50 protein-coding genes and 1 other RNA gene (2 of these 51 only partly in view) are annotated in these 57,276 nt (G+C 63.1%); 13 read left to right on the forward strand and 38 right to left on the reverse strand.

Going from position 1 to position 57,276, the window contains the following annotated elements; genetic code table 11:
* Positions 1-806 carry the 3' portion of an SDR family NAD(P)-dependent oxidoreductase gene (locus NKH98_RS07060; protein WP_352897334.1) on the forward strand. The gene continues 58 nt to the left of window position 1, outside the view, so only the last 806 of its 864 coding nucleotides appear in the window; its start codon lies off the left edge, out of view; it ends in the stop codon at positions 804-806.
* Between the two features lie 41 nt (positions 807-847).
* On the opposite strand, the gene NKH98_RS07065 is transcribed toward NKH98_RS07060, so the two are convergent.
* The 3 genes from NKH98_RS07065 to NKH98_RS07075 form a co-directional block, all read right to left on the reverse strand.
* A complete protein-coding gene (locus tag NKH98_RS07065; RefSeq protein WP_254819100.1) occupies positions 848-1,279 on the reverse strand; it encodes a low affinity iron permease family protein in 432 nt (143 codons plus the stop codon).
* Positions 1,280-1,366: 87 nt separating this feature from the next.
* On the reverse strand, positions 1,367-2,008 hold the full coding sequence (locus tag NKH98_RS07070) for a DapH/DapD/GlmU-related protein (RefSeq protein WP_352897335.1): 642 nt from the start codon (positions 2,006-2,008) through the stop codon (positions 1,367-1,369).
* Positions 2,009-2,105: 97 nt separating this feature from the next.
* Positions 2,106-2,594, reverse strand: a complete 489-nt coding sequence (locus NKH98_RS07075) for a CreA family protein (protein ID WP_352644685.1) — start codon at positions 2,592-2,594, stop codon at positions 2,106-2,108.
* 204 nt (positions 2,595-2,798) lie between these two features.
* On the opposite strand from NKH98_RS07075, the gene NKH98_RS07080 reads away from it, so the two are divergent.
* Positions 2,799-3,377: an SCO family protein gene (locus tag NKH98_RS07080; RefSeq protein ID WP_352875944.1), complete on the forward strand. Its 579-nt coding sequence runs from the start codon at positions 2,799-2,801 to the stop codon at positions 3,375-3,377.
* Positions 3,378-3,388: 11 nt separating this feature from the next.
* The gene (locus tag NKH98_RS07085; protein ID WP_352897337.1) at positions 3,389-4,261 is read left to right on the forward strand and encodes a 50S ribosomal protein L11 methyltransferase; all 873 of its coding nucleotides are present in this window, start codon (positions 3,389-3,391) and stop codon (positions 4,259-4,261) included.
* A 39-nt stretch (positions 4,262-4,300) separates the two neighbouring features.
* Here the strand turns inward: NKH98_RS07085 and NKH98_RS07090 are convergent, their stop codons facing one another.
* Positions 4,301-4,645, reverse strand: a complete 345-nt coding sequence (locus tag NKH98_RS07090; protein WP_352897339.1) for a hypothetical protein — start codon at positions 4,643-4,645, stop codon at positions 4,301-4,303.
* A 36-nt stretch (positions 4,646-4,681) separates the two neighbouring features.
* On the opposite strand from NKH98_RS07090, the gene NKH98_RS07095 reads away from it, so the two are divergent.
* Positions 4,682-6,526 (forward strand): aminopeptidase P family protein, encoded by a 1,845-nt coding sequence (locus tag NKH98_RS07095; RefSeq protein WP_352897341.1) that lies wholly within the window; start codon positions 4,682-4,684, stop codon positions 6,524-6,526.
* On the opposite strand, the gene NKH98_RS07100 is transcribed toward NKH98_RS07095, so the two are convergent.
* From NKH98_RS07100 to NKH98_RS07110, 3 genes are all read right to left on the reverse strand, one after another.
* Positions 6,516-7,406, reverse strand: a complete 891-nt coding sequence (locus NKH98_RS07100; RefSeq protein WP_352897343.1) for a LysR family transcriptional regulator — start codon at positions 7,404-7,406, stop codon at positions 6,516-6,518. The two genes, NKH98_RS07095 and NKH98_RS07100, sit on opposite strands and share 11 nt — an antisense overlap.
* A 316-nt stretch (positions 7,407-7,722) precedes the next feature.
* On the reverse strand, positions 7,723-8,019 hold the full coding sequence (locus NKH98_RS07105) for an AzlD family protein (protein ID WP_352897345.1): 297 nt from the start codon (positions 8,017-8,019) through the stop codon (positions 7,723-7,725).
* Complete coding sequence (locus NKH98_RS07110; RefSeq protein WP_352897347.1) at positions 8,016-8,744, reverse strand: AzlC family ABC transporter permease; 729 nt, start codon at positions 8,742-8,744, stop codon at positions 8,016-8,018. The genes NKH98_RS07105 and NKH98_RS07110 overlap by 4 nt, the downstream gene beginning before the upstream one ends.
* A 233-nt stretch (positions 8,745-8,977) precedes the next feature.
* On the opposite strand from NKH98_RS07110, the gene NKH98_RS07115 reads away from it, so the two are divergent.
* Positions 8,978-9,775: a class I SAM-dependent methyltransferase gene (locus NKH98_RS07115; RefSeq protein WP_352897348.1), complete on the forward strand. Its 798-nt coding sequence runs from the start codon at positions 8,978-8,980 to the stop codon at positions 9,773-9,775.
* Between the two features lie 16 nt (positions 9,776-9,791).
* Here the strand turns inward: NKH98_RS07115 and NKH98_RS07120 are convergent, their stop codons facing one another.
* The 21 genes from NKH98_RS07120 to mraZ all read right to left on the reverse strand — a co-directional run bounded on the left by NKH98_RS07120 (position 9,792) and on the right by mraZ (position 35,855).
* Entirely contained in the window at positions 9,792-10,484 is a 693-nt protein-coding gene (locus NKH98_RS07120; RefSeq protein ID WP_352897350.1) for a DUF2461 domain-containing protein, read from the reverse strand.
* Positions 10,484-12,691 (reverse strand): NAD-dependent DNA ligase LigA, encoded by a 2,208-nt coding sequence (gene ligA, locus NKH98_RS07125; RefSeq protein ID WP_352897352.1) that lies wholly within the window; start codon positions 12,689-12,691, stop codon positions 10,484-10,486. Before ligA ends, NKH98_RS07120 begins: the two co-directional genes overlap by 1 nt.
* A 255-nt stretch (positions 12,692-12,946) precedes the next feature.
* Positions 12,947-14,620 (reverse strand): DNA repair protein RecN, encoded by a 1,674-nt coding sequence (gene recN, locus NKH98_RS07130; protein ID WP_352703490.1) that lies wholly within the window; start codon positions 14,618-14,620, stop codon positions 12,947-12,949.
* A gap of 13 nt (positions 14,621-14,633) precedes the next feature.
* On the reverse strand, positions 14,634-15,503 hold the full coding sequence (locus NKH98_RS07135) for an outer membrane protein assembly factor BamD (RefSeq protein WP_254818981.1): 870 nt from the start codon (positions 15,501-15,503) through the stop codon (positions 14,634-14,636).
* Positions 15,504-15,707: 204 nt separating this feature from the next.
* Entirely contained in the window at positions 15,708-16,655 is a 948-nt protein-coding gene (lpxC, locus tag NKH98_RS07140) for a UDP-3-O-acyl-N-acetylglucosamine deacetylase (RefSeq protein ID WP_352897355.1), read from the reverse strand.
* A 279-nt stretch (positions 16,656-16,934) separates the two neighbouring features.
* A complete protein-coding gene (gene ftsZ, locus NKH98_RS07145; RefSeq protein ID WP_254818983.1) occupies positions 16,935-18,605 on the reverse strand; it encodes a cell division protein FtsZ in 1,671 nt (556 codons plus the stop codon).
* 67 nt (positions 18,606-18,672) lie between these two features.
* Positions 18,673-19,980, reverse strand: a complete 1,308-nt coding sequence (ftsA, locus tag NKH98_RS07150) for a cell division protein FtsA (RefSeq protein WP_254818984.1) — start codon at positions 19,978-19,980, stop codon at positions 18,673-18,675.
* On the reverse strand, positions 19,977-20,918 hold the full coding sequence (locus NKH98_RS07155) for a cell division protein FtsQ/DivIB (RefSeq protein ID WP_352897357.1): 942 nt from the start codon (positions 20,916-20,918) through the stop codon (positions 19,977-19,979). The genes ftsA and NKH98_RS07155 overlap by 4 nt, the downstream gene beginning before the upstream one ends.
* Positions 20,906-21,832, reverse strand: coding sequence for a D-alanine--D-alanine ligase (locus NKH98_RS07160; protein ID WP_352475369.1), 927 nt, complete (start codon positions 21,830-21,832; stop codon positions 20,906-20,908). The genes NKH98_RS07155 and NKH98_RS07160 overlap by 13 nt, the downstream gene beginning before the upstream one ends.
* 312 nt (positions 21,833-22,144) lie before the next feature.
* Positions 22,145-23,110, reverse strand: a complete 966-nt coding sequence (gene murB, locus NKH98_RS07165) for a UDP-N-acetylmuramate dehydrogenase (protein WP_352897358.1) — start codon at positions 23,108-23,110, stop codon at positions 22,145-22,147.
* Positions 23,107-24,513, reverse strand: a complete 1,407-nt coding sequence (gene murC / locus NKH98_RS07170; protein ID WP_352644712.1) for a UDP-N-acetylmuramate--L-alanine ligase — start codon at positions 24,511-24,513, stop codon at positions 23,107-23,109. Before murC ends, murB begins: the two co-directional genes overlap by 4 nt.
* Positions 24,510-25,637 carry an undecaprenyldiphospho-muramoylpentapeptide beta-N-acetylglucosaminyltransferase gene (murG, locus tag NKH98_RS07175; protein ID WP_352505599.1) on the reverse strand — a complete coding sequence of 376 codons (1,128 nt, stop codon included), beginning with the start codon at positions 25,635-25,637 and terminating at the stop codon, positions 24,510-24,512. The genes murC and murG overlap by 4 nt, the downstream gene beginning before the upstream one ends.
* 1 nt (position 25,638) lies before the next feature.
* The gene (ftsW, locus tag NKH98_RS07180) at positions 25,639-26,790 is read right to left on the reverse strand and encodes a putative lipid II flippase FtsW (RefSeq protein ID WP_023676765.1); all 1,152 of its coding nucleotides are present in this window, start codon (positions 26,788-26,790) and stop codon (positions 25,639-25,641) included.
* Positions 26,790-28,190 (reverse strand): UDP-N-acetylmuramoyl-L-alanine--D-glutamate ligase, encoded by a 1,401-nt coding sequence (murD, locus tag NKH98_RS07185; protein WP_352897360.1) that lies wholly within the window; start codon positions 28,188-28,190, stop codon positions 26,790-26,792. Before murD ends, ftsW begins: the two co-directional genes overlap by 1 nt.
* Positions 28,191-28,198: 8 nt before the next feature.
* Positions 28,199-29,281, reverse strand: a complete 1,083-nt coding sequence (mraY, locus tag NKH98_RS07190; protein ID WP_352687574.1) for a phospho-N-acetylmuramoyl-pentapeptide-transferase — start codon at positions 29,279-29,281, stop codon at positions 28,199-28,201.
* Positions 29,282-29,305: 24 nt separating this feature from the next.
* Positions 29,306-30,739, reverse strand: a complete 1,434-nt coding sequence (locus NKH98_RS07195) for a UDP-N-acetylmuramoylalanyl-D-glutamyl-2,6-diaminopimelate--D-alanyl-D-alanine ligase (RefSeq protein ID WP_352897362.1) — start codon at positions 30,737-30,739, stop codon at positions 29,306-29,308.
* Positions 30,736-32,190, reverse strand: a complete 1,455-nt coding sequence (locus NKH98_RS07200) for a UDP-N-acetylmuramoyl-L-alanyl-D-glutamate--2,6-diaminopimelate ligase (RefSeq protein WP_352897363.1) — start codon at positions 32,188-32,190, stop codon at positions 30,736-30,738. The genes NKH98_RS07195 and NKH98_RS07200 overlap by 4 nt, the downstream gene beginning before the upstream one ends.
* Before the next feature lie 54 nt (positions 32,191-32,244).
* The gene (locus NKH98_RS07205) at positions 32,245-33,990 is read right to left on the reverse strand and encodes a peptidoglycan D,D-transpeptidase FtsI family protein (RefSeq protein ID WP_352897365.1); all 1,746 of its coding nucleotides are present in this window, start codon (positions 33,988-33,990) and stop codon (positions 32,245-32,247) included.
* Entirely contained in the window at positions 33,987-34,364 is a 378-nt protein-coding gene (gene ftsL, locus NKH98_RS07210) for a cell division protein FtsL (RefSeq protein ID WP_254818995.1), read from the reverse strand. Before ftsL ends, NKH98_RS07205 begins: the two co-directional genes overlap by 4 nt.
* Positions 34,365-34,368: 4 nt before the next feature.
* Positions 34,369-35,400 carry a 16S rRNA (cytosine(1402)-N(4))-methyltransferase RsmH gene (rsmH, locus tag NKH98_RS07215; protein ID WP_352897367.1) on the reverse strand — a complete coding sequence of 344 codons (1,032 nt, stop codon included), beginning with the start codon at positions 35,398-35,400 and terminating at the stop codon, positions 34,369-34,371.
* Complete coding sequence (gene mraZ, locus NKH98_RS07220; protein WP_254818997.1) at positions 35,397-35,855, reverse strand: division/cell wall cluster transcriptional repressor MraZ; 459 nt, start codon at positions 35,853-35,855, stop codon at positions 35,397-35,399. The genes rsmH and mraZ overlap by 4 nt, the downstream gene beginning before the upstream one ends.
* 405 nt (positions 35,856-36,260) lie before the next feature.
* Between mraZ and NKH98_RS07225 the strand changes: the two genes are divergently transcribed.
* Positions 36,261-37,376, forward strand: coding sequence for a cystathionine gamma-lyase (locus tag NKH98_RS07225; RefSeq protein WP_352897369.1), 1,116 nt, complete (start codon positions 36,261-36,263; stop codon positions 37,374-37,376).
* 232 nt (positions 37,377-37,608) lie between these two features.
* On the opposite strand, the gene rnpB is transcribed toward NKH98_RS07225, so the two are convergent.
* From rnpB to NKH98_RS07250, 5 genes are all read right to left on the reverse strand, one after another.
* Positions 37,609-38,007, reverse strand: an RNA gene (gene rnpB / locus NKH98_RS07230) — RNase P RNA component class A.
* A gap of 59 nt (positions 38,008-38,066) precedes the next feature.
* Entirely contained in the window at positions 38,067-38,810 is a 744-nt protein-coding gene (locus NKH98_RS07235) for a lytic transglycosylase domain-containing protein (protein WP_352808123.1), read from the reverse strand.
* 185 nt (positions 38,811-38,995) lie between these two features.
* Positions 38,996-39,763 carry an N-acetylmuramoyl-L-alanine amidase gene (locus NKH98_RS07240; RefSeq protein ID WP_352808122.1) on the reverse strand — a complete coding sequence of 256 codons (768 nt, stop codon included), beginning with the start codon at positions 39,761-39,763 and terminating at the stop codon, positions 38,996-38,998.
* A complete protein-coding gene (locus NKH98_RS07245; protein WP_254819001.1) occupies positions 39,760-40,479 on the reverse strand; it encodes a J domain-containing protein in 720 nt (239 codons plus the stop codon). Before NKH98_RS07245 ends, NKH98_RS07240 begins: the two co-directional genes overlap by 4 nt.
* A gap of 247 nt (positions 40,480-40,726) precedes the next feature.
* Positions 40,727-40,933 carry a hypothetical protein gene (locus tag NKH98_RS07250; protein ID WP_352897371.1) on the reverse strand — a complete coding sequence of 69 codons (207 nt, stop codon included), beginning with the start codon at positions 40,931-40,933 and terminating at the stop codon, positions 40,727-40,729.
* Positions 40,934-41,107: 174 nt separating this feature from the next.
* On the opposite strand from NKH98_RS07250, the gene NKH98_RS07255 reads away from it, so the two are divergent.
* The 3 genes from NKH98_RS07255 (at position 41,108) to NKH98_RS07265 (ending at position 46,975) form a co-directional block, all read left to right on the forward strand.
* On the forward strand, positions 41,108-44,983 hold the full coding sequence (locus NKH98_RS07255; protein ID WP_352897443.1) for a hydantoinase B/oxoprolinase family protein: 3,876 nt from the start codon (positions 41,108-41,110) through the stop codon (positions 44,981-44,983).
* Positions 44,984-45,065: 82 nt separating this feature from the next.
* Positions 45,066-46,313, forward strand: coding sequence for a BtaA family protein (locus NKH98_RS07260; RefSeq protein ID WP_352897373.1), 1,248 nt, complete (start codon positions 45,066-45,068; stop codon positions 46,311-46,313).
* A complete protein-coding gene (locus NKH98_RS07265; protein WP_352897375.1) occupies positions 46,310-46,975 on the forward strand; it encodes a class I SAM-dependent methyltransferase in 666 nt (221 codons plus the stop codon). Before NKH98_RS07260 ends, NKH98_RS07265 begins: the two co-directional genes overlap by 4 nt.
* A gap of 209 nt (positions 46,976-47,184) precedes the next feature.
* On the opposite strand, the gene NKH98_RS07270 is transcribed toward NKH98_RS07265, so the two are convergent.
* Positions 47,185-48,564 (reverse strand): serine hydrolase domain-containing protein, encoded by a 1,380-nt coding sequence (locus NKH98_RS07270; RefSeq protein ID WP_352897377.1) that lies wholly within the window; start codon positions 48,562-48,564, stop codon positions 47,185-47,187.
* A 406-nt stretch (positions 48,565-48,970) separates the two neighbouring features.
* On the opposite strand from NKH98_RS07270, the gene NKH98_RS07275 reads away from it, so the two are divergent.
* Both NKH98_RS07275 and NKH98_RS07280 read left to right on the forward strand, forming a co-directional pair.
* Entirely contained in the window at positions 48,971-49,762 is a 792-nt protein-coding gene (locus NKH98_RS07275; RefSeq protein ID WP_352799486.1) for a glycoside hydrolase family 25 protein, read from the forward strand.
* An 80-nt stretch (positions 49,763-49,842) separates the two neighbouring features.
* A complete protein-coding gene (locus tag NKH98_RS07280; protein WP_352799485.1) occupies positions 49,843-51,015 on the forward strand; it encodes a lytic murein transglycosylase in 1,173 nt (390 codons plus the stop codon).
* Positions 51,016-51,132: 117 nt separating this feature from the next.
* Here NKH98_RS07280 and NKH98_RS07285 read toward each other — a convergent pair whose 3' ends face one another.
* On the reverse strand, positions 51,133-52,026 hold the full coding sequence (locus NKH98_RS07285) for a LysR family transcriptional regulator (protein WP_352897380.1): 894 nt from the start codon (positions 52,024-52,026) through the stop codon (positions 51,133-51,135).
* Positions 52,027-52,149: 123 nt separating this feature from the next.
* Between NKH98_RS07285 and NKH98_RS07290 the strand changes: the two genes are divergently transcribed.
* Positions 52,150-52,881 (forward strand): SDR family oxidoreductase, encoded by a 732-nt coding sequence (locus NKH98_RS07290; protein WP_352799482.1) that lies wholly within the window; start codon positions 52,150-52,152, stop codon positions 52,879-52,881.
* Positions 52,882-52,966: 85 nt separating this feature from the next.
* Here NKH98_RS07290 and NKH98_RS07295 read toward each other — a convergent pair whose 3' ends face one another.
* Positions 52,967-54,187: an alanine racemase gene (locus NKH98_RS07295; RefSeq protein ID WP_254819010.1), complete on the reverse strand. Its 1,221-nt coding sequence runs from the start codon at positions 54,185-54,187 to the stop codon at positions 52,967-52,969.
* Between the two features lie 222 nt (positions 54,188-54,409).
* On the opposite strand from NKH98_RS07295, the gene NKH98_RS07300 reads away from it, so the two are divergent.
* Positions 54,410-55,327 carry a DMT family transporter gene (locus tag NKH98_RS07300; protein WP_352897382.1) on the forward strand — a complete coding sequence of 306 codons (918 nt, stop codon included), beginning with the start codon at positions 54,410-54,412 and terminating at the stop codon, positions 55,325-55,327.
* Positions 55,328-55,787: 460 nt separating this feature from the next.
* Here NKH98_RS07300 and metF read toward each other — a convergent pair whose 3' ends face one another.
* Complete coding sequence (gene metF, locus NKH98_RS07305) at positions 55,788-56,705, reverse strand: methylenetetrahydrofolate reductase [NAD(P)H] (protein ID WP_254819012.1); 918 nt, start codon at positions 56,703-56,705, stop codon at positions 55,788-55,790.
* Positions 56,705-57,276, reverse strand: the 3' portion of a protein-coding gene (locus NKH98_RS07310; protein WP_254819013.1) for an ArsR/SmtB family transcription factor. The gene runs 451 nt beyond the window's last position; only the last 572 of its 1,023 coding nucleotides appear in the window; its start codon lies beyond the right edge, outside the window — the gene reads right to left on this strand; the stop codon is at positions 56,705-56,707. The genes metF and NKH98_RS07310 overlap by 1 nt, the downstream gene beginning before the upstream one ends.

Genomic DNA, 57,276 nt, shown 5'->3' on the forward strand with positions numbered 1-57,276 from the left:
CCGTCATCACCGGCGCGGCCAGCGGCATCGGCCTCGCCGCGGCAAAACGGCTGGCGGCGATGGGCATGAAGATCGTGCTGGCCGATATCGGCGCCGCACGCCTCGATGAGGCCCGACATGCCGTCGCTACCTTCGCCGGCGAGAGCGCCGTGCTTGCCGTCGCCACTGACGTCTCGAAAGCCGACGACCTCGAACGGCTGGCCGAAAGGACATTCGACACCTTCGGCGACGTCTCGCTTCTGATGAACAATGCCGGCGTCGGCAACAACCCCGGCAAGCCGTGGGAGAACCGTGACGCCTGGAAGCGACTGCTGGACATCAATTTCTGGGGTGTCGTCCATGGCGTCGAGGCCTTCGCGCCGCGCATGCTGGCGGCGGGAAAGCCCGGCCTGATCGTCAACACCGGCTCCAAGCAAGGCATTACCACGCCGCCCGGCAACCTCGCCTACAACGTCTCCAAGGCCGGCGTGAAGACCTATACCGAGGGCCTTGCACACGCGCTGCGCAACGAGCCCGGCGCAAACGTCGCGGCGCATTTGCTCATTCCCGGGTTCACTTTTACCGGCCTGACCGAAGGCGCCACCGAAAAGCCGGCCGGCGCCTGGACCGGCGAGCAGGTTATCGACTTCATGCTGGCCTCGCTGCTGCGTGGCGATTTCTACATCCTGTGTCCCGATAACGAGGCGACCCGGTCGATGGACGAAAAGCGCATGGCGTGGGCGATTGGCGACATCATCGAGAACCGCCCTGCCCTGTCGCGCTGGCACCCGGGGTACAAGGAAGCCTTTGCAGCATTCATGGAATGATCCCGCGACCGTTCGGGCAGGAACCCGGATAACAAGCTCGCTCACGCCGCCGCGTGCTTCTTCGCGTTGCGTTTTTTAGCCACCGCCTTGGCTGCGGCCATGTCGGCGATCTGTTCGTCGTGCCGCTTCGCCGCACGTTCACATTTGGCGCGGATTTCCTCGAGCTCGGATTCGGTCAGGTGCTCGATGCCGATAAAGGTATTCTTGGCTTTGCTGACGCGGATCAGCTCGTCAAGCTTGGCCTGGATCGCCGCGCTGTCGCGGTTCTGGGTGTTCTGGATGAGAAACACCATCAGGAAGGTGACGATCGTGGTGCCGGTATTGATGACGAGTTGCCAGGTATCGGAAAAGCCGAAGACCGGACCGCTTACCGCCCAGACCACAATGATCAGGAAACAGACGGCAAACGTCGGCGGCAGACCGGCAAGATGGGCGATATAGTTGGCGATCCTGGTGAACAGCTTTTCGATCATGGCAGGGAGAAACAATCGGCAACTGCTTCGAGTTCCCTGCGAGGAGGAATTCACGGTCAAACCGTGCACACGCCGCGCTCGCAACGATCAGGTAGCGTCGTTTTCCCAGCGGTCGAGGAAAGCCTCGATGGGCAAGGCCTGCATGTCGGGGACTGCCCTGGCCAGTTTCTCGACCGGCCAGTCCCACCAGGCAAGACGTTCGATCCGGGCCGCAGTTCCCGCGCTGAAGCGCTGCCGCAATGGCCTGGCCGGAACGCCGGCGACAATTGCATAGGCCGGCACGTCTCGCGTCACTACCGCGTTGGCACCGACGATCGCGCCGTTGCCGATCACTATGCCAGGCATGATCACGGCGCCATGGCCAATCCAGACATCATGGCCGATGCTGACGGCTTTCGCTTGCCGCCGGTCGCGGAACGCCTGATCGACACCCAGCCAGCGGAAGTACTCGTTGGGCCGATAGCTGATTTTGTGCTGCGTCAGCCGCTCGACCGGATGCTCCAGCGCATTGATGCGGCTGTTGGCGGCAATCGAGCAGAATTTGCCGATCGTCGTATAGATCGCCTCGGCATGCCGCTCGAAGTAGGAAAAATCGCCGACCATGACTTCACGTAAGATGACGCGCTCGCCGATCGCCGCATAGCGTCCAAGCTTGCACGCCTTCAGCTCCGCCGTCGGATGGATGCGCGGCTCGGGATCTTTCAGGACAAGGTGTTCGGGACGGTCCATGCGGGGCGCTTTACGCCCGCGCGCATAGTCTCGCAAGCCGAGTGCAGCGCCGCGCATCCGTTTGGACGCGCCAAGGACCCTGGAGCACCTTTAGTCTCTATTTCGGCTTGCCGCTGGTCCACACCACATTCTGGCCGTAGAGCGGCACGGTGGTGACCGACATTTTTGCCGAGCCATCCTGCACCTGGCGCGAATGCGCGAGGTAGATCAGCGTCTCGTTGGCCTTGTCGTAGATGCGGTTCACCACCTGCTTTTTCCAGATCAGGCTGATGCCTTGCTTGAACACCTCCTCGCCGGCCTCGCTCATGTCGATGTCCCCAATGGTGATCGGCCCGGTCTGGCGGCAGGAGATCGAGGAATCGGACGGGTCCTCGAACCAGTTGCCTTTCTGCAGGCGGTCGATCATGCCACGGTCGAAATAGGAGACGTGGCAGGTTACTCCCTCGACCTTCGGATCCTTGATCGCCTCGACGATGATGTCGTTGCCGAGCCAATCGACGCCGACCTTGCCGACTTCCTCGGCGGCGGCGGCGCCAGCGCCAATGACAAGGCATGCGGCCAACGCGCCGCCAATCAGTTTTCGCAAAGAGGCCTCCTGCGGTTCGAATTTTGCCGACCTCAGGTGGGACGAACGGCCGCGCTTTGCAAGCAGATCGCCCCCCACAGCATTGCCGGTTGCGGCAACGCGACATCTTTGCGTCGGCGCGACCGAACCGCTAAGAGTGTTCGCCAAGCCAAGGCTTCATGGCGCCAATCCGGCGCCCGATGGAAATGACGACGGACTTCACTGATGATGCGTTCAATTCTGGTCGGTATTCTCGTCCTGATGGCCGCTGGCATCGGCTGGCTAACGTTCGACTGGTACCGCGGACATTATGGCGGCGAGCCGTTCGGCGCGCCGTTCACGCTGGTCGACCAGAAGGGCGCACCGGTCACCGAAGCCGCCTTTCGTGGCCACCCCAGTGTCGTCTTTTTTGGCTTCACGCATTGCCCGGAAGTCTGCCCGACCACGCTTTTCGAGTTGGCCGGCTGGCTGAAGACGATGGGCGACGACGGCAAGAACCTGCATGCATATTTCGTTACGGTCGACCCGGAGCGCGATACGCCCGAAATCATGAACACGTATGTCAGCAATTTCTCCGATCGCATCCTCGGCATCACCGGCGATCCCGATAAGGTCCACGCCATGGCCAAGTCCTTCGGCATCTACTGGAAGAAAGTCGACACGAACGACGGCGACTACACGATGGACCACACCGCTTCGGTGCTGCTGCTCAACGGCAAGGGCGATTTCGCCGGCACCATTGCCTATGGCGAAAGCCCGGACGCCGCCATCGCCAAGCTCAAGCGGCTGGCGGCGGAAGGTTGACGTATCCGGGAATGACGCAGACGCGTTTGTATTTCACCGCGGGCAAGATCGAGGCTGATCGCATCTTCGCGGCGCTCGGTGCGGCGTTCGACGAAGAGGGCCTGCCGGTTGCGGTGCTCGAGGTCGACGAGGACCGCGATATCCACGAAGTATCGCTCTATGCCGACGACGACGTCGATGCGGTCGAGGCACGGCTTAGGGACATCCTGGCCGGACTGTCGCTGTCGAAACCGATAGAGCGAGAAGCGCTGCCCGACATCGACTGGGTGGCGCGCTCGCTGGAGGGATTGAAGCCGGTACGGGCCGGGCGCTTCTTCGTCCACGGCGCGCATGACCGCAGGAAGCGCCACAGCGGCGAACTCGCCATCGAGATCGAGGCCGGCCTTGCCTTCGGCACCGGCCATCACGGCACCACCGCCGGCTGCCTCGAAATGCTGGAGCAGGTCATACAGCGCGAGCATCCGCGCAACGCGCTCGACCTTGGCACTGGCAGCGCGGTGCTCGCCATCGCGGTGGCCAAGCTCGCGCATGTTCCGGTGCTGGCAACGGACATCGACCCGGTCGCCGTCAAGGTGGCCGCTGCCAATGCGCGGCTGAACCACGTCAAGGGGCTCATTGAAACGGTAGCGGCGCCCGGTTTTCATCATCCGATCTTTGCCGCGCGTGCGCCCTTCGACCTGATCGTCGCCAACATATTGGCGCGGCCGCTGATGCGTCTGGCGCCGCAAATGGCCGGGCATATCGCGCTCGGTGGCTCGATTGTTTTGTCGGGCATCCTCGAGCGCCAGCGCGATGCGGTAATCGCGGCCTATGTCGGCCAGAAATTCCGGCACGTCCGCACCTTGCACCGCGAGGGCTGGGTGACGATTCACCTCAAGCGCTGAGGCGCGACGCTTTCAACGCAAGCCGGAACCTGCTCGGACCTAGCGCGAGTTCGCCGCTTTCTTCAGCTGTTCGCGATCGTAGCCGTGAGCTTTCAGCGTTTCGTCATCAAAGCCAAGCAGAACGCCGCTCACATACCGGCTCGCTTCGCGCTGGCGAGCTTCGATCAGCGCTTTCACAGCGTTTCTGAAAAATCCGCGTCTGGCTGAAATCGAGGACATGACGGTCTCCTTTGCAGGGCAACAGGACTTTTCCTCCACGTTAAGAAGGTAAGCTCTGCTGACGCTTTTTGCAATCGCCGATTCTGCATGACCTCCATGCACAAAAAGACACTGCGGCGACCAGGGATGATCGTTCCGAAAATCGATTCCGATTTTCGAAGTCATGCGCTACGGTCGCGCCATCATTCGAGGAGAGCCGACATGTTCCAGTCCTTCGATTCCGCCGGCGATCCGGCCGTTGGCAAGCCGCGCGTGGCAATGCTGCGCCAATGGTTGGCGTCGAACGGGCTGGATGGCTTCATCGTGCCCCGTGCCGACGAGCACCAGGGCGAATATGTCGCCGACCGCTCGGCACGGCTGAAATGGCTGACCGGCTTCAGCGGCTCGGCCGGTGTCGTCATTGTACTTGGCGAGCGCGCCGTCATGTTTGTCGACGGGCGCTACACGCTGCAGGTGCGCCAGGAGGTCGATCTCGACATCTTTTCGATCGAGAGCCTTGTCGACAACCCGCCGGCCAACTGGATCAAGGACAATCTCGGCAAGGGCGTGCGATTGGGCTTCGATCCGTGGCTGCATACGATCAGCGACGTCAAGGCGCTGAAAGCCTCGGCCGAGAAATCCGGCGCGACACTGGTGCCGCTCGAATCGAATCCGATCGACGCGATCTGGCAGGACCAGCCTGGACCGCCACTGGCGCCGGTCGAGATCCACCCGATCGGCTTTGCCGGCGAACTGGCTAAGGACAAGCTGGTGCGGCTGGCAGCGGCCATCGAGAAGGATGGCGCCACCCATGCCGTGCTGACCGACCCCTCCTCGATTGCCTGGGCCTTCGACATCCGTGGCGGTGACGTACCGCACACACCGCTGGCGCTCGGCTTTGCCGTGCTGGCCGCCGACGGCTCGCATCTGCTTTTCATGGACCAGCGCAAGTTTTCGCGCACCGTTGCGGCCTACCTGACGCAGCTCGCCGAATTGCACGAACCAGGTGAATTCGAATCGGCAATCGTCACCCGGGCCAAGGGCGGCGCAAAAATCGCGCTGGACCCGGTTCTCGCGGCGGACAAGCTCAGAATGCTGGTCGAGGATAATGGCGGCACCGTCATTGCCACGGCCGATCCGGCCCGCATTCCACGCGCAACAAAGAACAAAGCTGAGATCGCCGGCGCTCGCGCCGCACATCGCCGCGACGGCGCCGCGGTCGCCAAGCTGCTGTGCTGGCTCGACCGCCAGAAGCCCGGCACGCTCGACGAAATCGCCGTTGTCACCAGGCTTGAGGAGACGCGCCGTCAGACCGGCGAAGAAACGCAGATGCCGCTGCGCGACGTATCGTTCGACACCATCTCTGGCGCCGGCCCTAACGGCGCCATCATGCACTACCGCGTCTCCCGCGCCACCAATCGCAAGCTGGGGGATGGCGAGCTGTTCCTGCTCGATTCCGGCGGGCAGTACCAGGACGGCACCACCGACATCACCCGCACGGTGCCGATCGGCGCGCCGACCGAAGAGATGCGCGAGCGCTTCACGCTGGTGCTGAAAGGCATGATCGGCATCTCCATGCTGCGCTTTCCCCCGGGCACGCGCGGCTCCGAAATCGATGCGGTGGCGCGCCTGGCGCTATGGAGACACGGCTGCGATTTCGCCCATGGCACCGGGCACGGTGTCGGGTCCTATCTTGCCGTGCATGAGGGCCCGCAACGTATCGCCAAGACCGGCACCGAAAAGCTGCTGGCCGGCATGATCCTCTCCAACGAACCCGGCTATTACAAGGAAGGTTCCTACGGCATCCGCATCGAGAACTTGATCCTGGTGACACCGGCCGAGGCAATCGAGGGCGGCGACATCGCCATGCACGGCTTCGAGACACTGACGCTGGCGCCGATCGACAAGCGGCTGGTCCGATCGGACCTTTTAACCCGCGACGAGTTGCATTGGCTTGACGAATACCATGCGCGCGTACTGGCCGAGATTGGACCGATGCTCGACGGCGAAACGCTGGCCTGGCTGGAAAAAGCAACCGCCCCTCTGCCGCACGACTTCAAGCAATAGTCGCGGCCGCAACGCCGAGTGACAGACTTTGCTCCGCAAGCAGTCCCTGCAAAGCCGTGACGTTGGGAGAACCGGCTCCCTTACGCCAAAACAACACCGTGACGGCGTTGTCTTCGTCAGCGGGCAGTTCGTGCAGCTTTAGCCAGCGGCTCTCTGGGAAACCCGAAAGCACACTTTTCGGCATCAGGGCTATGCCCATGCCAGCCACCACGCAACCGAGGATGGCATGGTATGAACCAAGCTCGATGGTTTTCTCGGCCATGAACCCTCTTCGCGCATACCATTGTTCCAGCCGCCGGCGGTGCGGGCAGCCGTGCTCGAAGGCTATCATGGTTTTGGGCATGTCCTGGCGGTCGTCGATCGAAACGCGCGATGCCGCCGAGACAATGACCAGTTGCTCGTGAAATGCGGGCAGCTTTTCGAACGGAGCGTCGGCGATCGGCTCGGCGGCGAACGCTGCATCGAGGTCGCCGGCAAGCATGGCGGTCGCGAGAACCTGCGGATTGCCGGTGCGCAACTGGATTTCCACGTCGGGATAACGTGCGTGATATTCGGCGAGCAGACTTGGAAGCCGTGCCGCGGCGGTGCTCTCCATGGCACCTAGGCGGAGCGTGCCGCGCGGGCGTGGATCAAGCATCGCCGTTCGGGCCTCCTCTGCAAGCGCCAGCAACCGATCCGCATACCCGACCAATTTGTGACCGGCGGGCGATACGTGCAGGCGCTTGCCCTCCCGGATAAACAGCTGCACGCCGAGATCCTCTTCGAGCTGCCGGATGCGTGTGGTCACGTTCGATTGCACGCGAAACAGTTTTTCCGCCGCCTTGGTGATTCCGCCCTCGCGCACCACCGTGCGGAAGATGCGCAGATCGGCCAAGTCCATACATCTCTCCTGGAGAACATAACGATCTTAATTATTCATTTTAGCTGATTATGCCTTTCCCGTAAATCGCCGGTGTAGCTGCCGATGAACACGGCAAACCTGGGGAGATGGAAATGTCGCGTGAGCCCTTCGGCATCCAGCCGACCGATCTAAGCGCATTGACGCCGAAGCAGCGCGAAGCGCTCTATAGCGACGCCGTGCGTCGCGCCCACCAGGAAAGATCGGAGGCGATCTGGCTGAGCCTGTCGCGGGTCGGCGCGGCAACAGTCGCTGCGGTAAAGCGCATGTGTGCTCTCGCCGCCAAGGTAAAAATCGATCAGCCGACGACCTGCCGCGCGAGGATCAGCACGGCAGCACCCACCAGGAACATCGCCATAAGGCCGCCGCGCAGCGACACCAGGCCGGGGACGACCAACGCCCCCCATTCCGCAGGTCCGGCGCTCAGCGCTGCCGGCGCTACCAGCGTGGTCAGCACCGCCGCCGGCACGGCGTTCAGCCCGGCCTCAACACGCGGATGGATATGGTCGAAGCGTGAGATCACCAGATGACCGCCAATGCGTGTCAAATAGGTCGCGATCGAAGCGGCGACGATGATCCACAAGGTCGTGCTCATGGCCGTGCCTCCACGCCGCTGTGGCGGGGCGGCAGGATGACGGCGAGCAGCACGCCGGCCAGCGCGCCGATGGAGACATGCCAGGGCGAGCCGACCGTCTTGTAAGCAATGATGGAGGCGGCAGCGCTTGCGACGACCACCGGCAGCCACAGCGGCCGCTTGCGGAAGCTCATGACCAGGCCGAGAAAATAGATCGGCAGCAGGAAGTCGATGCCCAGCGCGTGGGTGTCGGGAATAAGTTTGCCGAACACCGCCCCGAGCGCGCTTTCGATGACCCAGAACACGTAGACCGGCAGCCCGAGCCCCATATACCAGGCAAAGCCGACGGTCTCGCCGGCCTCCGCCTTGCGCTCGGCCACCGCGAACTGCGGATCGGTGAGCACGAAATAGCCTATCGCCTGCTGCGCTAGGGGCCAATGCGCGATTCGCCGGCCGATACCGGCCGAATAGAGCACATGGCGAAAATTCACGGCGAAGATCGACAGCACGATCAGCCACGGCGCGACATGCTGCCCGAACAGCTCGATGCCGACCATCTGGCTGGCGCCGCCGAACACCGTTGCGCTCATCAAGAACGCCTCGATCACGGAAAAGCCGTTGTCGACGGCGAGCGCCCCGAACAGCAACGCAAACGGCGCCGACGCCACCACGACAGGCATGCTCAGCCGCACGCCGTCCCAGAAATCGCTTCTCGCACCGTTTTCGGAGATTGCTTCCGCCGACATCGACCGCTCCTTGGGAAGGGCCGTATGTAGAGAGGGCGGTCCGGCTTGTCACACCAATTCGCTTGAGGCAAACGATCAGCGGAAATGATAGCTGAAGCATCGCGGCAAGCTCGCTTCCAGACTGTGGGACAAAATCAGAGGCTTGGTACCTGAGCGCATATCCGTTGGCGACGATCGGTCCTTGCCGAAGCGACGGCCATAGACCAACCTGCTGGGCCGGACAGGTGGTTCCAATGAGCGAATTTTCCATCGATCCAAAATTCGGCCGCCTGGCATTCGGCGCGGATCCCGGCAGCTATCACGCGACGCGACCTGGCTATCCTGATTGGGTATGCGAAATTCTATGTGAGCGGTGCCGTCTCGCGCATGGCACGGCGACGTTCGAGATTGGCGCAGGTACAGGAACTGCAACGCGCCGCTTACTCGAACTGGGCGCGAGCCCGTTGCTCGCCATTGAGCCGGATTCCCGCCTCGCGACTTTCCTTTGTGAGACTATTCAGGACAAAGCGCTCTCGGTGAGCGTCTCTGCGTTTGAGGATGCCGTCCTTGAGAAGGCCGGTTTTGATCTCGGTGTCAGCGCCACTGCCTTTCATTGGCTGGATGAGGACACGGCGCTGATCAAGGTCGCAGAGCTGCTTCGGCCGGGCGGCTGGTGGGCAATGGTCTGGAATGTATTCGGCGACGACAGTCGCCCCGATCCCTTTCATGATGCGACCAAGGCGCTGCTTGACGGGCCTTCGAGCCCGTCGGCGGGCTCAAATGGTATTCCGTTCGCCCTTGATGCCGAGGCCCGCGTGGCGGCACTGGAGCGAACCGGCGCGTTCGATGCCATCGAACATCGGACAAGTGTCTGGTCGCTCGTCCTCGATCCTGACCAGACGGTCGCCCTCTATGCCACTTTTTCCAATATCAACATCCGCAGTGACCGCGAAGCAATCCTGGCGGAGCTGGGTCGCATCGTCCGCGACGAGTTCCAAGGCTCCATAACCCGCAACATGACCACCAGCCTCTACACTGCGCGGCGCAGCTGACCGTCTGACTTTTCCGCTAGCGCTGCGAAGCCTTGCCTTCGATCGCCCTGCCCCAGTCGAGCAGCGGTTTTGCCCGAATGACGAAGTCGACGAGTTCGTCGACCAATCCAGCTCCGTAGATATCCGCCGGCTCGATTGCGTGCCGGACGGCGAAATGCCGGTTGCGGATGGCGGCCACGAGATCGGGCTCGATAACGTGCTCGAAGCCGCGCGGCGTGCGCTTCATACAGCCGTCCGGGTCGAGCTCGAGACCATTCTTCTTCAGCGCCGCGACGAGCGTGCGGAACTCAGCCGGCCGCTTTGCGATGGCGTTGCGCAGCGCCAGCAATAGCTCCGGTCCGGGCTGCCACCAGGCAACAGCGGCAAAGCAGCGCTCAAGCCCGATGTGGATGTAAAACACGCCCTGTTCCATCTTGGTGCCGTCGGGCGAAAGGATCGCCGACAGATGCCGGTTGTAAGGCCGTTTGTCCTTGGCGAAACGCACGTCGCGATTAATCCGGAACAGCGACTTCTTGCGGTCGCCGCGCAGGCCGAGCCCCAATGCCGTGAAGCGCTCGGAGAGCGCCTCGACCAGATCGCCGAAGGGATTGCGCAGGTCCCGCTCGAAGAGCTCGCGGTTTTCCAAAAACCACTCCCGGCTCTGATGAAAATCCAGTGCCTTGAGGAAGGGAATGGCCTTGTCACCAAAACCATTGAATTCAGCCGGCATCACGAGCCCTTGCCGATCCGCTCGAGCCAGGCATCCTCATCGATGACTTCGATACCGTGTTCGGCAGCCAGCTTGAGCTTGGAGCCAGCACCGGGCCCGGCGACGACGAGGTCGGTCTTCGCGGAAACCGAGCCGGCGACCTTCGCGCCGAGACGTTCAGCCATCGCCTTGGCCTCGGGGCGCGTCATCTTTTCGAGCGTGCCTGTAAACACGATCGTCTTGCCGGCGACCGCACTATCGGCTGAGACGTTCACGATGTACGGCTTCGGGTGGACCTGTGTGAGCAGCGCTTCAAGCACGGCGTCGTTGCGTTCATTGCCGAAGAAATCGCGAAGAGCGCCTATCACGGTATCGCCGATGCCGTTGATCGAAGGAAAAACGATGTGTGGATCGGCTGCCGCTGCTGTCTCCTTGCCAATGCGGATCAACTCCTCGATCGTCGAGAAGGTTCGGGCGAGCACAGCGGCCGTCGTTTCGCCGATATGGCGGATGCCCAGCGCAAAGATGAAGCGATCGAGTTCCGGTTCGCGGCGAGCGTCGATGGCAGCGAAGAGCTTGTCGAGACCTTCATAGTTGCGTTCCTCGACACCGCGTACATTCTTCCGCGTTTTGCCCGATGCGGCCTCACGCTGTCTGGCCTGCTCCTCCCGCCGCTCCGCCAATGCCTTGATAACGGCGGGACGGCGATCCCGGAGAGTGAAGATATCGGCTGCTGTCTTGACCAACCCGGCATTGAAGAACAGGTCAATGTTTTCAGCGCCCAGGCCTTCGATATCCATGGCGCCGCGTGACACGAAGTGACGCAATCCTTCCACGGCCTGGGCGGGGCAGATCAGCTCGCCGGTGCAACGTCGGCGGGAATCTTCCTTGCCGGTCTTCTCGTTGATCTCGCGCGTTGCCGGCGAGCCGCAGATCGGGCATTTGTGCGGGAATTCGTAGGGCACGGCGTCTGGCGGACGCTTGTCGACGACGACGCTGACGATCTGCGGAATGACGTCCCCCGCCCGCTGGATGACCACCGTGTCGCCGATACGTATGTCGTTGCCGTCGCGGATCGGCTGGCCGTTGCTGTCCAGACCCTTGATGTAGTCTTCGTTGTGAAGCGTGACATTCTCGACCACGACGCCGCCGACCGTGACGGGCGCAAGCCGGGCAACGGGCGCCAGCGTACCGGTACGGCCGACCTGAATGTCGATCCTGCGCACGGTCGTCATCGCCTGTTCGGCCGGAAATTTGTGAGCGATGGCCCAGCGTGGTTCGCCGGTGACGAAGCCCCATCTGCGCTGCAGCTCCAATTGATCGACCTTGTAGACCACGCCGTCGATGTCGTAGCCAAGCGATGAGCGCTGGGCCTCGATGAGGTGATAATGCGCGATCAGTTCGTCGACCGACTTTGCCCGGACCATCAGCGGACTGACCTTGAATCCCCACTCCGCGAATTTTTGCACGGAATCGTATTGGGTCGGAGCTGGATCCTTCGAAGTATAGCCCCAGGCGTAGGCAAAGAATTTGAGGTTGCGGCTGGCGGTAACGGACGGGTCCTTCTGACGGAGCGACCCGGCCGCCGTATTTCGCGGATTGACGTAATCCTGGCCGCCGATCGCCGCCGAGCGTTGCTTCAGCGCCTCGAATTCCGCGTAGGTCATATAGACCTCACCGCGTATTTCGATGACCTCGGGCCAGCCCGATCCCTTCAAGGTCTTGGGAATGTCGGCGATGGTCTTGAGATTGGCTGTGATGTCCTCGCCGACGACGCCGTCCCCGCGCGTTGCCCCCTGCACGAACACACCGCCTTCATACCGCAGGGAGGCCGATAGCCCGTCGATCTTCGGCTCTGCCGTGAAGGCGATGTTCAGATCCTTGTCGCGATCAAAGAATCGCCGGCCCCGTTCTATGAAGTCCGCGACGTCCTGGTCGCTATAAGCCTTGGCCAGGCTGAGCATCGGCACCGCGTGCCGCACCTTGGCAAAACCTTCCGCCGGCGGCGCGCCGACCCTGCGCGAGGGCGAATCCTCGCGCACAAGATGCGGGAACCGCTGTTCGATGGCGAGGTTGCGCCGGGTCAGCGCGTCATATTCCGCATCCGTGATTATCGGCGCGTCCTCGCCATGGTAGCGCCGGTCGTGCTCGGCGATCTCCTGCGCCAACCGCATCAACTCGCTTGCCGCCTCGCTTTCGCTGAGCGAACCGACTGGTTTTTCGTCCATGCACTGCTCCCTCCACGGTGGCGCGACACAATAGAACAGGATTTTCTCATGAGGGAGAGACCAGACATCGAAAATCATTCCTGAACAGCAGGATGGCGCCATACCCTGACTCAGGTCGCGAGCGTCGGAAACGAACTCGTCTGGAGCAATTCCAGGAAAACTGTGAAACGGTCTTCCGTCCGGAATTGCGCAAAACAAAGAGGTAGAGCGGTTCGGCGTTTCCGTGAAACGATGAACCGCTCTAGGTGTTTGATCCTAGGCTGCCGCGGTGTTCTCCCGCAGCAGCCGCTCGGCCGCCGCGCGCGCCTCGTCTGTAATGGTGGCGCCGGCGAGCATGCGTGCGATCTCTTCCTGCCGTGCCGCCCGGTCCATCTCGGCGATGCCGGTCGAGACGCGGTCGGCACCGCCTGATTTGGAGATCAGGAAATGCGTCGCCGCGCGCGCGGCTACTTGCGGTGCATGCGTGACCGAAAGGACCTGCACGCGTTTTGCCAGCCGCGCCAGCCGCTGGCCGATGGCGTCGGCAACCGCGCCGCCGACGCCGGTGTCAATCTCATCAAAGACCAAAGTCGGCGCCGACCCGCGATCGGCCAGCGCGACCTTCAACGCCAGCAGGAAGCGCGAAAGCTCGCCGCCGGAAGCGACCTTCATCATTGGGCCGGGCCTGGTGCCGGGATTGGTGCGCACCCAGAACTCGACCTGGTCGATGCCTTCTTCCATGCGGCTCTCGGCATCGCTTGCGATCTCGACGATGAACTCGGCCCGTTCGAGCTTCAGCGCCGGCAGTTCGGCCATTACCGCCTTGGTCAGCCCGACGGCCGCCGCATGGCGAAGCGACGACAGCTGGGCCGCCGTAATGTCATAGGCCTGGCGCGCCGCTGCAGCCTGTTTCTCCAGCGCATGCAGGCGCTCCTCGCCGGCGTCGAGATCGGCAAGGTCGGCAGCCATGGTGTCACGCAATTGCGCCAGGTCGTCCACGGCGACGCTGTGCTTGCGCGAGGCGGCACGCAGCGAAAACAGCCGCTCCTCTGCCTTCTCCAGCCGCTGCGGATCATATTCGGTCGCGCGAAGAGCTGCTTCGACGCCCGACTGCGCCGCGTCGAGCGACAGCATCGCTTCGTCGAGCGATTTGACGACGTCCTCGAGCAGCCCGGGCGCTTCGGTCGCCTTTCGCTGCAGCCGCCTGAGCAGGCTGGCCAGTTGCGGCAAGGGCGAGGACGGGCCCGAGAGCACATCCTGCGCATCGTGGATTTCCGAGGCGATCTTTTCGGCACGCATCATCGAGGCGCGCAGTTCGGCCAGTTCGGTCTCTTCGCCCGGTTGCGGATCGAGCCTGGTCAATTCGGCGACCGCAGCACGCAGATAATCGGCCTCACGGGCGGCTGCCTCGACTTTGGCCCGGTGCCGTGAAAATTCCTGCTCGCAGGTACGCCAATGCCGCCACGCCTCGCCGGTTGCCCGAGCAGCGCCGAGATGGCCGCCGAAACTGTCGAGCAACTCGCGATGGGCGCCGGGATCGACCAAAGCGCGCTCGTCATGCTGGCCGTGGATCTCGACCAGCGCACGGCCGATGTCGCGCATCAGCGTCACGCTGGACGGCTGATCGTTGACGAACACGCGCGTGCGGCCGTCAGCCGTCTGGACGCGGCGCAGGATGATGTCGCCGTCGTCCTCGATGGCATTCTCGGCAAGCAGCATGCGAGCCGCGTGGTTGCGCGGCACGTCGAACACGGCGATGATCTGGCCTTGTGCCGCGCCATGCCGCACCAGCGAAGCGTCGCCGCGGGCGCCAAGCGCCAGCGACAACGCGTCGAGCAGGATAGATTTTCCGGCGCCGGTTTCGCCGGTAAGGACCGAAAGGCCGGACGAGAAGTCGATGTCCAGCTTCTCGATCAGAACGATATCGCGGATCGACAGTCTGGAGAGCATGGTGACGCGCCGCTCAGGCGCCGGTGATCAGCTTCCCGGCCTTGGAGATCCACGACCCGGCATTCTCGCGCGGCTCGAGCCCACCACTCTGCAGGAGCTTGTAGGAGTCCTTGTACCACTGGCTGTCGGGATAGTTGGTGCCGAGCACGGCCGCAGCGGTCTGCGCTTCCGACGTCAGCCCCATCGCATAGTAGCTCTCGGTAAGACGCGCCAGCGCTTCCTCGACATGGCGTGTGTTGGAATAGTTCTCCACGACGTTGCGGAACCGTTTGACGGCCGCGATGTATTCGCGGCGCTCGAGATAGTAGCGGCCGATCTGCATCTCCTTGCCGGCGAGCTGATCGTTGGCGAAGCGGATCTTCTCCTTGGCATCGTCGACATATTCGGAAGTCGGCCAGCGCGTCACCAGGTCCTGCATCGTCTGCGCGGTAAGACGCGCTTCCTTCTGGTCCTGGGTGACGTCCTTGATCTGGCGGTAGTAGCTCAGCCCGATAATATATTGGGCATAGGCTGCATCGTCGGTCGACGGGTAGAGGGTCAGGTAGCGCTTGGCCGAACCGATCGCCTCATCGTAATTGCCCTGACGGTAGTCGGCAAAGGCACCCATCACCATCGATTTGCGGGCGAATTCGGAATATGGATGCTGGCGGTCGACGGCATCGAACTTGCGGCTTGCCTCCTGCAGTCGCCCGGCATTCAGATTGGCGAGACCCTGATTGTAAAGCACGTCGGCCGGCTCGGTCTGATCGACATAGGTCGAAAGGTCGACGTCCTTCTCGGACGACATGCAGGCCGACAGAAACAGCGATGGAACGACCACCGAAAGCGCCAGGAAAACAGCCCGCCGCAGCGCCTTCGATTGACCAACTCGCTTGAAAAACATGTTTGGATTCCGCCCTTTCGGCGTCATTTCAGTCGACGGCAGCTGCCATAAACCATAATTGCCTTGCCCGGCAACGCTATCCCCGGCCAATCGCACATTTTTGTGGCGGTTTGGCGCCACCTGGAAAGCTGTGTAATTTGGCCGGCCAGTGATGCATCCATGCAACACAGCCTGACCGCAACGTGGGCCGTAAGACCTTAAGAATCAGATCATCCAGGGCGCATAGAGGGGTGCGTTGACGGCGCTCATCTCCGCGGTACGCCCGCGCTCGCGGCGCGTCGTCTCGACGATCTCGAAAGCCGAACGATCCGACAAGAGACGACGCAGCGCAGCGGCGTTCAGCCTGTGGCCACCACGATAGGAGCGGAAGCAGCCGATGAACCGGGCGCCGGCGAGCGCCAGATCGCCCATCGCATCCATCGTCTTGTGGCGCGCGAACTCGTTCGGATAGCGCAGGCCTCCGATGTTGATCACGCGGTTGTCGTCGCCGATCACCAGGGAGTTTTCCAACGAGGAGCCGAGCGCATAGCCGGCCGCCCACAGCCGCTCGACGTCCTTCATGAAACCGAAAGTGCGGGCCCGCGCGACGTCACGCCGGAAAATGTCGGCGTTCATGTCGGATGCAAAAAGCTGGCGCCCGATCGCCGGGCTTTCGAAATCGATCTCGATCTCGAAGCGCGTGCCGTCATAGGGCCGGAACTCCGCCCAGCAGGCGCCGTTCTCGATACGAACCGGCTTGACCACCCTGATGTAGCGACGCTTGACCGGCAGCGTTTCGATGCCTGCCTGGTCAATGGCCTCGACGAAGATCACTGCGCTGCCGTCGAGGATAGGCACCTCATGGCCATCGATTTCGATGACGAGATTGTCGATCCCAAGCCCGAAAAGCGTCGCCATCAGGTGCTCGACGGTGGCGATGTGCTCGCCTTGCGGATCGCCGAGCATGGTGCAGAGGTCGGTGGCACCGACCTCGGAAACGAGCGCGCGAAATTCGTGGCTTCCGTTTGCATTCGAAAGCTGGAAGACGACACCCGTATCGGCGTCTGCCGGCAGGAAATGGACAGTGACCGGATTGCCACTGTGAACGCCGATGCCGGTCAGCGTCGCACGCGATTTAAGTGTCGTCTGATAGTCGTGCAAAACAATCCCCATAGCCCGTACTGCCTAGGTCCGCTTCATCTGCCCTGAGGGCGCGGCTCTTAATTGATCGGCAGGCAGGGCCACTTCCCCGAGACTCCCAGCAAACCGACTTTGGTCGGTGGCGAAGATAATGGTCCCGCAGGGAGACTCCAAATCACGGTTTCTTACTCGTTGTAACCGCGGCCCAGCGCGGGATTGCCGCATAAGTCTTTGTTTTAAAAGTGTTTTTAATATTAACAGGCGAACAGTTTCCTGCTCGCCTGTTAACAACTGTTACGAACCGTTAACAGATCAATTGGCCTGTCGGCGCAGGAAGGCGGGAATCTCCAACTGATCGTCTTCCTGGACAGCCCGGCTCTGCGGCGTCAGGCGGCCCTGCTCATCCAGCTGGCCGCGACGCGGTGCGTAAAGCTGCGGATCCTGGCTGGCTAGGCGGCGCACTTCCGCCGGCGCCTGGCGCAGTTTCGGTTCGCGAGGCTGCGCCGGCTGCAGTCTTGCAGGTTCCTCTTCGCGGCGGGTCAAGCCGTTGGTCAGGCGCTTGAGCAAGCCCATCGGGCCGCTGTTCTCGTGGTCGGCCGGGCGGGCCTTGGCTTCCACTTCGGCCTTCACCTGCGGCGGGAAATCCTCGACCCGCGGCATGCGCTGGGGTGCCGCGGCAACCGGCTGCGGCATTTCACGATGCGGAGCGGGCTGCATCGCTTGCTGAACCGCCGGCTGCATCATTGGCTGCGGCTGAGCGGGAGGCGCCTGGAAGATCTTGCTCTGCGGACGGAAGTCTTCCGCATGGGCGACCGGTGCCGGGCGGGCCTGCGCCATCGCTGCCGCATTCGCCTCGGCGAGCTGAATGGCCTCGGCGACCGGATCGGCAGCACGTGGTTCATAGATCGGTTGCTGGACAGGCGCCGGGCGCATTTCCGTGACCTGGGCCGCCGGGCGGCTGACCGGCTTCGGCGGAGCCGCGCGGATGGCGATCGGCGCGGCAGCGATTTCGGCCGCCGATTTGTCGATGCCGGTGGCGACCACCGACACGCGGATAACGCCTTCGAGTTCCTCGTCGAAGGTGGCGCCTAGAATGATGTTGGCGTCCTGATCGACCTCTTCGCGAATGCGGGTTGCGGCCTCATCGACTTCGAACAGGGTCAGGTCGCGGCCGCCGGTGATCGAGATCAGCAGGCCCTTGGCGCCCTTCATCGAGGTCTCGTCGAGCAGCGGGTTGGCGATGGCGGCTTCAGCCGCGGCCATTGCGCGGCCCTCGCCCGAAGCCTCGCCGGTTCCCATCATCGCCTTGCCCATTTCGCGCATGACCGAGCGGACGTCGGCGAAGTCGAGATTGATCAGGCCTTCCTTGACCATCAGGTCGGTAATGCAGGCAACGCCCGAATAGAGCACCTGGTCGGCCATGGCGAAGGCATCGGCGAAGGTGGTCTTGTCATTGGCCAGCCGGAACAGGTTCTGGTTGGGAATGACGATCAGGGTGTCGACGCATTTCTGTAGTTCCTCGATACCCATGTCGGCCGTCTTCATGCGGCGCTGGCCTTCGAAGTGGAACGGCTTGGTGACGACGCCGACGGTAAGGATACCCTTTTCGCGGGCAGCGCGGGCAACGACGGGAGCCGCCCCGGTGCCGGTGCCGCCGCCCATGCCGGCAGTGACGAAGCACATATGCGTGTTGGAGAGATGATCGATGATCTCGTCGATGCACTCTTCCGCCGCCGCGCGCCCGACTTCAGGCTGCGATCCGGCGCCGAGACCCTCGGTGACATGCGCGCCGAGCTGGATCAGCCGCTCGGCCTTCGACATCGTCAGTGCCTGTGCGTCGGTGTTGGCCACCACGAATTCGACGCCGCGCAAGCCGGCGGTGATCATGTTGTTGACGGCATTGCCGCCGCCGCCGCCGACACCGAACACGGTGATGCGCGGCTTGAGCTCGGTGATGTCCGGCTTCTGCAGATTGATGGTCATTGTCTTCGTCCTTTGCCTTTCCCGCCGCTTCGCCGCCGCGGCCGCCTATGGGGCTGTCCCCGTCAAATTAAAAACTGTCTCTCAACCACTGACTCATTCGATGCAGTTTTCCGCCTGTTCCGGTCATCCGAAGACCGGAAATTCCCTTCGCCGGGCGGCTCTCGAAGCTCGCCATCTGCGGGTAGATCAGAAGCCCGACGGGCGTCGAAAAAGCCGGCCCCTTGGCCGCCTCGGGCAGGCCTGCCACGCCAAGCGGGCGGCCAATGCGCACATTGCGGCCGAGAATGCGGCGTGCTGCTTCGGGCAGGCCGGCAAGCTGGCTGGCGCCGCCGGTCAGCACCACACGCTTGCCGACGGCATTGCCGTAGCCGGACTTGTTCAGGCGGTCGCGCAGCAATTCCAGCGTCTCGTCGATGCGGGCGCGGATGATGCGTGTCATCACCGAGCGCGGGATCTGCAACGGCACCTCGCCGTCCTCGCCGATCGGATGGATGGAAACCAGGTCGCGGTCGTCGGCACTGCCAGGCAGCGCCGAGCCATGCATCACTTTCAGCCTTTCGGCGGCATCGAGCGAGGTCGACAGGCCCTTGGCCATATCCAGCGTGACGTGGTTGCCGCCGATCGCGATGGCGTCGCCGTGGACGAACTTGCCTTCCGAAAATACCGAGATCGTCGTCGTGCCGCCGCCCATGTCGATGCAGGCCGCGCCCATTTCGAGCTCGTCGTCGACCAGCGCGGCAAGCCCGCTGGCATAAGGCGTCGCCACCATGCGCTCGACCGACAGATGCGAGCGGTTGATGCAGAGCTCAAGATTGCGCAAAGGCGCCGCGTCGCCCGTCAGCACGTGCATGTCGACGCCAAGCTGGTCGCCAACCATGCCGCGCGGATCGCGCACACCGCGCTCGGCATCCAGAGAAAAGGCTACGGGAAGCGAATGGATCACCTCGCGCTCGGCCCGCAGAGCCTGCTTGGCGCCGGCGGCAAGCACGCGCTTGATGTCGGCCTCGTCGGCCTCATGGCCGCCGAGATTGATGGTGGCCGAAAAAGCCTCGCTCTTCAACCGGCCCGCAGTCATGTTGACGATCAGCGAATCGACCGTCAGTCCCGCCATGCGTTCCGCGGCGTCGACGGCAAGACGGATGGCGTGCTCGGCGCGGTCGAGATCGATGACGACGCCCGATTTCACGCCTTGCGATTTCTGGTGGCCGATGCCGATCACCTGGACGCGATGCGAGCGTCCGCGCAGCAGCTTGCCATCCTCGCGGGGCTTGAGCTTGGCCACCACGCAGCAGACCTTGCTGGAACCGACATCCAGCACCGTCAAGATGCCGGACCGGCGCGCCGAAGCATCGCTATTGCCGCCAAGCCAGCTCATATCTTCGTCTCCGGCTTGCGCTTCAGCATCTTGGGCTTTTCGTTGAGCGCGGCCTGGCGCTGTGTCGCCGCCTCCGGCGTCAGCTGGACGACCAGACGATCGGAAAGGCGCATGTCGACGGCGGCGATGTCGCGCGTCAAAAGCCCGTTCTCGTGGTCCATCCTGACCAGGTCGGCAATCGCCTGGTCCTCGCCGTCTTCGGGAAGTTTGATCGTGATGCCGTTTTCAAGCTTGAGATCCCAGCGCCGTTCGCCGATGCGGATATAGCCCTTGATCCGCGCGGCGAGCTCCGGATAGTTCTTGATCTTCGCCAGGAAATCCGGCGCTTTGGCCGGTGCGCCGGTGCCGATGATCAGCGGCAGCAATATCTGCTTGCCGCCGGAGAACGGCGCAATGACGGCGCCGGATTTCTCGATGACCGAAAGCGCGCTGCCTTGCTGCCACAGCGCGAACGGCTCGCGCTCCTCGACGCGCACTTCCAGCGTATGCGGGTAGACCTTGCGCACTGCCGCGGCTTCGACCCAGGGTAGCGTGGTGATGCGTTCGCGCGCGGTTTCGGCGTCGAAGCCGATCAGCGAGGTCCAGCCGTCGAGTTCCAGCCTGTCGAGAATATCGATCTCGGATGTTTCGCGGTTGCCCACAACCTTGACCTGGTCGACGGCAAAGCCGGTGCGGGCGGTGACACTCTGGACGATGGCGTCGGCATGCCCGCCGAGATAGGCCCCATAGGCACCGCTCGAAACAAGCAGTGCCGCCGACAGCATGGCAGCGCAATAGGGCGGCGCTTCGAAGTCGCCTTCGCCGAGGCGCGCCAGCACGCGCACCGGCCGGCGGAGCAGGCGCGGCAGCACGAAATGGTCGAACGACAACGGCATGCCGAATAGCGCCGGCCCGGCCGCGCCCTTCTCCCTGCCCTGTCCCCACTTCAACGCAGACACGAAGCGTCCTCCACCATCCAACTCAACAAATCGCCGAACGAGTGTCCCGCTTGCGCGGCGATTTCCGGCACCAAAGACGTCGGCGTCATGCCCGGCTGGGTGTTGACCTCGAGCCAGACAATTTCGCCGTTTTCGGAGTGACGATCGTCATAACGGAAGTCCGACCGGGAAACGCCCCGACAGCCGATAGCTTGATGAGCCTTGAGTGCCAGTGTCTGTATTTTTTGGTAAATATTCGGTGAAAGTTTTGCCGGGCATTCGTGTTTTGATCCTCCCGCGACGTATTTTGAATCATAGTCGTAGAAGGAATGGCCGGTCGGGATGATCTCGCAGACACCGAGCGCCACATCGCCCATCACCGCGCAGGTCAATTCCCGCCCGTGCACATAACGCTCGACCATGACCGTATCGCCGTATCTCCACTCGGACGAGCCGATGATCTGCGGCGGATGCGACTGGCCTTCATGCACGATGACGACACCGAAGCTCGACCCTTCGTTGACCGGCTTGACCACATAGGGCGGCTTCATCGGGTGCTTGTTCTGGATGGCGAAGCGATTGGCCACCTTCGATTCCGCCACCGGAATGCCGGCCGCCTTGGCGACCTTCTTGGCCTGTTCCTTGTTCATCGCGAGCGCCGAGGCAAGCACGCCCGAATGGGTGTACGGAATGGCGAGGTACTCGAGGATACCCTGGATGGTGCCGTCCTCGCCGAAAGGGCCGTGCAGTGCGTTGAAGACGACGTCAGGCTTGAGCGCGCCGAGCACCGAGCCGATGTCGCGCGAGACGTCGACGCGGGTGACCTGGTAGCCCTCTCCCTCGAGCGCATCGGCGCAGGCTTTGCCCGACGACAGGGACACGGGCCGCTCGGACGAGAATCCTCCCAGAAGGACGGCCACGTGCTTGCTTGTCATTCCCCGTCATTTCCTCTCACAGCAGGCCTGCACTATCGTGCATGACCCGAAAAGCATCGCGCACACTCACACGCGCCGAGCAACTTCGCTCCGTGTTTCCGCAACATTGAGTCCGAGTCTCCCGGCAGGTTGCCCCCCAGACGGAAACGCGAGCAACGCGTCGAAACGACTCAAATCAGGAAACGCTTCAGGGCAGAGAATCAGAGAGTTGATTCGCTGGCAAGTGCTTACGATTCCGATGGATTCACTTTCCGCAAAAACGGCAGCAAAATGTGAATTCATGAGTCCGAAAAGCAACGGCGGTCGACTTGCCTAAAGCAACTGCCCGAGAAATTCCTGGACCGCGTGGCCCGGCCGAAAATTACCGATGCGCTTGATCTCCCACTGCAGCCGGATGCCTGATTTTTCGAGCACGCGCGCACGCACCGTCTCGCCGAGATATTCAAGCTCGTAGCCGGTGGCGGTTCCGGTGTTGATCATGAAGTTGCAATGCATCGGCGACATCTGCGCCCCGCCGACCATCAGGCCGCGGCAGCCGGCCTTGTCGATTTCCTTCCAGGCCGAGGTGCCCTCGGGATTCTTGAAGGTCGAGCCCCCGGTTTTTTCGCGGATCGGCTGCACGGTCTCGCGATGGTTCTGGACAGCATCCATCGCGGCCTTGATCGCCGCCTTGTCCTCGGGAACGCCTTCGAGCAGCGCCGATGTGAAGATCAGCCCCGACGGCGCCGCTGAATGGCGATAGGCATAGCCCATGTCGGCATTGCTCAGCGTATGAACATTGCCCTTGCGGTCGAGTGCCCGCACCTCGACCACACGCTCGCGTGTCTCGACGCCGTTGGCGCCGGCGTTCATCCTCAGCGCTCCGCCAATGGCGCCGGGAATGCCGTGGTAGAAATGAAAGCCACCAATGCCGGCCTCGTATGCGACGGCCGCAAGGCGCTTGTCGGGCGTTGCGGCGCCCGCCTTGATCATGGTCGGCGCAATCACTTCGGTCTCGCCAAAGCCTTTGGCCGAAAGCCGGATGACAAAGCCCGCAATGCCGCCGTCACGGACAAGCAGGTTCGAGCCGACGCCGACGATGGTCAGTGGTATTTCCTCGGGCACCGCCTTCAGGAACGTGGCAAGATCGTCCTCGTCGGCCGGCTGAAACAATGCGTCCGCGAGCCCGCCGGCTCGAAACCAGGTGATCTTGTCCATCTCGGCATTGGGCGTGATGCGGCCGCGCAGTCCGGAAAGCCGGTCGCCAAGCTTCTCGATCAACGCCTGGCCGCGCATCATGAGATGGTCCCGCCGAGTTCCTTGGGCAGCGCATAGGCCCATTGAGTGATGTTGCCGGCGCCGAGGAAAACCACGAAATCGCCCGGCTTCGTCACTTCGCGCACGATCGGCGCAATCGCCGCCGGACCTTCGATGTAGCGTGCGTCGCGATGGCCGCCGGAGCGGATGCGCGACACCAGTGCGTCGGACGTAACGCCGTCGATCGGTTCCTCGCCGGCCGCATAGACGGGCGCCACCATTACCGTATCGGCGTCGTTGAAGCAGACGGAAAACTCGTCGAACAGATCGCGCAGCCGGGTGAAGCGGTGCGGTTGGGTAACGGCGATGATGCGGCCCTTGGTGGCGCTGCGCGCGGCCTTCAGTACCGCCGTGATCTCGACTGGATGATGACCGTAATCGTCGAACACATCGACACCGTTCCACGAACCGGTATGGGTGAAACGCCGCTTGACGCCAGCGAAGGACGACAGGCCCTTCTTGATTGCCTCAGCCGAAAGGCCGAGCTCATGCGCGACGGCAATCGCCGCCGTCGCATTGGAGACATTGTGACGTCCGGGCATGGGTAGCCGCAGACCTGATATCGTTATCTGGCCGTGCGTCTTGCGATCGCGGATCACCACGTCGAATTCCGAGGTCGGGCCGTCCATGCGGTGATTGGTGAAGCGCACGTCGGCCTGCGCATTTTCGCCATAGGTGATGACGCGCCGGTCCTCGATGCGGGCGACCAGCGCCTGCACCTCGGGATGGTCGGTGCACATCACGCCGAAGCCGTAGAACGGCACATTCTCGACGAACTGACGAAACGCCTCGCGCACTTTGTCGAAGGAGCCGTAATGATCGAGATGCTCGGGGTCGATATTGGTGACGACGGCAATCTCGGCCGGCAGCCTGAGGAACGTGCCGTCGCTCTCGTCGGCCTCGACCACCATCCATTCGCCGTCGCCCATGCGGGCATTGGTGCCATAGGCATTGATGATGCCGCCATTGATCACCGTCGGGTCGAGCCCGCCGGCTTCGAGTAGCGTCGCCACCATCGAAGTCGTCGTCGTCTTGCCATGCGTGCCGCCGATCGCGACCGCTTGGCGGAACCGCATCAACTCGGCTAGCATTTCGGCGCGCCGCACGATCGGCAGCAACTTCTCTCTCGCCGCCTTCAGTTCCGGATTGGATTTCTTGATTGCGGTGGAGACGACGACCACCTCGGCCTCGCCGAGGTTTTCGGCCTGGTGGCCGACGAAGCATTCGATGCCCTTGTCGCGCAGCCGCTGCACATTGGCGCTGTCGGCCTGGTCGGACCCTTGCACCTTGTAGCCGAGATTGTGCAGCACCTCGGCGATGCCGCTCATGCCGATGCCGCCAATGCCGATGAAATGCACGAGGCCGATCGTCTGTGGCATCTTCATTCGTGCGTCTCCTTCCTGAATTCCGAAACGGATTTCCTGGACGCAATAGCCTCTGTCAGATCGGCGAGCAACCGCGCGGCATCCGGTTTTCCGGATGATTTCGCCGCCGCGGCCATTGTCGCCGCCCTGCCCGGATCATCCATCAGGGCCCCGATCAACGCAGCAATGTGCTCGGGCGAAAGCGTGGATTGCGGATGCACCTCGGCGCCGCCCGCTGCCGCAAGGGCCGCCGCATTCGCCGCCTGGTCGTGGTCGAGCGCGTGCGGATAGGGCACCAGCAGCGCCGGCCGGCCGATCACCGCGATTTCCGATACGGTCGATGCGCCGGAGCGCGACATCACCAGATGCGCCGCCGCCAGCCGCTTTGCCATGTCGGTGAAGAACGGCGACACCTCGGCCCCAATGCCAAGTGCGGCATAGGCGGCTTTCACCCGCGTCACATCGTCGGCGCGCGCCTGCTGTGTGATCGCCAGCCGCCTGCGCTGTGCGTCGGAAAGCCGGGCGATTGCCGCCGGCACCGCGTCGGAAAAGAACTGCGCGCCTTGGCTGCCGCCAAACACCAGCAATCGGAACGGCTCTTCGCCGGCCGATGCGGCATAAGGTGTCTTCGCCGCCTCCAGCACTTGCGGTCTGACCGGATTGCCGGTGGTCACCGTCTTGGCGCCTGCGGCACTGCTGTCTTCAGGCAGGAACCCACCGGCAATGGCGTCGACGCGGCCGGCAAGCGCGCGGTTGGCGCGGCCCATCACCGCATTCTGCTCGTGGATCAGCGTCGGCACCTTGCGCCGGGTCGCCGCGTAAAGCGGCGGCAGTGTCGGATAACCGCCGAAGCCGACCACGATGGCGGGCTTGATGCTGGCGATGACGGCCGATGCCTGCCGCACGCCGCGCCAGATTTTCCAAAACGCGGCGAGCACGGCAAAAGGATTTTTCGACCCCATCGTCGCCGACTGGATCGGATGGATGGCGGCTGCCGGGAACTGTCCGGTAAAGCGCTCGGCGCGCTCGTCCGTCGCCAGATGCACCGTCCAGCCGCGCCTGGTCAGTTCGTGCGCCAACGCCTCGGCCGGGAACAGGTGTCCGCCCGTGCCGCCTGCCGCCAGCAGGATGACCCCCTTCGCCATCTCACTCCGCCGGCATCGCACGCGGCGACGGCATGAAGCCCAGCTGCTTGCGCTTTTCCGGGCGCTTGCGCGTCAGCGCCAGCACCATGCCCATCGAGATGGCGATCGCGATCTGCGAAGAGCCGCCGTAGGAGATGAACGGCAGCGTCATGCCCTTGGCCGGCATCAGCTGCAGATTGACGGCCATGTTGATGACCGACTGCAGTCCGAAGACCGTGACCAGGCCGCCAACCGCGTAGCGGGTGAAATCGTCCTGCTCCTTGAGCGCCGTGTTGAGACCGCGCAGCACGATGAAGCCGAAGATGGACATGATGAAGAAACACATGATCAGCCCGAATTCCTCGCCGGCGACGGAGAAGACGAAGTCGGCGTGGCTGTCGGGGATGACCCGCTTGACGGTACCCTCGCCCGGCCCGACGCCGAACCAGCCGCCATTGATCAGCGCCTCGCGGCCCATATCGACCTGGAACGTGTCGCCCTCGCCGGTCATGAAGCGGTCGATGCGGCCGGCAACGTGCGGGAACACCGCATAGGCGGCGAACACGCCGCCGACGCCGGCAGCACCCAGCGCGACGATCCACAGCCACGGCAACCCGGCCATGAAGAACATCACCCCCCAGGTGCCGAGCACCAGCATAGTCTGCCCCAGGTCAGGCTGCGCCACCAGCAGCGAGATAACCAGTGCAAGCAGCAACATGGCGAACAGATTGCCGGGAATGTCGGGCTGCCGCTTGTGCTCGGCGAACAGCCAGGCGCAGATGATGACGAAGGCCGGTTTCAGGAACTCGGATGGCTGGATCGACAGGCCGGCAAGCGACACCCAGCGCCGCGCGCCCTTCACCTCGACGCCGATATAGAGCACTGCCACCATCAGAAACAGCATGATGCACAGCATGACCAGCGCCATGCGCCGGATCTGCCTGGATTCAAGGAACGAGACAGCCAGCATCACCCCAAGTGCCGGAATGGTGAAGATGATCTGGCGCGTCGCGAAGTGGAAACTGTCGAGCCCAATGCGCTCGGCTACCGCCGGGCTTGCGGCGAAGGACAAAACGATGCCGAGCCCCATCAGCGACAGGAACGCCGCCAGGAACCAGCGATCGATCGTCCACCACCAGGTCGCAACCGGGCTTTTGTCGAGACGGCTTTGCATTATCGTGTCCCTCCGATGGGCATCACGCCATCAATGGCGGTTACGGCTTGCCTGAACGCCTCGCCGCGCACTTCGAAATTCTTGAACTGGTCGAAACTGGCGCAGGCCGGCGACAGCAGCACCACCGCTTCGCCGCTACTATCCCTGGCTGCATCACGGGCGGCGTGTTCGACTGCCGCGGCCAACGTGCCTGAGATCTCGTAAGGCACCGCCTCGCCCAGCGTCGCCGAAAAGGCCGGTGCAGCTTCGCCGATCAGATAGGCCTTGGCGATGCGCGGGAAGAAGCCGCGCAAGGGCTCGATGCCACCCTCCTTCGGCAGGCCGCCGGCAATCCAATGGATACGCGCAAAGCTCGACAGCGCCGGTGCAGCGGCATCGGCATTGGTCGCCTTGGAATCGTTGACGAACAGCACATGCCCTTTGCGGCCGACCTGCTCCATGCGGTGCGCCAGCCCCGGGAAACTCTCCAGTCCGGATTGGATCTCGCCGAGTTCGAGCCCGACCTTGAGGCAGGCGGCGGCGGCGGCCAGTGCATTCTGCGCATTGTGCTGGCCGCGCAAGGAGCCGATGCCTTCGAGGAAGGCGACCCGGCTGTAGCGGCCGTGCACGGCTTCCATTAAATTCGTACCGTCGGCAAAATAACCGTCGGTCAGTGGCAGGCGCTTGGAAATCCGAATGACCTGCCGGCCGGCCCGCTCCAGCCGGTCCGCGATCTGGGCGCACCAGGAATCGTCGACGCCGATGATTGCCGTCTCGCTGCCGGCCACCAGCCGCTCCTTGATCGAGGCGTAGTGTTGCATCGTGCCGTGGCGGTCGAGATGGTCCGGCGTCAGATTGAGCAGGACGCCGGCCGTCGGATTGATCGAGGGGGCAAGATCGATCTGGTAGGAAGAGCATTCAACCACATAGTGCCGCTGGGGCTGCGGCGGATCGAGCGTCATCACCGCGCGGCCGATATTGCCGCCCATCTGCGTGTCGCGCCCGGCCGACTTGAGTATGTGCGCCGTCAATGCCGTGGTCGTCGACTTGCCGTTGGTACCGGTGATCGCAATGAAAGGTGCTTCCGGCGCCCGCGCCGTCCGCTCGCGGCAGAAAAGCTCGATATCGCCTATGATCTCGACGCCGGAGCCCCGCGCGAGCTCGACAGTCCAGTGCGGCTTCGGGTGCGTCAGCGGCACGCCGGGCGACAGCACGAAGGCGGAAAACCTCGCCCAGTCCGCGCCGCGCAGGTCCGCGGTTGCAATACCGACCGCGCCAGCCTTGGCGACGCTGTCGGGATTGTCGTCCCAGGCCAGCACATCTGCGCCGCCTTCGATCAGCGCGCGCGCCGTGGCGATCCCCGAGCCGCCGAGCCCGAAGAGCGAAACGCGCTTGCCTGAAAAGGATGCGGCGGGGATCAAGCGGCCTCCTATCTGAGCTTCAGGGTCGACAGGCCGACCAGCGCCAGGATGACAGCGATGATCCAGAAGCGGATCACCACCTGGCTTTCGGTCCAGCCGAGCTTTTCGAAATGATGGTGGATCGGCGCCATCAGGAAGACGCGCTTGCCGGTCATCTTGAAGTAGCCGACCTGGATGATTACCGAGAATATCTCGACAACGAACAGGCCTCCGACAATGACCAGCACGATCTCGTGCTTGGTCGCCACCGCGACCGTGCCGATCAGCCCGCCCAGCGCCAGCGAGCCGGTATCGCCCATGAAGATGGCCGCCGGCGGCGCATTGAACCACAGGAAGCCGAGCCCGGCGCCGATCACCGCTCCAAGGACCACCGCCAGTTCGCCGGTACCGGGCACGAAATGGATCTGAAGATATTCGGCGAATACCGCGTTGCCGGAGAGATAGGCGATGACGCCGAAGGACGCCGCCGCGATCATGATCGGCACAATCGCCAGTCCGTCGAGGCCGTCGGTCAGGTTCACCGCATTGCCGGCGCCGACGATGACGAAGCACGAGAACGGGATGAAGAACCAGCCGAGATTGACGAGAAACTCCTTGGCGAAAGGGAATGTCAACGATGACGAGAACGGCGCCTGGCCGTTATGCATGATCACCCAGGCGGCGATGCCTGCGATGACAAATTCGAGCCCCAGCCGCGCTTTGCCGGAAAAGCCGAGATGCGATTGCTTCGTCACCTTGAGGTAGTCGTCGTAAAAGCCGATCGAGCCGAACCCCAGCGTCACCAGCATCACTACCCAGACGTAGATGCTCGACAGGTTCGCCCACAGCAGTGACGAACCGATGATGCCGGACAGGATCATCAGCCCGCCCATGGTCGGCGTTCCCGCCTTCTTGAAATGCGTCTGCGGCCCATCGGCGCGGATCGGCTGTCCCTTGCCTTGCCGCAGCCTCAGCGAATTGATGATGGTCGGTCCGAAGATGAACACGATCAGCGCCGCCGTGATCAGTGCCCCGCCGGTGCGGAAAGTTATGTAGCGGAAGACGTTGAAGACCGAGATCTTGTCCGCAAATTCGACGAGCAGTGTTAACATGCGCTTGCGTCCCCCGGACCGATCCTAGGTCTGTCTGCTGGTTGTGGCTTCCGCCGGAAACTTGCCGAGCAATGCCTCGACCAGCTTTGAAAAACCGATGCCTTTCGACGATTTGATCATAACCACGTCGCCCGGCCTCAACTCCGACAGAAGCACCGGTTTCAGATCTTCCGCGCCGGCGCGGTACTCCGTCCTGATCTCGCCGGGCAAAACGTCGGCCAGCGCCCGCATTTCCGGGCCGCCGAGAAAAACTGTGCGCGTGTCGGTGCCGACGATCAGGTCCGCAAGGGCGGCATGCAATTTCGCCGAATGGCTGCCGAGCTCGAGCATATCGCCGAGCACGGCAATGCGCCTGCCCTCGCCCGACACCGGCGTCGTGTTAAGCAGCGCCATTGCAGCGCTCATCGACGCCGGATTAGCGTTGTAGCTCTCGTCGATCAGCGTGATCGGCCCTTTGGGGTGGCGCAACATATAGCGTTTGCCGCGTCCGCGTTCGGGCGAAAGATCGGCCAGCGCCTGCGCAACCCTGGTGACGTCGGCTCCGACAAGATGCGCTGCACCCAGCACCGCCAGCACATTCTGCACCATATGGCGGCCCGGCGCGCCGATCCTGGCGACGATCTCATGCCCGCCAATCTTGGCGGTTATCACGGAATGATCGGCATCGAGTTCGCATTTGATCAGTTTGAAGGTCGCCCGGGCATTCTCGCCGAATCCGTAAACATGCTCGACGCCGGCCTCTTTCGCCATCTTCTCCAGCAGCTTCCAGCGCGCATCGTCGCGGTTGAGAAGGGCGGCACCGCCGGGTTCCAGTCCCTCGAAAACCTCTGCCTTGGCCTTGGCGATCTCGTCCAGGTTGCGGAAGAAGCCGAGGTGAGCGGCCGCGATCAGCGTAATGATGGCGACATGCGGCCGGACCATCTTGACCAGAGGCCGGATCTCGTCCGGATGGTTCATGCCGATCTCGAAGACGGCAAAATCGCAATCCTGCGGCATGCGCGCCAGCGTCAGCGGCACACCCCAGTGATTGTTAAACGACTGGGCCGATGCATGCACGGTACCGACCGCGGAGAGAGCGTGGCGCAGGGCTTCCTTGGTGGTGGTCTTGCCCGCCGATCCGGTCACGGCAATCACCCTCGCCTTTGAGCGTGCGCGCGCCATAACGCCGAGCTTTTCCAGCGCGACGAGCACATCCTCCACGACGATCATCGGTGCCGTCAGCCGCCCCAGCGACGGCAGCTTGCCCTCGGCGACGACCAGCACGCCGGCGCCCGCCTTGATGGCGGCGGTGACGAAATCATGGCCGTCCATGGCCTCGCCCTTGATGGCGAAGAAGGCGTCTCCCGGCTGCAGGCTGCGGCTGTCGATGGAAATGCCGGCGATGCCTTCAGGCATCGAGCCGAGTGGCCGGCCATCCATGGCGGCAACCAGCGCCTCGGAGGTCCACAGATAGCTCACGCCGCTTGCTCCCGCAGCGCCGAGCGAACTTCCTCGTGATCGGAAAAATGCAGCGTCTCGGCACCGATGGTCTGGCCTTCCTCATGGCCCTTGCCGGCCACGATCAGCGTATCGCCGGCGTGAAGCATCCCGACTGCCTGGTGGATGGCCTTGCGCCGGTCGCCGATCTCGATCGCCCCCGGTGCAGCCGCCAGGATCGCGGCGCGGATCGTCTCGGGGACTTCCGAGCGGGGATTGTCGTCGGTGACGATGACGACATCGGCCAGCCTTGTGGCGATCTCGCCCATGATCGGCCGCTTGCCCCGGTCGCGGTCGCCACCGCAACCGAATACGAGGATGACGCGGCCGGTGGTAAAGGGGCGCACCGAAGCCAGCACGTTTTCCAGCGCATCCGGCTTATGAGCATAGTCGACATAGACGGGCGCGCCGTTGGCGGCCGTCCCGACAAGGTCGAGCCGTCCCGGCGCGCCCTTCAATTTCTCCAGCGCCATCAACGCTTTGGCAACAGATGTTCCAGTCGAAATGGCGAGGCCGGCCGACACCAGCGCATTTGCAATCTGGAAGTCGCCAGCCAGCGGCAAGTCGACTTCATGGAGAACGCCGTCCGCTTCAACCTCGGCGCGCTGGCGGTGGCGCTCGTGCTCGACCCGCTTCAGCCGCAGGAAATCGCCGTGGCGTCCGACCGTCAGCACGTTCAGTCCCGCTGCATGCGCCGCCTTGATCGTCGGCTCCGACCACGGGGCGTCGGCAAAGATAACGGCCGGCGCGCCCTTCGGCAGCAGCGCGTCGAACAGACGCAATTTGGCGCGATGATAGTCCTCGACCGTCGGATGATAGTCCATATGGTCGCGGCCGAGATTGGTGAAGCCGCCGGCCGCAAGCTTGACGCCGTCGAGCCGGCGCTGGTCGAGGCCATGGCTGGACGCCTCCATTGAGGCGTGGGTGACGCCGGCCTGCGCCAGCTCCTTGAGCAGCCTGTGCAGTGCCACCGGATCCGGTGTGGTCAGCGAGCCATATTCGTTGCGGCCCGGCGCCACCACGCCGGTCGTGCCGATCGAGGCGGCGGCGAAACCCGCCTGCTCCCATATCTGCCGGGTGAATGCGGCGACCGAGGTCTTGCCGCTGGTTCCGGTCACCGCGACCATGGTTTGCGGTTGCTTGCCGAAATAACGGGCCGCACTCTGCGCCAGCGCAAGGCGCGGATCGTCTACGACAAGAACCGGCACTGGCAGCCCGGCGACCGCACTGCCCTTGCCGACCACGATCGCTGCGGCGCCGCGGCTTGCGGCGTCGGCTGCATAGGCTGCGCCATCCGCCTTGGAGCCGGTGAGCGCGAAAAAGACGACGCCCTCTGTTACCTGGCGGGAATCCGACGAAATCCCTGTAACCTCCATGTCGAAGGGAGCTGTCCCATCGACAGGCAGGATACCGGCTAGATTTTTCAGCTTCATCGAACCCCGTTCATCGCAACAAAATAGCGCGCAGTTGCCGGCGCGCCCGAAGAATCACTGATAGGAAACCAGCGTTGCACCATTTTCATGGCTGAAATCTGGCTTCACGCCAAGCATGGAAGCCGCACGTCGGATGATGTTTGCAGCCATGATGCCCGCGTTCGAGGCGGCCGTAGCACCCATGCCGGGCTTTTCCGGCTTCGGTTCGTCGGCGATCGTAAGCACTATGTATTGCGGATCGTCCATCGGGAAAGCTGCAACGAAGGCGTTGAAATTCTTTTCCTTCGAGTAGCGGCCGTTGACGACCTTCTCCGCCGTTCCCGTCTTGCCGCCCACCCGGTATCCTGGCACCCGTGCATTGCGACCGGATCCCTTTTCGGCATTGAGCGCATAGAGATAGCGCATGCCCTCGACCGTCTTGTCGCTGACCACTTTCTTGGCCACCGCCATCGCCTGCTCCTGCGTGCGAGGCAGGAAGGTTGGGTCCATCAGATAGCCGCCATTCATCAGCGCGGCGCAGCCGACCGCTGTCTGTAGCGGAGTCGTCGACACGCCGTGGCCGAAGGCGATGGTGATCGAATTGACCTGCTTCCAGACCTTGGGCTCGGTCGGCCGAGCGACTTCCGGCAGTTCAGTCTGCATCTTCTCGAGGATTCCCAGGCGATGCAGGAATTCGCGGTGTCCGTCGATGCCAACCGCTTCGGCTTCCTTGGCAGAACCGATATTGGACGAGTAGATGAACACTTCCGGAACTGACAGTATCCGGCCCTTGGCATGGAAATCATGGATGGTTTGATGGCCGATCCTGATCGGGCGCGACGCGTCGAAGCGGCTTTGCAGCGTTATCTTGCCGGAATCGAGCGCCATGGCGGTGGTGAAGCTCTTGAAGGTCGACCCCATTTCGTAGAGGCCTGCGGACATTCGGTTGAGCCGGTCCTTGTCCTGCGCATTATAGGGGTTGTTCGGATCGAAATCCGGAACGGAGGCCATCGCCAGCACCTCGCCGGTCTTGACGTTGAGCACGACGGCGCCCGCCGCGATCGCGTGGTACTTTTCCATGCCGGTGGCGACCTCGTCGCGCACGATATGCTGGACGCGCAGGTCGATCGAGAGCTGCACCGGTTTCAAATCCTTGGCCACCGCCAGGCCCGACGCCTGAAGGTCGCTCAGGCCTTGTTCGTCTATGTATTTCTCCATGCCGGAGATGCCCTGATTGTCGATGTTGGTGAGGCCGACAATGTAGGACGAGGTTTCGCCGGCCGGATAGAACCGGCGCTTTTCGGTGCGGAAGCCGAAGCCGGGGATGCCGAGCTGCATGATGTCGGCCTGCTGCTTCGGCGTCAGTTGCCGCTGCAGCCAGACGAAGCCGGCGCCGCTCTTCAGCTTGTTGTATGTCTGCTCGTAGTCGATCTCGGGAAGCACCGTCGACAGTTTTTCGATCGCCTCGTCGGCATCGACGATGCGGCGCGGCTCAGCAAACAGCGACGCCGTCTTGATGTCGGTCGCCAGCACTTCGCCGTTACGGTCGACGATGTCGGGTCGCGATGCCGTCACCCGGCTCTGCGGGCCGCCCGACAGGTCGGGATTCTGGAAACCCAGATAGACCAACCGCCCGGCAATGGTCGAATAGATGCCGAAGAACACCGCCATCGTCATGACGATGCGGGTCCTGCCCTTGCCACCGGTCGCCTTGCGGGCTCCTTCGACGACGATCGATCCGCCCCCACCGGGCTTCGAACCGCGCTTCAGCAGCTTCCCAACCTTTGGAAATCTGGTGGCGATTGGAAATCCGCTGATCATTGGATGATGCCTCCGGTCACCACGGGATCCTTGCCGCCGACATCGGCCATGCCGCCCAGCCGCTGCGATGAAAGGTCCTCGATGTTGACGGGCTTCGCCGGCAGATCGTCCAGCCCGACGATCTGCCGCGCATTGACCGGCTCGAGTCCGAGTTGCGATTTGTAGATTTCGGTGAGCTTTTGCAGGCGCGACGGCTGGGTAAGCAGGCTCCAGTCCGCCTTGAGCAGGTCGATCGTGTCCTCTTCATAACGGATCTGCGCCTGGATCTTGTGCACCGCCGCCAGTTGCTCCTCGGCCTCGCGCTTGGTCTTGTAGGTCAGGGCAGCCGCCGAAACCATGACGGCGATCAGGACTATGTCGCTGGTACGAAACACGTGCTCACCTCTCTCCCGGTCGATCGGCGCCGGGAAGCTTTGGGCCAGGCAGTTTTGGCAGGCCGAAAATCGAAAAATCGCCGGCACGCGCCGGCGCCTCTGTACGGATCGCAGCGCGCAGCCTTGCCGAGCGCGCCCGCGGATTTTCGGATATCTCGGCATCGCCAGGCGTCACGCCGCCGCCCTTCTTGGTGAAGGTGGCGGTGCGCGCCTGGGCCTCGGGCAGATGCCGCGATCCGGTCGCTGAATCGGCTCTGTCGGCGATGAAGCGCTTGACAATGCGGTCCTCCAGGGAATGGAAGGTCACCACGGCAAGCCGCCCGCCCGGTTTCAGCACGCGCTCGGCGGCAAACAGTGCCTTGGCCAGTTCGCCGAGCTCGTCATTGACGAAGATGCGCAGCGCCTGGAAAACGCGGGTGGCCGGATGGATCTTGTCTTTCGGCGCGCGACCGATATGCGTCTCGATGGCATCGGCAAGGTCGAGCGTGCGCTCGAAGGGGCGTTTTTCGCGACGGCTTTCGATCATGCGGGCGATGCGCCCGGCATGGCGTTCCTCGCCGAGAAAACCGAAGATGCGGGCAAGATCGCCCACCTTGAAGGTGTTGACGACGTCGGCGGCGCTCAGGCCCGCCTGCGCCATGCGCATGTCGAGCGGTCCATCGGCCCGGAACGAAAAGCCGCGCTCCGGCTGGTCGATCTGCATGGAGGAGATGCCGATGTCGAGCACGACGCCATCGGCACTTTCAACCTGCTCGTCGAGCGTCGAGAACGGTGCCTGGACAAGCCTGAGCTTGCCGCCGGACTGCTGTTCAAGGGCCCGCCCCGCCGCGATCGCATCCGGATCGCGGTCGATGGCGACGACCGAGGCTCCACTTGCCAGAATGGCCTTGGTGTAGCCGCCGGCACCGAACGTGCCGTCGACGATCACCTCGCCTTTTGTCGGGGCCAGCGCCTCCAGAACTTCGGCAAGGAGGACCGGAATGTGGCGGGCTGGTCCGCCAGCGGCATGAACTTCATCGCCGTCGCCCGCCATCATTCCGGCCGCTCCCCGGGCTTCGTCCCCTGCCGAAGCTGCAAAAGCCGGGCGCGTGCTTCCGTCCCATAGGCGCTGAGCCGTCCGGGCTCCCAGATCTGAAAGAAATTGCCGCGGCCAACGAAGGCCACTTCCGCTGAAATGCCGGTATGCTCGCGAATGAAATCGCTCATCGTGATACGGCCGTCCTGGTCGAGCTTCAGAAACGTTCCATCGCCATGGCAGAAGAACGACATGTCGTCCGCCGTCTGCAGGAACGGGTCTTCCTGGGCGATGCGCTGCTCGTAGCGATCGAGCAGGTCGAGCCCACCGACATCCATCGCCGGGCGATCCAGGCAGCGTAGCGCATAAAGTTCCGAATAGCCGCGTTTCTGCACAACGGCACGGAAATGCGCCGGCACGGACACCCGTCCCTTCGCATCGATCCTGTTCACCGCGTTCGACAGAAACCGGTCCATTACGCGTTACGGCCGCTTGCGCCGCCGCACCCCTCTGCATCTTCCTGTCCGCGCCGCCCCAGCCCGGTCGGCGTCCAAAACCCACTTCGTTATGACGGGCGAACGCAGGCAAACGCGCAGCCGCCGCGGCTGCCCGATTGGCGTACGCTTCACCCTGACACGGAACGAAGGCTTGAGTATCGGAATGGGATATCATGGGGTGTTATGGGCGTCAACGGGAACAGTCTTCAAAACGCGCCTGCCACAACTGGGGAGAGCAGCTTTGACGGCACTCCCGTCTTTATCGTCTATTAAGCCTAACGAAGCGTTTAGAGCCGTGTGGCCCACCGGAGCCGACTTGCTGCGGATCGCTGCCGCGCATAGCCTCGGCATCTCCTTTTCCGGTCAGTAACGAGGTTTGAAATCATGTCCGATACAGCCAAGTCACGCGCCGCAGCACTTCCCCATCTGCGCCGCGGCGGGCTGGCCAAGGGCGACCCGATCCCCTTGCCCCTGACCATGGCCGCCATCTTTCATGCGCCCGGCGACGCCACCGGCTTCGATCAATATGGCCGCTTCAGCAATCCGACCTGGGATGCGGTCGAGCACATGCTGGCGCATTTGGAAGACGCCCCATGCGTCGCCTTTCCCTCGGGAATGGCTGCCATCTCGGCGGTATTTTTCGGCCTGCTCAAAGCCGGCGACCGTATCCTGCTGCCGTCCGACGGTTATCATACGACGCGAGCGCTGGCAGACCGTTTTCTGAAATCCTTCGGCGTTGCCTACGATGTCCGGCCGACGTCGAGCTTCCTCGACGGCGGCTTCGACGGCTATCGGCTTGCTTTCGTCGAAACACCCGCCAACCCAGGCCTGGACATATGCGACATCGCAGCCGTCGCCGAAGCCGTGCATAGAGCGGGTGCGGTGCTTGTGGTCGACAACACGACGATGACACCTTTCGGCCAGCGCCCGCTCGATCTCGGCGCAGATATCGTCATTGCTGCCGACACCAAGGCACCAAACGGCCATTCCGATGTGCTGTTCGGCCATGTCGCCAGCCGCGACGCGGACATTGTCTCGAGGGTGACCGACTGGCGCGAGACGTCGGGCGCCATCCCCGGGCCGTTCGAGGCATGGCTGGTGCATCGCGGCCTCGAAACGCTGGACGTGCGCTTCGACCGCATGTGCACTTCCGCCGAAATGATAGCGCAACGGCTGAAAAACCATCGCGCTATCAGCGGCTTGCGCTTTCCGGGACTGGAGAGCGACCCATCGCACAATCTTGCCCGCGCCCAGATGGAGCGCTTCGGCTTTCTCATCTCGTTCGTGCTCGCCTCGGAGGACAAGGCCGAGGATTTCATCAACAATTGCGCCTTGATGCAGGCCGCGACATCGTTCGGCGGCGTGCACACCTCGGCCGAACGGCGATCAAAAAGGGGAGATGCCGTTCCGCCCGGCTTCGTTCGCCTGTCGGTCGGCTGCGAGCCGGTAGAAGAGCTTTGGCAAGCGATCGAAGCGTCGCTAGATGCAATCGGTGGCTGAGCCGGCGTCGATCTTGCGCCGGCCGTGGAGGACGCGAACGATTTCGATCGCCTCTTCGACGACACGATACAGGGTGAGGTATTCGCCGACGATCAGGTGACGGATGCCGGGCGCGATGTCTTCGCGCGCGCAGCTGAGAAGGGATAAGTGGCCACTTGCTGCCAGCGGGCTTCGATCCGATCGAGCAATCGATCGGCCGCAGCCTCGCTGTCTCGCGCGACATGGGTAGAAAACTGCCAGCTGGCCTGTAAGCCGGGTTCTGTATGGCCCTCGCCCCTTGCGGGGCGAGAACGCGGCGGCCATTCATCTTGGGCGCATGTTGCCATGCGCCTCACGCAACCTACCCGGACGGTGAGCCGGAAACAGCCCTCGAGGGTTTCCCCTCGCACCGTCCCTATTCGGTCTTGCTCCCGGTGGGGTTTACCGTGCCGCTCCTGTTGCCAGTCGCGCGGTGGGCTCTTACCCCACCCTTTCACCCTTGCCACGATTGGATCGTGGCGGTTTGCTTTCTGTGGCACTTTCCCTGGGGTCGCCCCCGCCGGCCATTAACCGGCACCGTGTCTCCATGGAGCCCGGACTTTCCTCACCCGCAGCCTTTCGGCTTCGCGGGTGCGGCCGCCCGGCCAGCTGGCAAGGCGTATAAAGGGGTTCGGGCCCGAAAACGCAAACGAAAAAGCAAGTTATCCCTTGTCAGGCGGGCGCTCCAAGCGCTGCCAGTTGCACCTTGACCTTGCCGCAATAGGCTGCGGACACCGGGTTCATCCGTGTGGCGGCGTGGCCGGCATTGTATTTCAGGATCGTGCCGCAGGTCGTGCCGCCGCCGAGATCCCGCGCCATGGCAAGGTACTTCATGCCGTATTTGATGTTGGTATCGGGATCGTAGAGACCCTGAACCGAACCGCTATAGCCCATCATTCTTGCCGTCGCCGGCTTGATCTGCATCAGGCCGATCTCGCCAGCGCTGCCGACCTGGTTCGGCTGGTAGTTGCTTTCGATCTTGATGACGGCATTGGCGAGCGACACCGGCACGCCATAGCTGGCGGCATAACGCGCAATGATCGCCGAATACTGTCCGCCGCCGTCGACAACCGCCGCCTGGGGCGCTGGCCTGCTCTTCGGAGCGACTGACGCCGTTGCTATGCGGTCGATGCGTTTGCGGTTACGCTTCACATGCTGTTTGGCGATTGTCTTTCTCGCAGCGGTTGGCCTTTTCGCGGAGACTGGCTTTTTCGTCCTTACCGGGGCCGCTTTTTCCACTTTCGCGATGGCGGTCTTCTCTACTTTTGCACCACCCTTCGGCATGGCGGTTTTGCCGGCTGCGGCACTGAAGCCCTGATCGGCCCGCTGACTCAACGGTGCGCTGTTTGCCGCACTGAAGGCAAAAGTCATTACGCCGGCAGCAATGGCTGCCGTTAAAACGGTCAATTTCTGCATGTGATCCTGTTCTGTTTGATCCGCACAAAGAACTTCGCGCAGATACCCTCAATCAACATCGGAACATCTGGGGGGATAGACGTCCGACAATCTGTACGGATCGCCTTTGACGACGGAATTGGCGCCAAAGAAGGCGACGCAAGTCACTTTGAGTAACAGATTGTAACTTTTAATCTGGCAAAAGGTTATTTGAGAGAGGCTATCCTTGCGGAAGCGAGCAGCCTTTCCAGCGTGCGGATCGTCGATCCGTCAGCCACGCCGTCGACCAGGCGCTGCCGGAAATGCCGTTGAAATGCCTCGACCACGATTTCGGTCTGCCGGTCGAAAGCGCCGGTGATCTCGACGCCATAACCATAAAGCGCCAGCATCGACTGCAGTGCCTCAACATCGGCGCCGGTATCGCCTGGCTTCAGCACGGCGCCGCGCCGGATCGGTGCTGCCGGCACAACATGGCCGATGCCCGCAGCAAACAAGGCTTTCCATGGAAATTTCTCGCCCGGATCGACCTTGCGCCCCGGTGCCACGTCGGAATGGGCGAGCACCCGCTGCGCCGGAATAGGATGGCGCTTGACGATGCCGGCGCACAGGCCGATCACCGCGTCGATCTGCGGTTTTGGAAAGTTGCGATAGCCGAGCGTATGCCCCGGATTGACGATCTCGATGCCGATCGAACAGGAGTTGATGTCGCTCTGTCCGAACCACGAGCTCTTGCCGGCATGCCAGGCGCGGTCGCTTTCCCTTACCATCTGAACAATGCGGCCGTCCTCATGGACCAGATAGTGCGACGACACCTCGCTTGCCGGATCGCACAACCATGCCTCGGCAGCGGCCCCGGTTGCCATGCCGGTGTAGTGCAGCACGATCATATCGGGTCCGGGCGTCCCGCGCCGCGGTCCGAAATTCGGCGATACCCTGACCTCGGCGCTCGGCTCGTCGGGCGGAAAGCCGCTCATGCGTGCCGCAGGCCTCGCTCGATCATTTCATAGGCCGCGTTGATCGCCGCCAGCCTGGTCGTTGCGATCTTGATGAATTCCTGCGGCAGGCCGCGTGCGATCAGCCGATCCGGATGATTGTCGGAAACCAGCTTGCGGTAGCGCCTGCGGACCTCGTCGAACGGCTTCCCACGCTCGATGCCGAGCACGACATAGGGGTCGGCGGCACCCAGATCGACATGCCGCGCCAGGATGCTCTGGTAATGCGCCTCATCGATGCGGAAGATCTCGGCGATGCGATGCAGGAATTCGCCCTCGCGCTCATGCACCAGCCCGTCGGCCTTGGCAATGTGGAACAGCCCGTCGAGTATATCCTCGAGCATCAGGCAGTTGGTATGGCCCGAACCGCAAAGCTGCGCCATCCGCTCGGCATAGGTCTCGAAACCGGCAATGTCGCGTTTGGCCAAATCGTAGAGCCGCGCCACATTGCGCCTCTGTTCCTTCGGCACCTCGAATATTTCCTGGAAGGCGCGCACCTCGTCTTGCGTGACGATGCCGTCTGCCTTGGCCATCTTGGCCGAAAGCGCGATCATCGCCACCGAGAAGGCAACGCGCCGGCGCAAATCGGCATCGCCGGAGAAAACCGTACGCACGGCTTCGACCACTTCGGCGACGCCTGACGACGCTGAAGATGAAACGCGTGTGACGAAGTCGCCGAGGCGGTCCCAAATCGACATGGGGGCTTCATAGGGCCAACCACCCATCGCTATCAAGCCAAGACAGTGCCGCAGGGGCTGGCCCAATCGATTTGGCGCAATGCCTGAGGCGGCTGGCGCTAGTGCTTGCCCATGGAAATCGGCAGACGGAAACCGCTGCACGCAAACCCGCGTCGTCGCACTCGGCCACAATGCGCGGGTATCGTAAGCAGCGGAAAGGCCGGCGTGTGAGGCCGGCCTTTCTTGGTTGTCACGTTGACTACTGCGACTACTGCGCCGGGGCAGCCGGCGCAGGCGCCGGAGCCGGAGCCGGCTCGGCAGGCTTGTTGGCGTCAGGAGTAGCCGGCTTCATCGTCTGGTCGGATACCGGCGGGTTGGTGCTCTGCGTCGTGGTGTTGTCGGTGCCGCTATCGCTGCAGGCCGCAACGCCAAGCAAGGCAAGCGCCGAGACCGACGCAAGAATGAGTTTCTTCATGATATATCTCTCCTCTAATCACGCCACCGTTACCGGCGACGATCGAGGGCACAATGCGTCAGATCATGATGAGTTTCGTAACGTTGCGTTTCCGCGTGTAACATCAAGCGCTTGGCCGTACAAAGCGTTGAGCACTAACAGGATGCCTAAATGAAAATGCCCGGAGGCGCTGCCATGACCGCAAAATGGGATTTCTGGATCGACCGCGGCGGTACCTTCACCGACGTCATCGGCCGGGACCCGCAAGGCGGGCTGCATCCAAGGAAACTCCTTTCGGAAAATCCCGAAGTCTATGCCGATGCAGCCATCCAGGGCATTCGCGAACTGCTCGGCGTCCAGCCCGGCGCCCCGATCCCCTCCGCGCTGATCGGCGATGTCAAGATGGGCACCACGGTCGCCACCAATGCGCTTCTGGAGCGCAAGGGCGACCGCGTGCTGCTGCTCATCACCAAAGGCTTCCGCGATGCGCTGAGGATCGCCTATCAGGCCAGGCCCGATATCTTTGCCAAGCAGATCATCCTTCCCGAACAGCTCTATGAGCGTGTCGTCGAAATCGACGAACGGGTTCGCGCCGACGGCAGTATCGAGCGCCTGCTCGACATTGCTTCCGTACGCCCGGCTATTGAGCAAGCCAAGGCGGACGGCATCGATGCGGTCGCGATCGTCTTCATGCATGCCTGGAAACACCCCGAGCACGAAAAGGCCGTCGCCAAAGTCTGTCGAAAGCTCGGATTCTCCCAGGTCTCGGTCAGCCACGAGGTCTCGCCGCTGATCAAGCTGGTCGGCCGCGGCGACACCACGGTGGTGGACGCCTATCTTTCGCCGATCCTGGCAAGGTATGTGCAAAGGGTGGCAGGGGAACTGGGAGTTTTCTCCCCCCTCGAGGGGGAGATGGCCGCGCAGCGGCCAGAGGGGGTCATCTCAGAAGGCACCGCCAGAACGTTGAGCACTGCCGCAACGACCCCACCCGGCGGCTTCGCCGCCACCCTCCCCTCAAGGGGGAGGGAATCTCCTCGCCTCATGTTCATGATGTCGTCGGGCGGCCTCACCGCCGCCGATATGTTCCAGGGCAAGGATGCGCTGTTGTCCGGCCCGGCCGGCGGCGTCGTCGGCATGGTCGAGACGGCAAAACTCGCCGGTTTCGGCAAGGTCATCGGCTTCGACATGGGCGGCACCTCCACCGATGTCGCCCACTATGATGGCGACTACGAGCGCGCCTTCGACACCGAGGTCGCCGGCGTGCGCATCCGTGCGCCGATGATGCGCATCCACACCGTCGCCGCCGGCGGCGGCTCGATCCTGCATTACGAGGCCGGCCGCTTTCGCGCCGGGCCGGATTCGGCCGGCGCCAACCCCGGCCCGGCCGCCTACCGGCGCGGCGGTCCGCTGGCCGTCACCGACGCCAATGTCATGCTGGGCAAGCTGCAGCCCGAGTTCTTCCCGGCTATTTTTGGACCGGGGCAGGACGAACCGCTCGACGTGCAGACGGTTCGCGAAAAATTCACGGCCCTTGCCGCCGAGATCGGCGACGGCCGCTCGCCGGAAGCCGTCGCCGAGGGGTTCGTCACCGTCGCCGTCGAAAACATGGCCAACGCCATCAAGAAGATTTCCGTGCAGCGCGGCTACGACGTCACCGAATACCTCCTGAACTGTTTCGGCGGCGCCGGCGGCCAGCACGCTTGCCTGGTTGCCGATGCGCTGGGCATGGAGGCGGTGCTGATCCATCCGTTCTCCGGCCTGCTATCGGCATACGGCATCGGCCTGTCCTCTGTATTTGCGTCACGCCAGCAGGCGCTGCTGAAGCCGCTGGTGGAGGACTCCGGGGCGGCGATCGATGAACTCATCGCAACGCTGCGCAAAGCCGTCATCGACGAACTCGCCGCACAAGGCATCGCCGAAGACGCGGTCGCCTCGAAGCCGGTGCTGCAGGTCCGCTATGACGGCACCGATACTGCGCTGCCTGTGAACTTTGGTCACGGCTCGATCGCGCAGGCCAAGACGGACTTCGAATCGGCGCACAAGGCGCAGTTCGGCTTTGTCTACGACGACAAGCCGATGATCGTCGAATCGATCGGCGTCGAAGGTACCGACACCGGCGGCACCGGCCGCGATGAAAGCGATTCAGTTGTTGCAGATATGGCCGCAAGTCCTTCCGGGAACCGGAAAATCTTTGTCGACGGCGTCTGGCGCGACGCTGGCATCTTCCCTCGCGAAACACTGAAGCCTGGTAACAAGATCGCCGGCCCTGCTTTGATCATCGAGCCGAACCAGACCATTGTCGTCGAGCCGGGCTGGCAGGCCGAGATCACCGCCAAGGACCACGTATTGATGCGGCGCGTCGAGAAGAAGCGCCGGCACGCCGCACTCGGCACCGAAGCCGATCCAGTGATGCTGGAGGTCTTCAACAACCTGTTCATGTCGATCGCCGAACAGATGGGCGTAACGCTGCAAAACACTGCCTATTCCGTCAATATCAAGGAGCGGCTTGATTTCTCCTGCGCCGTCTTCGACCGGAACGGCGCGCTGGTCGCCAATGCACCGCACATGCCGGTGCATCTCGGCTCCATGGATCGCTCGGTGGAGACCATCATCCGGCTCAATTCCGGCGACATTCACCCCGGCGACGTCTTTGCGCTGAACGCGCCTTACAATGGCGGCACGCATCTGCCTGATATCACCGTGGTGACGCCTGTTTTTTCCCTCCCCCTTGAGGGGAGGGTGGCCGCGGAGCGGCCCGGTGGGGTCGTCTCAGGAGGCACCACAAGCACGTCGAGCACTGCCGCGGCGACCCCCTCCGCCGCCTTCGGCGGCACCTCCCCCTCAAGGAGGGAGGAACCCCTCATTCTCTTCTACGTCGCCTCGCGTGGCCACCACGCCGACATCGGCGGCACCGCGCCCGGGTCGATGACGCCGCTTGCCACCACGGTCAACGAGGAAGGCGTGCTGTTTGACAATTTCCGCATCGTCGATCGCGGCCGGTTCCGCGAGAAGGACCTGGAGACGCTGCTCACCGACCACCCCTACCCGGCGCGCAATCCGCACCAGAACATCGCCGACCTCAAGGCGCAGATCGCCGCGAACGAAAAGGGCGTCGCCGAGCTGCGCAAGATGGTCGCGCATTTCGGCCTCGATGTGGTCGAAGCCTACATGGGCCATGTTCAGGACAATGCCGCCGAAAGCGTGCGCCGCGTGCTGGAGCGGCTGCCCGACAGTTCCGAATACGAATATCCGACCGACACCGGGCAAAAGATCACAGTGAAGATCACTATCGACCGGCGGAAGCGCGAAGCCACCGTCGACTTCACCGGCACGTCGCCGGTCATGAAGAACAATTTCAATGCGCCAGAGCCGGTCGCCCGAGCCGCGGTGCTTTATGCCTTCCGCGTCATGGTCGAAGACAACATCCCGATGAATGCCGGATGTCTGCGGCCGATCAACATCATCATTCCCGACGGCTCGATGCTGAAGCCCACATATCCCGCGGCAGTCGTGGCCGGTAATGTCGAGACCTCGCAACATGTCACCAACGCGCTGTTCGGCGCCATGAGGGCGATGGCCAATGCGCAAGGCACGATGAACAATCTCACCTTCGGCAACAAGCAGTACCAGTATTACGAGACGATCTGCTCGGGCTCGCCGGCCGGCCGGATGAACGACGGCCGCGGCTTTGCCGGCACCTCCGGCGTCCACACCCATATGACCAATTCGCGCCTGACCGATCCGGAAGTGCTGGAACTGCGTTTCCCGGTATTGCTCGAGGATTTTCATATCCGCGAAGGCTCCGGCGGCAAAGGCAAATGGAATGCCGGCGACGGCACCAAGCGCATCATTCGCTTCCTCGAAAAGATGGAATGCGCGATCCTGTCCTCGCATCGCAACCGACCGCCGCAAGGCCTGGACGGCGGCGGCGACGGCGAAGCCGGCTCGACCAAGGTTCGCCGCAAGACCGGCGCGATCGAGACGCTGAAAGCCTGCGATCAAACGGTGCTCGACGCCGGCGAGGCAGTCATTGTGATGACACCCACCGCAGGCGGATTTGGCGAAGCCTGAACTCGCATCAACAGGTTGTCACCGGCCTGTCATCCACCTGCGTTACCCGCTTGCGGCAAAGCAAACGGGGAATCGCCTTGCCATGACGGACATTTCTGGGGAACTGGTTTTTCGCCGCGGCAAGGAAGTCGGCAAGGCCGTCTACCAGAACCGCCCGCTGTCGAAAGCCGGCATCTCCGAGCGCTTGTTCGCCTTCCTGTTCTCCGGCCTTGTCTACCCGCAGATCTGGGAAGACCCCGAAATCGACATGGACGCGATGCAACTCGGCAAGGGCCACCGCATCGTCACCATTGCCTCCGGCGGCTGTAACATCCTCGCCTATCTCACCCGGTCGCCAGAAAGGATCGATGCCGTCGACCTCAACGCCGCGCATATTGCGCTGGACCGCATGAAGCTCGCAGCGGTGCGTCACCTGCCGTCGCAGGGCGACCTGTTCCGTTTCTTCGGTGCGGCTGGGACCGGGCACAATTCGCAGGCCTATGATCGCTTCATCGCACCGCATCTCGACCCCGTCAGCCGCCATTATTGGGAGCGCCGCAACTGGCGCGGTCGTCGCCGCATCGCTGTCTTCGACCGCAATTTCTACCAGACCGGCCTGCTTGGCCTGTTCATCGCCATGGGCCACCGCACCGCAAAATTCTTCGGCGTCGACCCGGCCGGCATCATGGACGCCAAGAGCATCGCGGATCAACGCCGCTTCTTCGACGAAGAGCTGGCGCCGGTCTTCGACAAACCACTGCTGAAATGGGCGACCTCGCGAAAAGCCTCGCTGTTCGGCCTCGGCATTCCGCCGGCTCAGTACGATTCGCTGATCACCTCGGGTGACGGCACCATGGCCAGCGTGCTGAAGGCACGACTGGAAAAGCTCGCCTGCGATTTTCCGCTGAAGACCAACTATTTCGCCTGGCAGGCTTTCGCCCGCCGTTACCCTAATCCGGGCGAAGCCGCCCTGCCCGCCTACCTCGAAGAACGCAACTACAAGACGATCCGCAACAATGTCGATCGCGTTGCCATCCACCACGCCAATCTGATCGAGTTCCTTGCCGGCAAGGATGCCGGCTCGGTCGACCGCTTCGTGCTGCTCGATGCACAGGACTGGATGACCGACGGCCAGCTCAACGGGTTGTGGGCCGAGATCACCCGAACCGCCTCCACAGGCGCCCGCGTCATCTTCCGTACCGCAGCGGAACCCAGCCTGCTGCCTGGCCGCGTCTCGAATTCGCTGCTCGACCAGTGGCGCTACGAGAACGACGCCTCGCGCGAGTTTTCGGCCTGCGATCGCTCGGCCATCTATGGCGGCTTCCATCTCTATGTGAAGCGGTCCGCATGAGCACGACCGAATTGCCGGCCAGCCATGCCGAACTGATGGACGGTGTCTACCGCTGGCAGCGCCATATCTACGACCTGACCCGCAAATATTATCTGCTCGGCCGTGACCGGCTGATATCAGGGCTTGACGTGCCCGCCGGCGGCACCGTGCTCGAGCTCGGCTGCGGCACCGGCCGCAACATCATCCTGGCTGCCCGCCGCTATCCCGGCGCGCGCTTCTTCGGCCTCGATATTTCGGCCGAGATGCTGGAGACGGCCACCGCCGCCCTCGCGCGCGAAGGCCTCTCCGGCCGCGTCATCCTGGCGCGTGGCGACGCCACTGATTTCGACGCAAAGGCGCTGTTCGGCGTCAAAAGTTTCGACCGCGTCTTTGTCTCGTATTCGCTGTCGATGATCCCCGGCTGGGAGAAGACGGTGTCCGCGGCACTTGCTGCCCTGTCACCGGGCGGCTCGCTGCACGTCGTCGATTTTGGCCAGCAGGAAGCCTTGCCCAGCTGGTTCCGCACGCTGTTGCGCGGTTGGCTGAAAAAATTCCACGTCGAGCCGCGTGAATCGTTGCGCGCGGTTCTGGATTCGGAATCTGCAAGAACCGGCGCAAGCTTCCGTTTCCAAACGCTTTGTCGCGGCTATGCGTGGCTCGCCGTGATCGGCCCAGTTCGATAGCCAGGATGTGTTGAGATTCAGGTCAGGCCGAGTCGAAGACGGGGGTTCCGAGAACCGGAGCGGAGCGTCCTTTTGGCTACGTCAGCACCGGCCTACGCCGGCCGTAGCCTTAACTGCCACGACCGCTCCATAAGTGCTTTGGCCGGCGAAGGCCGCAAGCGCAGGAAACCACCGTTTGCAGGCCGGCATCACCTTAGTATCGATACAGCCTAATGCAGCGCCTTGACCAGCGCCGCCACCATCGCCTGCGGCCGGTAGCCGAGCCTGGCCGGCGTCAGGCCGAGCCGCACCACAACCAGCTGCTCCGAGGGGACGATGGCGACCGTTTGCCCGTCATGCCCCTCCATCCAATAGGTGTCCTTGGGCAGGCCTGTGGCAAGGCCGGCGCCGGGGTTTTCTTCGTCGCCCGGTCCTTCGATCCACAATTGCCCCTTGCCGTAGACCTTCGAGGCAGTTGCCGGTTCCCGCATCCAGTCGACGAAGCCGGCGGGCAGTATCTCTTTGCCGTTCCAGACGCCGCCCTGCAGCAGGAACTGGCCGAAGCGCGCCCAATCGCGTGCCGTGGCATAGAGATAGGACGAGCCGACGAAGGTGCCGTGCTCGTCGGCTTCAAGCACCGCGCTGTGCATGCCGAGCGGATCGAATAGCGCGGCCCTCGGCCAGGCCAGCGCCTTGTCCTTGTCGCCGATCGCGTCCTGCCACAATCGGGACAGCATCACCGCCGTGCCGCTCGAATAGGAAAACACCTTGCCGACCTCACCGGTCAGCGGCTTGGATCCGGCAAAGCCCGCCATGTCCGGTTCGAGATAGAGCATACGCGTCACATCGGCGACGTCGCCATAATCCTCGTTGAATTCCAGCCCGCTCGACATCGCCATCATGTCGGCGAGGCTGATCATGGCGCGGCCATCTCCCTTCCAGGGACCGAACAGGCCCTGGTTGGTCATCGCCAGCTTGCCGCTCTTCACCAGCGTGCCGACGATCGCCGCATTCACCGTCTTGGTCATCGACCAGCCCAATAGTGGCGTCTTTTCGGAAAAGCCGTCGCCATAGCGCTCAGCGACGATGCGGCCGCTCTTGACCACCACCACCGCCCGCATCCCGGCGCCGGTCATTGCTGGATCGTCGAGGACCTTCACAACCTCGGGATCCTGCGAGGCACCGACATCGTCGCCTTCCGGCCACATCGCATCGGGCAGCGGCGCCGGCGTCGGTGGAGCGCCGGCGATAGCCTTGGCGGCGGCAATATCCCCGTCGGGAACCGAGGCGCAGCCGAGCCCCTCGCGAGCGACCGCGACACTTTTGCCGAGCGCGCCGAACAGGCCCGCCGAAACCGTTCCCTTCTCCTTGTCCACCGACACTCTCATCAGCTGCAGCAGCGGATGACCCGGCGCCTGCACATCGACGGCGAGCACGTCGTTGGCGTCGCGCCCGGCGATGAAGACGTTCGAGCAGACGATCTTGGCCGCATAGCCGGAACCGACGCGGATCAGTTCCGGCGGCGCGAAATACAGCCAGCCGGCGAGTATCGCGGCGGCCAGCACAGCCAGGCCGAGCAGCCATTTGACGAACTTCAAAAGGATCTGCATTTTGAGTTCCCCCGGCGCGCTCGATCTATGTCATCGATTTGCCGCCATTGTTTCGGCAAAATCGCGGCTCTTGTCGAGCGCCGTCAACCGAATATCAACCATGATCGGCGATCACAGGTGCATGTCGCCCAAAAGCGCGCAGCGGTTTTGGGACCACGACATGCACAGACAAAAGAGCCAAGCGCGTCGAAGCGACGCGCTTGGACAGACCGGGCGATCCTGTGGGGTGACCGTCCGGCGGGGCTTGAATGCATGCGTCCCAAAACTGCGCAACGGTTTGGGAAATGCATGAAACGAAGATCCAGGCGCGTCGCGTAAGTCGGTTTCAGACACGCTGCGCCCGGTCGAGGGGCCACCCGCGGAAAGACCCATCAGCGGCCGGCTGAAACCGGCTCGGGAAGTAGCGATGCGCCGTTTCGCGGTCCTCATCACGCTGATGCTGCTTGGTGCCTGCTCGACGGTCGAGGATCTGACGCCATCGTCGTCCAGTGCCGCGACGGTTGCGGTACGCGCGCCCCGTTTTGCCGATTCCGACCCGCATGAATGGGATAGCGGCGCACCGTGGAGCTATGCCGTCCACGGCACCGACGTCTCCAAATACCAGACCTCGATCGACTGGCCGGCGGCCAGGGCCAGCGGCATCTCCTTCGCCTTCATCAAGGCAACCGAGGGCGGAGACCGGTTCGATGAAGCTTTCAACGAGCATTGGAGCCGCACCAAGGCCTCGGGCATCCCCCGCGCCGCCTATCACTTCTTCTACTTTTGCACGCCGGCCGCGACCCAGGCGCGCTGGTTCATCCAGAACGTGCCCAAAGACAGCTCGGCGATGCCGCCGGTCCTCGACATGGAATGGAACCCGAAATCGCCGACGTGCAAGCTGCGGCCCGATCCCGCCACGGTACGCAGCGAGATGAGCACGTTCCTCGAAATCGTCGAAAAACACTACGGCAAGAAGCCGATCATCTACACGTCGCTCGACTTCTTCGAAGATAATGGTTTGTCGGGTTTCCGCGGCTACCCCTATTGGCTGCGCTCCGTCGCCGGGCATCCGCGCCAGAAATACGGCAGCCATCCCTTCACCTTCTGGCAGTATACCGGAACGGGCGTCGTGCCGGGCATGGCCGGAAACGCCGACATCAACGTCTTCAACGGCTCCGAAGCCGCGTGGAAGAAGTGGTTGCGGCAGAACACCCGTTGACACCGGGCCTGCCGCCTGCTTTTCGACACAGCCAATGACAAATGCCTGCAACCGCTGGTAATCTTTTCGGAAGGATGGCGATGCGATTGCGCTTTGGACTTCTCGCGGCGCTGCTCCTGAGCGCCGTGCCGGCGGCGGCACAGCAATGCGGCGGCGATTTCGAGGCATGGAAGCAGGGCGTGGCGGCGGAGGCCAGGGCGGCCGGCGTCGGCGCTGCCGGCCTTGACGCGCTGGAAAACGCCACCCTCGATGAGAAGGCGTTGGCACGCGACCGCGCCCAGGGCGTCTTCACCCAGACCTTCATCGAATTCTCGAACCGCATGATCTCGTCCCATCGGCTGAAGCAAGGTGCGGCCAATCTGCAAAAATATGCCGAGGTCTTTGCCCGCGCGGATCGCGAATACGGCGTCCAGGCGCCGGTCATTGCCGCTTTCTGGGCCCTTGAAACCGATTTTGGCGCCGTGCAAGGCGATTTTCACACACTGAATGCGCTGGTGAGCCTCTCGTATGACTGCCGCCGCCCGCAGTTGTTCCGGCCGCAGATCGTTCCGCTGCTGATCTTGATCAATCGCGGCGTGGTGCCGGCCGACGTGACCGGTGCCTGGGCCGGCGAGATCGGCCAGACGCAGATGTTGCCTTCCGACTATCTCGGCCACGGCGTCGACGGCGACGGCGATGGCCGGGTCGACCTGCGCGGCAGCGCGCCGGACGTGATCATGAGCACGGCCAGCAAGATCCAATCGCGCGGCTGGAAGCGCGACCAGCCCTGGATCGAGGAGGTCCGTGTGCCCGACAACTTGCCGTGGGAGCAGACGGGACGCACCAACAAGCTGCCGTTGACGCAATGGAGCCAGTGGGGCGTTACCAGGCCCGACGGCACGCCGCTTCTCGACAACGGCCTGAAGGCCGGCCTGGCGCTACCCATGGGTCGCAAGGGGCCAGCCTTCCTGACCTACGACAATTTCGACGTCTATCTCGAGTGGAACCAGTCCTTTACCTATGCCCTTACCGCGGCAAATCTTGCCGCCCGGCTGGGGGGCGCTCCGCGATTCGATCCGCGCAACCCCGACCCCGGCCTCGACGGCGAGCAGATGAAGGCGCTACAGACCAAGCTCGAGGCGAGAGGCTATGACGTCGGCACCGTCGACGGCATCCTCGGCACCAACACCCGCGAAGCGATCCGCAAGGAGCAGATGCGGCTGGGCTTTCCGGTCGACGGCTGGCCGACGCCGGAGCTGCTGGCGAGACTGTGAGGGTGGTGAATGGTAAAAGAATAGCACCGGAGCCGCACTTGAGCACCAGAGATGCTACTATTCACTATTCACTATTCACTATTCACTATTCACTATTCACTATTCACTATTCACTATTCACCGCCTCGCCAGCAGGAAATCGATAAACGCTCGCAGCGGCGCGGGAACCGGCCGGGAACTCGCGTGATATAGATAAAAGCCCGGAAATCTAGGCGACCAGGCTTCGAGAAAGCGGATGAGCTTTCCCGCTTCGATCCACGGCCGGACCTGATATTCCAGCATGTACGCCACCCCGACCCCATCCAGAACCGCCCCCATCATCAGGTCCGTATCGTTTACCGTCAGGCCGCCGCTGACGGCCACTTCCAAGGCACGCTGGCCTCGGGCGAACTCCCAGCGGTAGAGATTGCCGCCGCTCGGCCACTGGAAATTGATGCACTGGTGCTGATGCAGGTCCGCGGGATGGCGGGGTATCGGGCGATGCTCCAGATAGCTCGGCGCCGCCACTGCGGCCATCTCGAGTTCCTCGCTGAGCTTCACCGCCACCATGTCCTTGTGCAGCCGCTCACCCAGTCTGATTCCGGCATCGAAGCGACCTTCGACGATGTCGGTGAGCATGTCGTCGACGATGATGGTGAGGGCGATATCGGGATAGGCGCGGCGGAAGTCGCCGAGGATCGGCGCGATGAAACGCGTGGCGGCAATGCGCGGAACATTGATGCGCAGCGAGCCTGCCGGCCGGCCGCGTGATGCATGCGCATCGGCGACGGCCCCTTCCAGTTCGCTGAACGCCGGCGCGATGCGGGCAAACAGCTTCTCGCCCTCAGCGGTCGGCGACATGCTGCGCGTGGTGCGGTTGAGCAGGCGGACACCGAGACGGTCTTCCAGCCCGCGTATCGTCTGGCTGAGTGCTGGAGGCGAAATTCTGAGCTTGGCCGCGGCGCGGACAAAGCTGCCCTCTTCGATGATTGTTGCAAATGCCGTGAGTTCGGAAAACTCGGTTCCGCGCATTATGTACCCCAGGCTTAACAAGTCAGTTAGATAATAGGCTATTCTCTGAGCAATAGCATGCCCCTAGCTATCGCTGGAACGCCGCTCGATCGGGGCGGCCGTATCCAGACGGAAGGAACAGCCATGCATCGTCCACTCGAAGGCAAAACCGCACTTGTGACCGGCAGTTCGCGCGGCATCGGACGCGCCATCGCGGAGGGGCTCGCAACCAAGGGTGCTGCCGTGGTCGTCAACTATGTCGGCAACGAGAAAGCCGCCAGGGAAGTCGTTGCCGCCATTGAAGGGAATGGCGGAAAAGCCGTCGCCATCCAGGCGGACGTCTCCAGCATCACCGACATTCGCCGGCTGTTCGACGAAACCGAAAGGCAGATGGGGCCGATTGACATCGTCGTCGCCAATGTCGGCGTCGCCGTCATAAAGCCGCTCGTCGAGGCTACCGAAGCGGACTTCGATCATGTGTTCGGCACCAATGCCAAGGGCACCTTCTTCACGCTTCAGGAGGCGGCGCGCCGCGTTCGCGACGGTGGCCGCATCATTGCCGTCTCCACTGGTGGAACCAAGATGTTCTTCACGCAGACGGCGCTCTATCTCGGCAGCAAGGGAGCCGTCGAGCAGTTCGTCCGCGTCCTCTCGCGCGAACTCGGCCCGCGCGCCGTTACCGTGAATGCGCTGTCGCCAGGCTTCACCGACACCGACCTGCTTCCGGAGCGGGACCGGGCCGTGGCCGCAGGCATGTCGCCCTTCGGCCGGATCGGAGCACCGCGCGACGTCGCCGATGTCGCGGTTTTCCTGGCTTCGGACGAAGCTCGCTGGCTGACCGGCGAGAACATCCAGGCCGGCGGCGGAGTAGCCTGACTACTCGGGGGCGAAGGGTGAAGGGTGAAGGGTGACGATTCACCGAAGCGGACGGAACGCAAGAACCGCTTCCATTCACTATCAACTAATCCGCCATCGTCTCCAGGCTGGCAAACCCCTGCGGTGCATCGCCTTCGTCGAATGGCGTCGCCACCTCGACGAAAGTATCGGGATAGAAGCCGTTGAACCGTGTCCGGAGCGACAGCGAATAGGCGCCGATATGGCCGATCTCGATCCAGTCACCGGTATCGACGGTTTCGGGCAGCCAGAACGGCCGCGACAGTATATCGACGGAATCGCAGGTCGCGCCACAGACCTTGAACGGCACGATGGTCTTGTCCTCGCCATTGCGCGAGCGGATCGCCGGATCGGGGATGAAGCGTGCCGGCAGCGTGATCTTGCCGGTCCATGAATCCGACAGCGACGCCCAGATGCCGTCATTGATGTAGAGCCTTTTGCCCTTGCGCAGCAGCACGCGCACGATCAGCGACAGGCAGCGCGCCACGATCACCCGGCCGGGCTCGGCCACCAGCTGCATCTGGTCGAATTGGTACTCCTGGAGGTCGCCCGACAGCCGCGACATGATCTGGCCGAGCGACGGCATTTCCGGCTTGCGGCTGTTCGGATCATGACCGTATTCGGCGGGAAAGCCGCCGCCGACATCGAGCCCGGCAATGTCGAAGCCGACGCGGTTGCGCACCCAGTCGGCGGAGGCCAGCGCCCGCTCGTAGGTGTCGGGATCCTCGATCTGGCTGCCGACGTGAAAGCACAGCCCTACCTTGTAGCCGGTCCGGTTCAGCCGTTCGGCCAGTTCGACCGCATTGGCAGGTCCGGCGCCGAACTTCTTCGACAGTTCGTAGGCCGCCGAGCCCTTCGTCTGGATGCGCACGAACACGGTGATGGCGCCCGGGTCGATGTCGAGCGCCCGCACCACCCTGGTCAGCTTGGTGATCTCGTCCTCATGGTCGAGCGAAATGACGCGGATGGCGTATTTTTCCAGCGCCAGCCTGATGTCCGACTGCGCCTTCACCGGGTGCATGTAGAGCATCTCGGCGTCCGGCGAGACGGCGCGCACGGCGGCGAATTCGCCGGGCGAGGCCACATCAAAGGCGCTGACGCCGGCCTCGACCAGCGCGTTGAGCACGATCTGCTCGCCATTGGTCTTGACCGCATAGGCGGTCTTGCCGGGAAACATGCCCATGAACTGTTTGGCGTCCGCCTTCAGCACCTGCGGGCGGAAGCAATAGATCGGATCGTCCGGGCGAAGCGCCAGCGCTGCCTCGCGGGCATTTTCGAATCGCTGCATGGACGAATCCCTTGACTGAGGCTGCGCACAATTAATCCAAGCTAGCGGCTAATGAAAACAATTCTATGTCTCGCCGCCCCGGCTTCGCGGCGCTACGCCGTTCTGTGCGCCGGTTATCAGCGAGCTAGGCCATCGTTCAGGTTTCGGGTGGCCCTTGCAACTGGACCGGGTATGCGTGAACAGATGCCTGAAGAGCACGCATTTCGTCAGGGAGGACGACCAATGGCGATAGCTGCCACCACCACGATGCGCGGGCCGATGGTGCTCAAGGACTGGGCCCAGCTTCTGCTGCTCGGCGCCATCTGGGGCGGTTCGTTCTTCTTTGCCCGCATTGCGGTGTCGGAACTCCCTCCGCTGGTGCTGGTGCTGTTTCGCGTCGCCATCGCGGCGACCGCGTTGCAGCTCTACCTTGCGGTTCGCGGTCCATCCTTTCGCCTCGCCTTCCCACATGCCGGACTGTTCTTCCTGCTGGCGCTCGCCAACAATGTCATCCCTTTCTCGCTGATCTTTGCCGGCCAGACCGAGCTCGGCGCCGGCGTCGCCTCGGTGCTTAATTCGACCACGCCGTTCTGGACGCTGATCCTCGCCAACGCCCTGACCAGCGACGAAAAACTGTCGTGGAACAAGCTTGCCGGCATCGCCCTCGGTATCGCGGGGACGGCGGTGATGATCGGTCCTGGCCTTGTCGCCGGGCTCGGCGGGCCGGTCTGGGCGAAATTCGCGCTCATCGGTGCCTCGGTCTCCTATGCGGTTGCGCTGATGATCGCCCGCCGCTTCAAGGGTGTGCCGTCACCGGTCATTGCCGCCGGACAATTGACCTGCTCGACCATCATCATGATCCCGGTCGTTCTGTTCACCTATGACGCTGCCACTCTGTTTTCGGCTTCGCCGCCGGTATGGGCGGCGGTGCTGGCGCTGGCGCTGCTGTCGACCGCCTTCGCCTACATCCTCTATTTCAACCTCGTCGCCTCGGCCGGCGCCACCAACGCCTCGCTGGTCACGCTCATCGTGCCGGCCAGTGCCATCCTGCTCGGCTTGCTGTTCCTGGGCGAGCGGCTCGAACTGTTCGAATTGGGCGGTATGGCGCTGATTGCGCTCGGCCTCGTCACCATCGACGGTCGCTTGTTCGGGCGGCGTTAGAGCATGTTCCCCAACTCTCAGCTCGAAATCGATTCCGATTTCCGCCGCGGTAGCGCTGCCATTCTCGTTGCTGCCCGGCTTCGCCACAAATTATTCACAGGTCCAACGCCGGCTTTTGACCAAGAGTTTCAATGCCTAACGGCAAACGGCAGGTCGCAAATTCCACAATCTCGTCGCATTGCAGCAAAGTTTCTGCTTGCCTGTGGCACAAATGACCCTAGACTCTCGCCATAGCTCTTAAGAGGAGGCTATGACATGGGACTGACGAGGCCGATCAACGCATTGATGATTTGTGCTGCGTTTGCATTCATCGGCGCCCTCATTATGGGCGTCCTTCCATAAGGCCGCTAAGCGGGGGAAGACCAGCACCGAATACTACAAACCATTGAAAAGGCCGGGCATTTTGCCCGGCCTTTTGCATTCCGCCGATCTTTGACATTCCAAAAAGGAGCTTGCCGCCTTACGCTGCGGCGGATCCCGCCGCCTCGACTTCGTGCGACCTGATGCCGATCATGTGGCAGATGGCGAAGACCAGATCGGCCCGGTTCATCGTGTAGAAGTGGAAATCGCCGACGCCGCGCTCGACAAGGTCCAGCACCTGCTCGGCGGCCACGGCAGATGCCACCAGCGCATGCGTTTGCGGATCGTTCTGCAGCCCATCGAAACGCTCGGCCAGCCATGCCGGCACCAAGGCGCCGCACCGCGCCGAGAAGTTGGCGACCTGGGTGAAATTGTGCACCGGCAATATGCCCGGCACGATCGGTATGTAGATGCCGGCCCGCCGTGCCCGCTCGACATAGCGCTCATAGAGATCGTTGTCGAAGAAGAACTGGGTGATCGCCCGCGTCGCCCCATTGTCGGCCTTGCGCTTCAGCATGTCGAAATCGGTGGCGAAATCCGGACTCTCCGGATGTTTTTCCGGATAGGCCGAGACCGATATGTCGAAATCGCCGGCGCCCTTCAGCGCATCGACCAGTTCGGCGCCATTGGCATAGCCTTCCGGATGCGGCCGGTAAGCCGCGCCGACGCCCTCGGCCGGATCGCCGCGCAGGGCGACGAAACGCTTGACGCCCATATCGGCGAACTCCCGGATCACCGCATCGACCTCGTGGCGCGCCGCGTCGACGCAGGTCATGTGCGCCGCCGGCGTCAGCGACGTTTCGTTGAGGATGCGCTTGACGGTGCGGGCCGTGCGCTCGCGCGTCGAACCACCGGCGCCATAGGTGACCGAGACGAATTTCGGCTTGAGCGGCTCCAGCCGGGTGACCGTGTCCCACAGCCTTGCTTCCATCTCGTCGTTTTTCGGCGGAAAGAACTCGAACGACACCCTGACCTTGTCGCCGATGTCGGGACGGCGGGAGAAGCGGAACTGGTTCATCAGGCGGTTTCCCCTATCGGATACGCATTGGCCGGTTGTCTGTCGTTGGAAGGCTCGGCAATCAGCATGCGCCGATCGCGGCCGAGCCAGAGTTTGACGGTGAGCTTGGCCTCGTTGCCACCGCGCGGTTCGAATTCCTGGCTGTCCTCGAGCTCAAGGCCGGCCTCGGAAAACCAGTCGGCGATTTGCCGGTCGGAAAAGCCGAGGCGCATATGCGCGTGCTCCTCGCGCAAGAACTCCAGCGTGTGCGGCGCGAAATCGACGATCACCAGCCTGCCAGCCGGGCGCAACAGACGCGCCGCCTCTCGGATGGCGCGGGCAGGATCGTCGAGATAGTGCAGCACCTGATGGATGGTAACGAGATCGAAGGCGTCGCGTTCGACCGGCGGGGCGAAAATGTCGCCCTGCCGCACCTGCGCATTCGAAATGCCGGCCTTGTCGAGATTGGCGCGCGCCACCGTCAGCATTTCGCGCGACATGTCGATGCCGATACCGCGCCGATAGAGCGGCGAAAATATCTCGAGCAGCCGTCCGGTGCCGGTGCCGAGATCGAGCATCGACTGGAACGGCC

This window comes from Mesorhizobium sp. M0833 (assembly GCF_040319905.1).
GTDB lineage: Bacteria > Pseudomonadota > Alphaproteobacteria > Rhizobiales > Rhizobiaceae > Mesorhizobium.

What these genes read in the sequence shown, in the direction of transcription:
- NKH98_RS07065 (WP_254819100.1), bottom strand. Translation starts at nt 1,279, where the DNA reads ATGATCGAAAAGCTGTTCACCAGGATCGCCAACTATATCGCCCATCTT.
- NKH98_RS07070 (WP_352897335.1), bottom strand. Translation starts at nt 2,008, where the DNA reads ATGGACCGTCCCGAACACCTTGTCCTGAAAGATCCCGAGCCGCGCATC.
- NKH98_RS07080 (WP_352875944.1), top strand. Translation starts at nt 2,799, where the DNA reads ATGATGCGTTCAATTCTGGTCGGTATTCTCGTCCTGATGGCCGCTGGC.
- NKH98_RS07085 (WP_352897337.1), top strand. Translation starts at nt 3,389, where the DNA reads ATGACGCAGACGCGTTTGTATTTCACCGCGGGCAAGATCGAGGCTGAT.
- NKH98_RS07090 (WP_352897339.1), bottom strand. Translation starts at nt 4,645, where the DNA reads ATGACTTCGAAAATCGGAATCGATTTTCGGAACGATCATCCCTGGTCG.
- NKH98_RS07095 (WP_352897341.1), top strand. Translation starts at nt 4,682, where the DNA reads ATGTTCCAGTCCTTCGATTCCGCCGGCGATCCGGCCGTTGGCAAGCCG.
- NKH98_RS07100 (WP_352897343.1), bottom strand. Translation starts at nt 7,406, where the DNA reads ATGGACTTGGCCGATCTGCGCATCTTCCGCACGGTGGTGCGCGAGGGC.
- NKH98_RS07105 (WP_352897345.1), bottom strand. Translation starts at nt 8,019, where the DNA reads ATGAGCACGACCTTGTGGATCATCGTCGCCGCTTCGATCGCGACCTAT.
- NKH98_RS07110 (WP_352897347.1), bottom strand. Translation starts at nt 8,744, where the DNA reads ATGTCGGCGGAAGCAATCTCCGAAAACGGTGCGAGAAGCGATTTCTGG.
- NKH98_RS07115 (WP_352897348.1), top strand. Translation starts at nt 8,978, where the DNA reads ATGAGCGAATTTTCCATCGATCCAAAATTCGGCCGCCTGGCATTCGGC.
- NKH98_RS07120 (WP_352897350.1), bottom strand. Translation starts at nt 10,484, where the DNA reads ATGCCGGCTGAATTCAATGGTTTTGGTGACAAGGCCATTCCCTTCCTC.
- ligA (WP_352897352.1), bottom strand. Translation starts at nt 12,691, where the DNA reads ATGGACGAAAAACCAGTCGGTTCGCTCAGCGAAAGCGAGGCGGCAAGC.
- recN (WP_352703490.1), bottom strand. Translation starts at nt 14,620, where the DNA reads ATGCTCTCCAGACTGTCGATCCGCGATATCGTTCTGATCGAGAAGCTG.
- NKH98_RS07135 (WP_254818981.1), bottom strand. Translation starts at nt 15,503, where the DNA reads ATGTTTTTCAAGCGAGTTGGTCAATCGAAGGCGCTGCGGCGGGCTGTT.
- lpxC (WP_352897355.1), bottom strand. Translation starts at nt 16,655, where the DNA reads ATGGGGATTGTTTTGCACGACTATCAGACGACACTTAAATCGCGTGCG.
- ftsZ (WP_254818983.1), bottom strand. Translation starts at nt 18,605, where the DNA reads ATGACCATCAATCTGCAGAAGCCGGACATCACCGAGCTCAAGCCGCGC.
- ftsA (WP_254818984.1), bottom strand. Translation starts at nt 19,980, where the DNA reads ATGAGCTGGCTTGGCGGCAATAGCGATGCTTCGGCGCGCCGGTCCGGC.
- NKH98_RS07160 (WP_352475369.1), bottom strand. Translation starts at nt 21,832, where the DNA reads ATGACAAGCAAGCACGTGGCCGTCCTTCTGGGAGGATTCTCGTCCGAG.
- murB (WP_352897358.1), bottom strand. Translation starts at nt 23,110, where the DNA reads ATGATGCGCGGCCAGGCGTTGATCGAGAAGCTTGGCGACCGGCTTTCC.
- murC (WP_352644712.1), bottom strand. Translation starts at nt 24,513, where the DNA reads ATGAAGATGCCACAGACGATCGGCCTCGTGCATTTCATCGGCATTGGC.
- murG (WP_352505599.1), bottom strand. Translation starts at nt 25,637, where the DNA reads ATGGCGAAGGGGGTCATCCTGCTGGCGGCAGGCGGCACGGGCGGACAC.
- ftsW (WP_023676765.1), bottom strand. Translation starts at nt 26,790, where the DNA reads ATGCAAAGCCGTCTCGACAAAAGCCCGGTTGCGACCTGGTGGTGGACG.
- mraY (WP_352687574.1), bottom strand. Translation starts at nt 29,281, where the DNA reads ATGTTAACACTGCTCGTCGAATTTGCGGACAAGATCTCGGTCTTCAAC.
- NKH98_RS07200 (WP_352897363.1), bottom strand. Translation starts at nt 32,190, where the DNA reads ATGAAGCTGAAAAATCTAGCCGGTATCCTGCCTGTCGATGGGACAGCT.
- NKH98_RS07205 (WP_352897365.1), bottom strand. Translation starts at nt 33,990, where the DNA reads ATGATCAGCGGATTTCCAATCGCCACCAGATTTCCAAAGGTTGGGAAG.
- rsmH (WP_352897367.1), bottom strand. Translation starts at nt 35,400, where the DNA reads ATGATGGCGGGCGACGGCGATGAAGTTCATGCCGCTGGCGGACCAGCC.
- mraZ (WP_254818997.1), bottom strand. Translation starts at nt 35,855, where the DNA reads ATGGACCGGTTTCTGTCGAACGCGGTGAACAGGATCGATGCGAAGGGA.
- NKH98_RS07225 (WP_352897369.1), top strand. Translation starts at nt 36,261, where the DNA reads ATGTCCGATACAGCCAAGTCACGCGCCGCAGCACTTCCCCATCTGCGC.
- NKH98_RS07235 (WP_352808123.1), bottom strand. Translation starts at nt 38,810, where the DNA reads ATGCAGAAATTGACCGTTTTAACGGCAGCCATTGCTGCCGGCGTAATG.
- NKH98_RS07240 (WP_352808122.1), bottom strand. Translation starts at nt 39,763, where the DNA reads ATGAGCGGCTTTCCGCCCGACGAGCCGAGCGCCGAGGTCAGGGTATCG.
- NKH98_RS07245 (WP_254819001.1), bottom strand. Translation starts at nt 40,479, where the DNA reads ATGTCGATTTGGGACCGCCTCGGCGACTTCGTCACACGCGTTTCATCT.
- NKH98_RS07250 (WP_352897371.1), bottom strand. Translation starts at nt 40,933, where the DNA reads ATGAAGAAACTCATTCTTGCGTCGGTCTCGGCGCTTGCCTTGCTTGGC.
- NKH98_RS07255 (WP_352897443.1), top strand. Translation starts at nt 41,108, where the DNA reads ATGACCGCAAAATGGGATTTCTGGATCGACCGCGGCGGTACCTTCACC.
- NKH98_RS07260 (WP_352897373.1), top strand. Translation starts at nt 45,066, where the DNA reads ATGACGGACATTTCTGGGGAACTGGTTTTTCGCCGCGGCAAGGAAGTC.
- NKH98_RS07265 (WP_352897375.1), top strand. Translation starts at nt 46,310, where the DNA reads ATGAGCACGACCGAATTGCCGGCCAGCCATGCCGAACTGATGGACGGT.
- NKH98_RS07270 (WP_352897377.1), bottom strand. Translation starts at nt 48,564, where the DNA reads ATGCAGATCCTTTTGAAGTTCGTCAAATGGCTGCTCGGCCTGGCTGTG.
- NKH98_RS07275 (WP_352799486.1), top strand. Translation starts at nt 48,971, where the DNA reads ATGCGCCGTTTCGCGGTCCTCATCACGCTGATGCTGCTTGGTGCCTGC.
- NKH98_RS07280 (WP_352799485.1), top strand. Translation starts at nt 49,843, where the DNA reads ATGCGATTGCGCTTTGGACTTCTCGCGGCGCTGCTCCTGAGCGCCGTG.
- NKH98_RS07285 (WP_352897380.1), bottom strand. Translation starts at nt 52,026, where the DNA reads ATGCGCGGAACCGAGTTTTCCGAACTCACGGCATTTGCAACAATCATC.
- NKH98_RS07290 (WP_352799482.1), top strand. Translation starts at nt 52,150, where the DNA reads ATGCATCGTCCACTCGAAGGCAAAACCGCACTTGTGACCGGCAGTTCG.
- NKH98_RS07295 (WP_254819010.1), bottom strand. Translation starts at nt 54,187, where the DNA reads ATGCAGCGATTCGAAAATGCCCGCGAGGCAGCGCTGGCGCTTCGCCCG.
- NKH98_RS07300 (WP_352897382.1), top strand. Translation starts at nt 54,410, where the DNA reads ATGGCGATAGCTGCCACCACCACGATGCGCGGGCCGATGGTGCTCAAG.
- metF (WP_254819012.1), bottom strand. Translation starts at nt 56,705, where the DNA reads ATGAACCAGTTCCGCTTCTCCCGCCGTCCCGACATCGGCGACAAGGTC.